The following is a 56,893-nucleotide window of genomic DNA, read 5'->3' on the forward strand; positions in this document are numbered from 1 at the left end:
CGGTTCAAAGCCGTATGAACAAACTCAAAGGGCCGATTCTCTGCCTGGTTGGGCCGCCGGGGGTGGGTAAAACCTCGCTTGGTCAATCCATCGCTAAAGCGACCGGGCGTAAATACATTCGCATGGCGCTCGGCGGCGTGCGTGATGAAGCGGAGATCCGTGGTCACCGCCGCACTTACATCGGTTCTATGCCAGGTAAACTGATCCAGAAAATGGCAAAAGTGGGCGTTAAAAACCCGCTTTTCCTGCTGGATGAGATCGACAAAATGTCCTCCGACATGCGTGGCGATCCCGCTTCTGCGCTGCTGGAAGTGCTCGATCCTGAGCAGAACGTGGCGTTCAGCGATCACTACCTGGAAGTGGATTACGATCTGAGTGATGTAATGTTCGTTGCCACCTCCAACTCCATGAATATCCCGGCACCGCTGCTGGACCGTATGGAAGTGATTCGCCTCTCCGGTTACACCGAAGATGAGAAGCTGAACATTGCCAAGCGCCATCTGCTGACGAAGCAGATTGAGCGTAACGCGCTGAAACCTGACGAATTGACGGTTGATGACAGTGCTATCATCGGCATTATCCGTTACTACACCCGCGAAGCCGGTGTGCGTGGGCTGGAGCGTGAAATCTCGAAACTGTGCCGTAAAGCGGTGAAACAGCTGTTGCTGGATCCGTCCCTGAAGCATATCGAGATCAACGGCGACAACCTGAATGACTACCTCGGCGTTCAGCGCTATGACTACGGTCGTGCGGATGATGAAAACCGCGTAGGCCAGGTTACCGGTCTGGCGTGGACTGAAGTGGGCGGCGATCTGCTGACTATCGAAACCGCCTGCGTGCCGGGTAAAGGCAAACTGACCTACACCGGTTCGCTGGGTGAAGTGATGCAGGAGTCTATCCAGGCCGCGTTGACCGTGGTGCGCGCACGCGCAGAGAAGCTGGGTATCAACGGCGACTTCTACGAAAAACGCGACATCCACGTGCATGTGCCGGAAGGTGCTACACCGAAAGATGGTCCGAGTGCCGGTATCGCCATGTGCACCGCGCTGGTCTCCTGCCTGACAGGGAATCCGGTTCGCGCCGATGTCGCCATGACGGGTGAAATCACCCTGCGTGGTCAGGTGCTGCCGATTGGCGGCCTGAAAGAGAAACTGCTGGCAGCGCACCGCGGCGGGATCAAAACCGTACTGATTCCTTACGAAAATAAACGCGATTTGGAAGAAATTCCGGAAAACGTGATTGCCGATCTGGATATCCATCCGGTGAAACGTATTGAAGAAGTGCTGACGCTCGCGCTGCAGAGTGCGCCGTTTGGCATGCAGGTAGCCACTGCAAAATAGTGACCTCGCGCAAAGTGTGTCGAGAAATATAAGGCTGGTGAGTGATTTCGCACTTGCCAGTCTTTTTTTGTATAGCTAATTTAGATTGCTGGTCTCCTGTGTCATCATCAACTGATGTTGTAAGGGCATGAGAGGCCTGTTATAACTGCTGCGCGGTCGCACTTCGAAGGATGTTGTGCGATATAAAATATAAAGAGAGGAAGAGAAGAGTGAATAAATCTCAACTGATAGACAAGATTGCCGCTGGCGCTGACATTTCTAAAGCCGCCGCCGGACGCGCGTTAGATGCGTTAACTGCTTCTGTTACTGAATCTTTGCAATCCGGGGATGACGTAGCACTGGTTGGTTTCGGTACTTTTGTGGTTAAAGAGCGCGCTGCCCGTACTGGCCGCAACCCGCAAACCGGCAAAGAGATTACTATTGCTGCTGCCAAAGTCCCAAGCTTCCGCGCAGGTAAAGCGCTGAAAGACGCCGTGAACTAAGGACTTTCCCCACGCGGGGAGGGTAGCAACATACAAGGGCACATCGCGAGGTGTGCCCTTTTTATTTTCGCAAAATCAATTTCTGCGAGTTTATACACGATGCGGGCTAACAATTGCGCCGTTTTCTTGTCAAAATACGCGCTTACATGCAGCGGGCCTCGTGCGCTGCCTGAGATCTACAGTCACCTACAGCGGAGTGTTGTTACACCATGATGGACAATTTACGCGCGGCGGCGAATCACGTCGTGCTCAAGATCATTCTGGGTTTGATTATCGTGTCATTCATTTTGACTGGCGTGGGTAACTACCTGATTGGCGGTAACAATAATTACGCCGCAAAAGTTAATGGCCAGGAAATCGGCCGCGCGCAGTTTGAAAATGCGGTAACCAGCGAGCGCAACCGTATGGCGGAGAAGCTGGGTGACCAGTTCTCGGAACTGGCCGCTAATGAAAACTACATGAAATCCGTACGTCAGCAGGTGCTCAATCGCATGATTGATGAAGCCCTGCTGGATCAATATGCGAAGAAGCTGGGTCTTGATATCAGCGATGAGCAGGTCAAAAAGGCAATCTTCGCCACCGACGCTTTCCACTCTGACGGCAAGTTCGATAATAACCGCTTCAACGCCCTCGTTAACCGTATGGGCATGAGCGCCGATCAATATGCGCAGGCGCTGCGTAACCAGCTCATCTCCCAGCAGCTGATCAACGCCGTTGCCGGCACCGATTTTATGCTCAAAGGTGAGACCGACGAGCTGGCGGCGCTGGTATCTCAGCAGCGCGTCGTGCGCCAGGCGGTAATTGACGTGAATGCGCTGGCGGCAAAACAGACGGTCAGCGATGACGAGATCGCCAGCTATTACGACCAGAACAAAAGCCGCTTTATCGCGCCAGAGCAGTTCCGCGTAAGCTATATCAAGCTTGACGCAGCGGCGATGCAGGAGAACGCCACCGACGCACAGATTCAGGCTTACTACGACCAGCATAAGGATGAGTTTACTCAGCCGCAGCGTAATCGTTACAGCGTCATTCAGACCAAAACGGAAGATGAAGCGAAAGCGGTCATCGACGAGCTGAAAAAAGGGGCTGACTTTGCTGCCCTGGCGAAGGCGAAATCCGCCGACATCATCTCTGCCCGTAACGGCGGCGACATGGGCTGGCTGGAAGAGTCCACCACGCCGGATGAGCTGAAAAACGCCGGTCTGAAGGAGAAAGGCCAGCTTTCAGGCCCAATCAAATCCTCCGTCGGCTATCTTGTGGCGCGTCTGGATGACATTCAGCCTGCCGTTGTCAAACCGCTTGACGAAGTACGCGATGAACTGGCGGCAAAAGTGAAGCATGAAAATGCGCTCGATGCCTGGTTCGCGCTACAGCGTAAAGTGAGTGAAGCGGCAACCAACGATAACGAATCCCTGGCCGGTGCCGAGCAGGTTTCAGGTATCAAAGCGGTGCAGACGGAGTGGTTTACTCGCGACAATCTGCCGGAAGAGCTGAACTTCAAACCGGTCAGCGATGCGATTTTCAACGGCGGTCTGGTAGGGCAAAACGGTTCGCCGGGCAACAACTCCGATATCATCACCGTTGATGGCGATCGCGCGTTCGTGCTGCGAGTGACTGACCATAAAGCGGAAGCGATTAAGCCGCTGGCGGAAGTGAAAGCGCAGGTTGCGGATATCGTTAAGCAAGATAAAGCTGAGCAGCAGGCGAAGCTGGATGCGGACAAACTGGTCGAAGCGCTGAAAGCGGGCAAAGGTGACGAGGCGCTGAAAGCCGCTGGCCTTAGCTTCGGCGAAGCGAAAACCCTGGCGCGCCTCGGACAGGATCCGGTTGCAACCGCGGCCTTCAACCTGCCGCTGCCGGCGAAGGATAAACCCTCCTACGGCAGTACCACCGATCAGCAGCGTAACGTCGTGATCATGGCGCTGGATGAGGTGAAAGCGGGCGAAATGCCAGACGCGCAGAAGAGAGCGATGATGCAGGGCGTGACGCAGAATAACGCGCAGATCGCCTTTGAAGCGCTGATGAGCAACCTGCGTAAAGAAGCCAAAATTAAGCTGGGCGATACCGCAGAACAGCCGCAGTAACGTGAACTCTCTCCCAAAAAAAGGTAACGCTCTGCAATTCACAAAGGCCGCTTTCGCGGCCTTTTCCATTTCTGCTGTTTGCCCTTTGTGCACCTTTTCCGCCCCGGTTATGCTCCGCTGCGAGTTAACACAACGGAGATAACAGTATGAAACATGGAGTCAAAACCCTTTTACTGCCCCTGGCGTTTGTGTGTGCGACATTCAGTTCTGCCACGCTTGCCGCGCCCGCAACCGGTGCAAAACCGCCCGCCACGCACTCCGCCGCACCCGCTTCTCACCCCAACGCGCAGGAGGCGGCAAAGTCCGCACAGGAAGAGGAGGGCGACGTTAAAGTCAGCATCAACAATGCCACGGCGGAAGCACTATCAAAGGCGCTGAAGGGCGTTGGCCTGAAAAAAGCGCAGGCGATCGTCAGCTACCGCGAAGAGTATGGGCCGTTTAAAAGCGTCGACGATTTAAAACAGGTGCCGGGCATGGGGAGCAAGCTGGTGGAGCGTAATCTGGCGAACCTGAAACTGTAAGCTGCTTGCGTAGTCGCTAATTTTTGCCAGAATTAGGAGGTCATACCAGTATGACCTCTGTCTCTATAACTATAAACGGTAAAGGTTAACGCGCTATGCAGACCCAAATAAAAGTTCGTGGATTCCACCTTGATGTCTATCAGCATGTAAACAACGCCCGCTATCTCGAGTTTCTCGAAGAAGCACGCTGGGATGGGCTGGAACATGACGAGAGTTTTCAGTGGATGACCGCCCATAACATCGCTTTTGTAGTGGTTAACATCAATATCAACTATCGCCGTCCGGCGGTGCTCGGCGATCTGCTGACGGTCACCAGCCATTTGCAGCAGATTAATGGCAAAAGCGGGGTGTTAAGCCAGGTGGTGACACTGGAGCCGGAAGGGCAGGTGGTTGCCGATGCGCTGGTGACCTTTGTCTGCATTGATCTTAAAACCCAGAAAGCGCTGGCGCTGGAGGGGGAGTTGCGGGAGAAGCTGGAGATGATGATTGGGGAGCGGGATTAGGCGCGCTGGCGTCGCTGAAACCCCGTAGGGCGGGTAAGCGGAACGCACCATCCGGCAAACGGCCTGGCATATGGCACTGGTGGAATGATTCCGTTCATCATGCGTGCGGCGGAATATTTTTCTCACTGGTGCGGTGAACGGGACAAGGGAAGCGGCCGCGCTCCCCTTGTCAATCCCCGCGGTCCCGCGAGGAAATCGGTGCTGCGCATTGCGCTCACCTCCCGCGTGCCTGACGGCGGCCGGCTCGGCTCGACTTACTCGCTCCATTCTGGAACTCAGTTTACGCGTCCCATCCATGGGACTCGCCCCTTCGGGGCCAGCGCAAGCGCTGTTCAACATTGCTCCCGGCAATTTTGTCCTGTCCCGGTTCGCCTCTGCCCGCCATCCATGGCGTCCAGACCTTGTCATTCACGCTCCGGTTCGCCGATTTCAGCGGGGACACAACCCCGTCGCTGTCATATTGCAGGTAAAAGAAACGTCGGTATCGCTGGAACTGCGTTTTGGTAGGCCGGATAAGGCGAAGCCGCCATCCGGCAATGGTGCTGCGGAGATCATGCCGGATGGCGCTGCCGCTTATCCGGCCTACGGGATCGACGCTGGTTTTTACGCTGCCGCCCGGCAACATTGCCGCGGTGATCATGCCGGATGGCGCTGCCGCTTATCCGGCCTACGGGAGTGGTGCGGATTTGTTGGTCAGGTTTATTTCAATCCGGTTTTTGCTTTCATGGCGCTCAGCACTGCCGCTTTATCGGCAACGTACTGCTGTAACCCATTGGCGCGTAAATGGCACGCCGCGCAATGGCCGCAACCATCGCCTTTAATGCCGTTATAACAGGTCAGGGTTTCGCTGCGCACCAGATCCAGCGCGCCCCAGTAATCCGCCAGCGCCCATGTCTGCGCTTTATCGATCCACATCAGTGGCGTTTCAAAGCGGATATCTTTCGCCAGACCAAGGCTCACCGCGTGATTAAGCGCCTTCACAAACTCATCGCGGCAGTCCGGGTAGCCGGAAAAATCGGTCTCGCACACACCGGTGATCACCGCTTCTGCCTGCACCTGGTAGGCATATACCGCCGCGAGGGTCAGAAAGAGAATATTGCGTCCGGGAACAAAGGTGTTCGGGATGCCGTCCGCGCTCTCTTCATAATCCGGTACCGGAATACTGTCCCGCGTCAGGCTGCTCACGGCCAGTTCGTTAAGCAGCGTCACATCCAGCACTTTATGCGCCCGCGCCCCCAGCTTTTGCGCCAGTTTGCGCGCGACGTCGATCTCAGCGCGATGGCGCTGACCATAATCGAACGTCACGCAATGGACTTCATCATACTGCTGTAACGCCTGCACAAGGCAGGTCGTGGAGTCTTGTCCGCCACTGAAGACGACAACGGCACGTTTCATAATTATTCCTGACATTTATACAAAAAAGGTATGGTAGCGCGTGAGTCAGGCAGCGACCAGCTTCTTCACGCCGACGTCGACGGGGCCGGAAGCCAGGCCTCGGTAAACTCAAACCAGCCGCGGCGATTAACCTCGATCCCCTCGACGCCCGGCGGCGCGCTAATGCGGTAGTGGTAATTAAAGAGCGGCGTCAGCAGCGCCCCGGTCATTAACGTATCAAAGAGCGCTTTTAACGCCGCGATACGCGCCCACTCGTCGGCCTGGCGCTGTACCGCATCCAGCGTCGCCTGCAGATGCGCGAACTGCGCGCGGCCAAGCAGGTTCGGCCACAGCGGATCGCAGCGCAGCCACTGCTCCAGGGTGTACTCCGGTGCTTCGCCAATCAGCCTGTCGCCCATCACCAAATCCGCCGCCGCAAGTTCTCTGCACCCCTCCCAGCTTTTACCGTCATGAAAGATCACCGTCAGCTCGCAGCCGAGCACGGCAAGATAGGCTTTAAGCTGCTGCGCCATGGTGTGCAACTCCACCGGCAGATGGTAGATAAGCGTCAGTTTCGCAGGCAGGGCGACATCTTCTTCGGGCCAGCCGGGAATATGCCAACCGGGCAGTAATTCTCCACTCGGAGTAATCAGTCCCTCATCCAGCGGCAGCGTCTGCAGAAGTGAGGTGTGATGAATAATCTGCACCAGACGGCGCGCCTGCGCCGGACTCAGCCGCGCGCCTGGCCGTAGAGCGAGATAGCAAAAACCGAGGCTGATGCTATTACTGACCGGTTGCAGATGGCGCAACTCCCCCGGCTCGCCGATGGCGATCTGCACCGGATGGCGGCAGCTGGTGCCTAAATCCTCATCAAAAAGCTGCGGCGCAATCCAGTACTCGACCGCTTTCAGCAGCGGATGCCCGAGGTGGTAGTGATCGTGGCTCTCAAGGCGCACCAGTTCGTCGCTGAAGATGGCAAGGCGAAACGGACCGGTGCCAATCTGCGGATGAGACGGGTGCGCCAGGCGGCTACCGTAGCTCGCCAGCCGGTGCGCCAGCCAGTAATCGGGGCGATGCAGCTGAAAGGTCATGCACCATGGATGGGTGAGAGTAATGCGTTCGACGCTGGCGAAAAGGGTTCGTAGCGCGGGCAGATCGAGGAGGGCGACAAGCTGCGCATGCAGCTGCGCGGCGGTGACCGCATCGCCATTGTGCCAGTGCAGCGTGGCGTGAAGATAAAAACGCCAGTACAGGCCATCCTCACTGATCTCCCAGTGGTGCGCCAGGTCGGTCTGCGGTAACGCGCTGCGGCTGATAAAGCGCGTCAGCCCGCTAAAGATCTGCCCGGCCAGGTGCTGCTCCGCCCGCCCTGCGAGAAAACCCGGTAATAAAGGCTCCAGAGGGCGATAGTAGGGAATGCGCAGAGTCGGCGTTTCATTCTGCCACAGCCCGCCGAGGTAGGGGTTGAGCAGCGCACGCAAATCCGCAGGATCCAGCTCGGCGAGCGCCAGCGCGTTGTGCTGCTGCCCGGCGGTCAGCGCTTGCTCCAGCATCTCGCGGCGTAGCCGCTCCGGCGTCACACAGAAATGCAGCGCGCCGCGTTTGCCGCGCCCGGATTGCGCCCGCCATGTTAACCAACCGGCGGCCTGCATCTGGCGCAGCAGTGTGCGCATATGGCGTTCGCTGCAGTAGCAGCGCAGGGCCAGCTCGCTAATGTTTACCGTCTGATCCTCGCCGGCAGAGGGCGACCAGAGACGCTGAAATTGGTTAAGGCGGTTAAGTAATCTCATAACCCGGAACAATAATTTCTATCTATTCACTATTACTTCCGTATATCCCACGCAATACTGAAACACAACCTAACAGCATCAGAACTGGAGAGTAGATCATGGCGCGTCTGGTCGCTTTTGATATGGATGGCACCCTGCTTATGCCCGACCATCGTTTAGGCGATCAAACGCTGGCGGCGTTGCGGCGCTTACATGAGCGGGAGATTACGCTGGCCTTTGCCACCGGTCGGCACGCGCTGGAGATGCAGCGCGTTGTGCAGCATATCGGCCTCAATGCGTTTCTCATCACCGGCAACGGTACGCGCATCCACTCCTTAAAGGGCGAGCTGCTCCATCGCCAGGATCTCGATCCGCAGGTGGTAGACCGCGTGCTGCACAGCCGCTGGGAGACCTCTGCTTCGCTACACGTGTTTAATGATTCCGGCTGGCTCACCGATAAGCCGATGCCGGAGGCGCTACAGGCGCATCTCTTCAGTGATTTTGGCTACCAGATTGTGGATCTTAAACGCTTGCCACCCCATGAGGTTGCCAAGATAAGTTTTGTCGGCGATCACGACGATCTCTGCCGCTTGCTGGTGCAGCTTAATGAGCAAATTGGCCTCCAGGCACATATCTGCTTCTCGGCGATGGATTGTCTCGAGATCCTGCCGGTGGGCTGCAACAAAGGCGCAGCGCTGGCGGTGCTCACTGCCTCGTTAGGGCTGACGATGCAAGAGTGTATGGCGTTTGGCGATGCGATGAATGACAGAGAGATGTTAGAGAGCGTCGGCTACGGCATGATCATGGGCAACGCAATGCCGCAACTGCGCGCGGCACTGCCGCACTTACCGGTAATCGGGCACTGCCGTAATCAGGCGGTGTCGCACTTTTTGACACACTGGCTGGACACTCCACATCTTCCTTATTCCCCCGAATGAAAAGATATTGCCAGCGAGCCGGGTGTTAACCCGGCTTTTTTTGTCTGTAGCCATTGCTATTGCGGTGAGGTAAGCAGGGCGATCTGCGCTTTCCACGGTTCGATATCGCCGAGGTTCGCCGCTACCCATTGCGGGTTGTAGTAGGTTTCAAGATAGCGCTCGCCGCTGTCGCACAGCAGGGTGACGATCGAGCCATTGCGTCCTTCCTCACGCATCTGCGCCGCACGCTGTAACGCCCCCCACATATTGGTGCCGGTAGAGGCACCCACTTTGCGGCCAAGCTGCGTCTCCAGCCACTGGGCGGTAGCAACGCTGGCGGCATCCGGCACACGCAGCATCTCATCAACCACATCGGCAATAAACGACGGCTCGACGCGCGGGCGACCAATGCCTTCGATTTTGCTGCCGACTGGGCTGCGTAGCGAGCTGTCGCGCTGCTGCCAGTAGTCAAAGAAGACGGAATTCTCCGGATCAACCACCACCAGGCGCGTGTCGTAACCCTGGCAGCGAATATAGCGGCCAATGGTTGCCGAGGTGCCGCCCGTCCCGGCGCTCATCACAATCGCTTCTGGCACCGAATGCGGCTCGTTTTTCATCTGGCGGAAAATGCTATCGGCAATGTTGTTATTGCCGCGCCAGTCCGTCGCGCGCTCAGCGAAGGTGAACTGATCCATATAGTGACCGTTCAGCTCTTTTGCCAGCCGCTCTGATTCGGCATAGATCTCGCAGGCGCTGTCGACAAAGTGGCAGCGGCCGCCGTAAAACTCGATCTGTTCCACTTTGCGTTTCGCCGTGCAGTAAGGCATCACGGCGATAAAGGGCAGCCCGAGCAGGCGCGCAAACCAGGCTTCTGATATGGCGGTGGAGCCGGACGAGGCCTCAATAATCGTGGTGCCTTCCTTGATCCAGCCGTTGCACAAGCCGTAGAGAAACAGCGAGCGCGCAAGGCGGTGCTTCAGGCTGCCGGTGGGATGCGTGCTTTCATCTTTTAAGTAGAGGTTGATGCCCGGAAAACCCGTCAGCGTCAGGCGGATAAGGTGGGTATCCGCAGAGCGCTGCGCGTCGGCATTGATTTCATTAATCGCGTATTTGACCCAGCTGTTGTTCATGATGCTGTTCCGTTTGTCATTTTGTGCCCAGTCTAGCGAAAGGCGAAGAAAAAAAGGTTGCCATTTCGCCTTTGCGGTAGACTGTTTAGAGAAAAATTTTCTAACGGAGCAGGGGATGTTAGATAAAATTGACCGCAAGCTGCTGGCGTTATTGCAGCAGGATTGTTCGCTCTCTTTGCAGGCGCTGGCTGATGCCGTTAATCTGACCACCACTCCGTGCTGGAAACGGCTGAAAAAACTGGAAGATGACGGTATCTTACTGCGCCGCGTGGCGGTGCTGGATGCGGAAAAACTCGGGCTGGGGCTGACGGCCTTTGTGCTGATCAAAACCCAGCATCACAGCAGCGACTGGTATAACCGCTTCGTCAGCGAAGTGACACAGCTCCCGGAAGTGCTAGGCTTTTGGCGTATGGCTGGCGAGTACGATTACCTGTTGCGCGTCCAGGTGGCAGACATGAAACGCTATGATGACTTCTATAAGAAGCTGGTCAACAGCGTTCCGGGGCTCTCGGATGTCACCTCCAGCTTCGCCATGGAACAGATAAAATACACCACGGCTTTGCCCATTGAATAACCCTTCCGGCGGTTAACCGACCGTCGGCAATTCACGTTCAGGATGTAACCGCGTGCGATTATTTGCTCAGTTAGGCTGGTATTTTCGTCGGGAGTGGCAGCGCTACCTCGGCGCCGTCGCCTTACTTATCATTATTGCTATCTTGCAGCTGATCCCGCCAAAAGTGGTGGGGATTGTGGTGGATGGCGTCACCCAGAAGCAGTTTACCCATCAGCAGGTGTGGATATGGGTGGCGGCGCTGGTAGCGATAGCCGTCGTCACCTATCTGCTGCGGTATGTCTGGCGTGTCTGGCTTTTCGGTGCCTCTTATCAACTCGCCGTCGAGCTGCGCGAAGATTTTTATCGCCAGCTCAGCCGCCAGCACCCGGAATTTTACCTGCGTCACCGTACCGGCGATTTAATGGCGCGCGCCACCAATGACGTTGACCGTGTGGTGTTTGCCGCCGGCGAAGGCGTTTTAACGTTGGTTGATTCGCTGGTGATGGGCTGCGTGGTGCTGATCGTGATGGCGACGCAAATCAGCTGGCAGTTAACGCTGCTGTCGTTATTGCCGATGCCCATTATGGCGCTGGTGATCAAGCGCTACGGCGATCAGCTGCACAGCCGTTTCAAAGCGGCGCAGGCGGCCTTCTCTGCGTTAAACGATCGCACCCAGGAGAGCATGACCAGCATCCGCATGATCAAAGCCTTTGGCCTGGAAGATCGCCAGTCGGCGCTCTTCGGCAGCGAAGCGGCGGATACCGGAGCGAAAAACATGCGCGTGGCGCGCGTCGATGCGCGCTTCGACCCGACTATCTATATCGCCATCGGCATGGCAAACATGCTGGCGATTGGCGGCGGCAGTTGGATGGTGGTGCATGGTTCGTTGACCCTCGGCGAGCTGACCAGTTTTGCTATGTACCTTGGGCTGATGATCTGGCCGATGCTGGCGCTGGCGTGGATGTTCAACATCGTCGAGCGCGGCAGCGCCGCCTACAGCCGCATCCGCGATATGCTGGCGGAAGCGCCGGTGGTGAACGACGGTACGGAAAGCGTGCCCGCCGAACGCGGCACCTTAACGCTCTCAATCCGCGAGTTTCACTATCCGCAAACCGACGGCGCGGCGCTGGTCAATGTCAGCGCGACCCTTGAACCGGGTCAGATGCTCGGCATCTGCGGCCCGACCGGCGCGGGCAAAAGTACGCTGCTGGCGCTTATTCAGCGCCATTTTGATGTCGATGCGGGCGATATCCGCTTCCACGATATTCCGCTCACGCAGCTGAAGCTGGACAGCTGGCGCAGCCGTCTTGCGGTCGTCAACCAGACGCCGTTTCTCTTCTCCGACACCATCGGCAATAACATCGCCCTTGGCAGGCCAGGTGCCACGCAGGAGGAGATTGAGCATGTGGCGAAGCTTGCCAGCGTGCATGACGATATTCTGCGGCTGCCGCAGGGCTACGACACCGAAGTGGGCGAACGCGGCGTGATGCTCTCCGGCGGGCAGAAACAGCGTATCTCCATCGCTCGTGCGCTGCTGCTGAATGCCGAAATCCTGGTTCTTGATGATGCCCTCTCCGCGGTGGATGGGCGCACAGAACACCAGATTTTGCACAACCTGCGCCAGTGGGGCGAAGGCCGCACCGTGATTATCAGCGCGCATCGCCTGTCGGCGCTGACGGAGGCGAGTGAGATTATTGTTATGCAACATGGCCATATCGCCCAGCGTGGCCAACATGAGCAGCTCGCGCGCCAGCCTGGCTGGTATCGCGACATGTACCGGTATCAGCAGCTGGAAGCGGCGCTGGACGATCATCCGCAGGAGACCCAGCATGCGTAACTTCTCTCGCCAGTGGCCGACGCTGAAACGTCTGCTGGTCTACGGTAAACCGTGGCGCAAGCCGCTCAGCAAAGCGGTGCTGATGCTGTGGGTGGCGGCGGTTGCCGAAGTCTCCGGCCCGGCACTGATCAGCTACTTTATCGATAATATGGTGGCGAAGAGCTACCTGCCGCTCGCGCTTATCGCCGGGCTGGCAGCGGCCTATGTCGGCCTGCAACTGCTCGCGGCGGGGCTGCACTATGCCCAGGCGCTGCTCTTTAACCAGGCGGCGGTGGGCGTGGTGCAGCAGCTGCGCACCGACGTGATGGATGCCGCGCTGCGCCAGCCGCTCAGCGCCTTCGACACCCAGCCGGTAGGACAGATTATCTCGCGCGTGACCAACGATACTGAAGTGATCCGCGATCTCTATGTAACGGTGGTCGCCACCGTGCTGCGCAGCGCGGCGCTGATCGGCGCGATGCTGGTGGCGATGTTCAGCCTCGACTGGCGCATGGCGCTGGTGGCGATGGGCATTTTCCCGGCGGTCATTATCGTGATGCTGCTCTATCAGCGTTTCAGCACGCCGATTGTGCGGCGTATGCGCGCCTACCTTGCCGACATTAATGACGGGTTTAACGAGATCATCAACGGCATGAGTGTGATCCAGCAGTTTCGCCAGCAGGCGCGCTTCGGCGAGCGCATGAGCGAAGCCAGCCGCTCGCACTACCTGGCGCGGATGCAAACTCTGCGCCTTGATGGCTTTCTGCTGCGCCCGCTGCTGAGCCTCTTTTCGGCGCTGGTGCTCTGCGGGTTGCTGATGCTGTTTGGCTTCTCGACCGTCGGCACGGTGGAGGTTGGGGTGCTGTACGCCTTTATCAGCTATCTCGGCCGTCTTAACGAGCCGCTGATCGAGCTGACGACGCAGCAGTCGATGCTGCAACAGGCGGTGGTCGCCGGCGAGCGCGTCTTCGAACTGATGGACCGACCGCGGCAGAATTACGGCGACGATGAGACGCCGCTGCACAGTGGGGCGATCGACATTGAAAACCTCTCCTTTGCCTACCGCGAAGATCAGCTGGTGTTGCAGGATATCTCTCTGCATGTTGAACCGCGCAGCTTTGTCGCGTTGGTCGGCCATACCGGCAGCGGTAAAAGCACCCTCGCCAGCCTGCTGATGGGTTACTACCCGTTAACCAAAGGGGAGATCCGCCTCGACGGTCGCCCGCTGGCCACCCTGGGTCACAGCGCGTTGCGTAAAGGCGTCGCGATGGTGCAGCAAGATCCCGTGGTGCTGGCCGACAGCTTCTTTGCCAACGTCACCCTTGGGCGGGAGATCAGCGAAGCGCGCGTCTGGCAGGCGCTGGAGATCGTCCAGCTTGCCGATCTGGCGCGCACCATGAGCGAAGGGATCTACACTCGCCTCGGTGAGCAGGGGAATAATCTCTCCGTTGGTCAGAAACAGCTGCTGGCGCTGGCGCGCGTGCTGGTTGATGCGCCGCAGATCCTGATCCTTGATGAAGCAACGGCGAATATCGACTCTGGCACCGAGCAGGCGATCCAGCAGGCGCTGGCGGCGATCCGCGAGAAGACCACGCTGGTGGTGATTGCGCACCGCTTATCGACCATTGTCGACGCGGAAACTATTCTGGTGCTGCACCGCGGGCAGGCGGTTGAGCGCGGTACCCATCAGCAGCTGCTGGCGGCGAAAGGGCGCTACTACCAGATGTACCAGCTGCAATTAGCCGGTGAAGAGCTGGCGGCCAGCGCGCGGGAAGAGTCGCTCAGCGCCTGATGCACCAAAATTAAGCACCCGGCGCGCACCAGCGCCCGGTGGTGCAAAAATGTAACGCACCATGCACTGTCATGGTGCGTTTTGCTTTTTCCCGCCGCGTTCGCCGCACCCCTGCGCTTGCGCTGCCCATCACCGCCTCTGGCTTTGTCTCTTTATTGCGCGAAAACGCGCGCCTTCACATTTCTGGCACACCCCTTGCAATACCTTCCTCATGTTGGCTGCGTCCATTTGCGAATGTCGAGTGAGGGGAATCTATGAAGCTGGTAACCGTGGTGATTAAGCCATTCAAACTTGAAGATGTGCGTGAAGCGCTCTCTTCGATTGGTATTCAGGGGCTGACCGTGACGGAAGTAAAAGGGTTTGGCCGTCAGAAGGGGCATGCCGAGCTTTACCGCGGTGCGGAATACAGCGTCAACTTCCTGCCAAAAGTAAAAATCGACGTAGCGATCGCCGATGATCAGCTTGATGAGGTGATCGATATCATCAGCAAAGCGGCCTACACCGGAAAAATTGGCGACGGCAAAATTTTCGTTGCTGAACTCGAACGCGTGATCCGTATTCGTACCGGCGAAGCCGACGAAGCGGCGCTGTAATAGCTGACACACAGTGATAGGGATCGGAAAAATGACAATGAAAACAGTAAAAGCAACCCTTGCCTCGCTGGCTTTGCTGCCGGGCCTGGCGCTTGCCGCGCCGGCCGTTGCGGATAAAGCAGATAACGGTTTTATGATGATTTGCACCGCACTGGTGCTGTTTATGTCCATTCCTGGCATCGCGCTCTTTTACGGCGGCCTGATCCGTGGCAAAAACGTGCTCTCAATGCTGACCCAGGTGGCGGTCACCTTCGCGCTGGTCTGTATTCTCTGGGTGGTGTATGGCTACTCGCTGGCCTTCAGCGAAGGTAACAGCTTCTTTGGTAGCTTCAACTGGGTAATGCTGAAAAATATTGCCCTGACCGACGTAATGGGCAGCATCTATCAATATATCCATGTCGCCTTCCAGGGCTCCTTCGCCTGCATCACCGTGGGGCTTATCGTCGGCGCGCTCGCCGAGCGTATTCGCTTCTCTGCGGTGCTGATCTTTGTGGTGGTATGGATGACGCTCTCCTATGTGCCGATTGCGCACATGGTGTGGGGCGGCGGTCTGCTGGCAACCCACGGCGCGCTCGACTTTGCGGGCGGTACGGTGGTGCACATTAACGCCGCCATTGCCGGCCTGGTGGGTGCCTACCTGATTGGCAAACGCGTCGGCTTCGGCAAAGAGGCGTTTAAACCGCACAACCTGCCGATGGTCTTTATCGGTACGGCAATCCTCTATGTTGGCTGGTTTGGCTTCAACGCCGGTTCGGCGAGCAGCGCGAACGAAATCGCCGCGCTGGCGTTTGTTAACACCGTGGTCGCCACAGCTGCCGCCATCCTCTCCTGGGTCTTTGGTGAGTGGGCCATGCGCGGTAAGCCTTCGCTGCTCGGTGCCTGCTCGGGGGCGATTGCCGGTCTGGTTGGTATCACCCCGGCGTGCGGTTATGTCGGTGTTGGCGGTGCGCTGATTGTTGGCCTGGTGTGCGGTCTGGCCGGGCTGTGGGGCGTGACGGCGCTGAAACGTATGCTGCGCGTCGATGACCCGTGCGATGTCTTCGGCGTTCACGGTGTGTGCGGCATTATCGGCTGTATCCTGACGGGGATCTTCGCCGCTACCTCGCTTGGCGGCGTAGGCTTCGCCTCCGGCGTCACGATGGGCCACCAGGTGCTGGTGCAGCTGGAGAGCGTGGGTATCACTATCGTCTGGTCTGCGGTGGTGGCCTTTATCGGCTACAAACTGGCGGATATGACAGTTGGCCTGCGCGTACCGGAAGAGCAAGAGCGCGAAGGGCTGGATGTCAACAGCCACGGTGAAAACGCCTACAACGCCTGATAAGTTGAGTCTCTCCTGAGCATAAAAAAGCCTCCGCTTGCGGAGGCTTCTCTTTTGGCGATAACGCAACCGGCTCAGTTACGGTTACGCATTACCCCTTCCTGCACGCTGGAGGCCACCAGCACGCCATCCTGGGTATAGAATTCGCCGCGCACAAAGCCGCGCGCGCTGGAGGCAGAGGTGCTCTCAACGCTGTAGAGCAGCCAGTCGTTCATATTGAACGGGCGGTGGAACCACATCGAGTGATCGATGGTTGCCACTTGCATACCGCGCTCAAGGAAACCGACGCCGTGCGGCTGCAGCGCCACCGGCAGGAAGTTAAAGTCGGACGCGTAGCCAAGCAGATATTGATGGATGCGGAAGTCTTCATCCAGCACGCCGTTAGCGCGGATCCACACCTGGCGCACCGGAGCGGCAACATGGCCCTTCAGCGGGTTATGGAACTCGACCGGGCGGATCTCCAGCGGCTTGTCGCTGAGGAACTTCTCTTTTACGCCGGGTGGCAGCAGATGCGAGAGATCGCGGGCGATCTCCGTTTCCGATTTGAGCGAGTCCGGCGCGGGCGCGGCGGGCATCGTTTTTTGATGCTCGTAGCCCGTCTCAGGCGCCTGGAAGGAGGCGGTCATATAGAAAATCGGTTTGCCGTTCTGTACCGCCGCCACGCGGCGGGCGCTAAAGCTGTTGCCGTCGCGCAGCACTTCTACGTCATAAACAATCGGTTTCTGGCTATCGCCGGGGCGCAAAAAGTAGCTGTGGAAGGAGTGTACCAGGCGGTCTGCCGGAACGGTCTCTTTCGCCGCATAGAGCGCCTGCCCAACGACCTGGCCGCCGAAGACCTGGCGCAGACCTAAATCTTCGCTCTGCCCACGAAACAGCCCCTCTTCAATTTTTTCCAGATTCAATAATGCCAGCAGATTAGATAGCGCCTGACTCATACAATTCCTCAAATAAATAGCGGCTGACGTAGCAAATATTGCCTGAGTATAACCTGGAAAAGGCAGTGGTCCGATGGGTGCAATAATCTGAATGAATGGGTGTTTACAGGAATATATCGGGTATATGTGCCACACTTGTTCAGGTTACGAAGGTTTAGCCACACATCTGGCAGGCGCTGCGCCTGCAGGTGCATTGAAGATAAGGAGAGATCAATGAAACTCGTGCCCATGTTAAGTGGTTTAGCAGTCGCAGTCGCGTTATCGGCGTGCGCCCAAAAAGGCGGTGATATTCCAACGCCGGCACCTAATCCCAATGCGCCGGCCGCAACCAACAAAGCGGCGATTGCTCAGCCAAGCGTTACCGGTACGGTCTGGATCCGCCAGAAAGTGGCGCTGCCGCCGGATGCGGTCTTAACCGTTACCGTTTCTGATGCCACCCAGGCCAACGCGCCGTCGAAAGTGCTGGCGCAGAAAGCAGTGCGCACCGATGGCAAACAGCCGCCGTACAGCTTTGTCCTGCCGTTTAACCCGGCCGACATCCAGCCAAACGCGCGTATTCTGCTGAGTGCGGCGATCACCGTCGACAACAAGATGGTCTTTATCACCGACGCGGTTAAGCCCGTTATCAACCAGGGCGGCACCAAAGTCGACCTGACGCTGGTTCCGGTACAGCAGACCGCGGTTCCGCTGCAGCAGAGCGGTGGTACGCCGAACACCGTACCGTCGACCTCACCGACGCAGGTCACCCCGTCTAACGCCACTCCGGCGCCGACCCAGTACTAATCTGCGTCTGTTTTGCTCCTCTCCTTCGGGGGAGGAGCTACTCATAGCGCCAGCGATATCGATTCAAATCAATCTCACCGCTTCCCGACACCACCACCCCTTCTGCCAGCAGTGCCTGACGCTGCCGCTGCAAATCCGGCCCGCTGAGTGAAATGGCGCCATAACGATTTACCACCCGATGCCACGGTAGCGTGCTGCCCTCCGGTAAGCGCTTTAACACGCCGCCGACCTGGCGCGCCGCGCGCGGGGAGCCAGCCAGTTTTGCCACCTCGCCATAGGTAGTGACATAACCCTCCGGGATGGCGGCGACGATTTGCCATACCCGATGGGGAAAAGTGTCTTGTCTCTCCATCACACGCTCCTGAGCAGGGAAGGGGGCAGCATAAACAGCGATGTACCCGCTGTGAAGGGGCGATTGCGCAAGAAACCAGCATCTGTCAGCCCATGGGTTGCAATTGCCCTGCCGGATGGGGATAATGCGCCAGCGCGTTGGTTATCACCCTTCGCTCTCAATGGGGGCCCTGTTGGTTCTCCCGCAATGCTACTTTGTTCACCAGGTCAGGTCCGGAAGGAAGCAGCCAGGGCAAAGGACGTGTGTGCCGGGATGTAGCTGGCAGGGCCCCCACCCATTTCAGCCGCCGTCAGGCAGCGCGCCGCACTACTCCACTTTCAGCAACTTCCACTCCCGCGCCTGGTTTACCGCCTGCATCCGGCTGCTGACCTGCAACTTCTCATACATCTGTTTTAAGTGCCATTTGACCGTCTCCGCCGAAATCCCCAGCACGCGGGCAATCTCTTTGTTCGAGTGACCGCTGGCGATAAGCTCAAGCGTCTGCTGCTCACGCTCGGTGAGGTAGCGCGTCTCTTCCGCTTCAGTGTGCCGTCCCGGCGGTAAACCAAACCACTCCACCGCCTGTTGTCGCAGGGGGGCCGCCTGGTGCCTGAGCGCCTCCGGTGTTGCCTGGCGGGCAAGCAGCTCGTCAAGCAGCCCAACCAGCACGGTGCCGAGGTCAAGCAGGCTACGCCGCAAACCGTGCGCCAGCGCCTGTTGCAGTGGCGAGGTGAAGACCATCACTGCCTGTTCATATGCCCCTGTATGCCAGAGCGCAGCCGCCTGCGCCAGGCGTAAGCGCAGGGCAGAGAGCACTTCGCCGCGCTGCTGCTGCTCATCGGCAAGTGTCGCAAAGGCAGCGGCGGCCTGATGGGCATGGCCCCCGGCAAGCGCAATCCGGCTTTCGCTGACGCGTCGATAAAAGTCTATCGCCCCGGCTTCAGCGTGTGCACTGTGCAACTGCTGAAGCGCGGCCAGTGTCTCCAGCGCCGGGGAAAACGCCTTATCACGCAGATGCAGTTCGACCGTTTCCGCCAGCAGCGCCGCCTGCGCGCGCAGCCACTGGCGCTGACGCGCCACTTCGCCGCCATAGGTGAGCAGCCGTTTCGCCTCGGCAAGATGGCCATTAAGCGCCGCCTGGCGTGAGAGGACGATAAAGCAGCGACTCAGCCCCTCCGGCGGGCAAAAGGTCTCGATCATCTCAAGGCGCAGCGCCAGCAGGGCGTCAATCTCCTGCCGCTCGTCGCGCTCCCAGGCGACCTCCGCCAGAATCGGTGCCAGCGTTGCACCGCTGCTGGAGTTGCTGCCGGTTTGCGCCTCGGCGGCCTGTAGCGTCTGCGCCGCCACGCGCTGCGCGTCAGCCAGATTTCCCTGGCGTAGATGGGCCTGAGCGATGACAAAGGCGCGCCAGACATCGACAAACAGATTACGGTTTGCCACCTTCAGCTCCGGCAGCCTGCTCTGCACCGCCAGCGCCTGCCCAGGCCGGGCATTGACGAGGTGGCAGTAGCTGAGGATGTTGCACACCAGCCCGTCAACCCAGCGGTCGCCGCAGGGGATCTCCGCCAGCAGCGGCTCCACCAGCGCTACGCTGAATTGAATGTTCTCGGCAAAGGCTTCGCAAATCGCCCGCACCACCCGCAGCTTGACCCGCACGCTGGGCGACAGCGCGGCGTCTTGCGCCATCGCTTCGATGCTGTTGAGGAGCTCGCGCGAAGCCTGAAAGCGAAAGTGGTGTGCCAGCGCCCAGGCGAGATTAAGCTGGAGATCGATACGCGACGGATCGGGCGTCAGCGGCAAAAAGTGCATCCAGCGCACCAGCGTGTCGATATCCCCCTCTTCGGCGAGGGACTGCGCGCTGGCTTCGGCATGCCGCGCACCGCTTTTCCCTGCCGCCAGCGCATGGCGCACCGCCTCGGCCCAGAGTTGCTGCCCGGCAAACCAGTTGCTGGCGCGCTCATGCAGTTGCCGCACGCGCGCCGGTTCGCTCTGCTGCAAGCGGGCCAGCAGCGCATCGCGCATCAGGTGGTGGTAGCGAAACCAGCCGCCGTGCTCATCCAGGGCGGTGATAAAGAGATTATGCTGCTGGATCCAGCCGAGCATCGCTTCGCCATCATCGCCCCCGGTCAACGCATCGCACAACGCGGGGGTGAGGCGGTTGAGAATCGCGGTTTGCAGCAGAAAATCGACTACCGGCTCCGGCAGTGGGGTAAAGATCACCTCATCGAGATAGCGCGCCAGCGTGCGCGAACCGGAGGGGATACGCGCCAGAAAGCGCTGCGGATCGTGGTGCCAGTCCGGCGCCAGCGCGGCGATCTTGATCCCGGCAACCCAGCCCTCTGTAGCCAGCATCAGCCGCTGAAGATCCTGCGCGCCGGGAAGCACCGTGCGCGCGGCGTCGCTGAGGTAATCCTGCGCTTCGGCAAGGGTGAAACGCAGATCCTCATCATGCAGTTCGCTGAGCGCATCCTGCAGCGCCAGGCGGCTCAGCGCCAGCGGTGGGTGAAAGCGGCTGCCGATAATCAGGTGCAGCGACTCGGGCGCGTGGTTGATAAGCCAGCTTATGCCCTCATGCAGCGCGGGATGGGTCAGGGAGTGGTAATCATCAAGGATCAGCCACACCGGATGTGCGCAGCGGTGCAGCTGGTTGGTCAACTCTGCCAGCAGCACCGAGAGATCCGGCGTCATATCGCCCTGTAAAAAGGGATCGAGCGCTTCGCCCCAGCCGCTGTAGAGCGGTTTCAGCGCGGTGACCAGGTAGCGCGCAAACTGCGCCGGATCGTTCTCATCCTCCTCCAGGCTCAGCCAGCCGATAGCCTCACCCTGCTCCCGACGACGGCGATACCACTGCGCCAGCAACGTCGTTTTCCCGGAGCCGGCAGCCGCGCAGATAAGCGTAAGCGCGCCCTCGGCGGCCTCATCCAGCCTTGCCAGCAGGCGGTCACGCTCAAGCAGCACGCCCGGCGAGCGGGGGGGCGTTAATTTGGTGAGGATCAGCGGCAGCCGGCGCGTAAAGCGGAAAGGTTCCTCGCGATAGCTGGCCGCAAGCAGAGAGTCTGTTGAGGTCAACGATTTCATACGAGCCTGCCCCTGTTCACGAAAGTCGCTGCTAAGTGTAAGTAACTGACACCCGCCTGTAACCTGCCAGAACTTGACCCTTATCGCATTTATCTCTTTTAGTCCCGCTCTCCCCCCCAATTGGGGGGTTATCCCCCCTTAAGACCCGCTTATAGAGTAACCCCACTTCCGCAATCCCTGCCGGTCGCCCTACTGGCGCTCGCGGGTATACAACCTGAGGACGGAGCTATGGAGCTGAACACACAACAGCTGTTAAAGGCTTATCGCAAAATGCGTGAAATACGTGAATTCGAGGAGCGCCTGCACACTGAAAACACCAGCGGTGACATTCCCGGATTCATCCACCTGTATACCGGCGAGGAGGCTATCGCCGTCGGCGTCTGTGAGAACTTACAGCAGACGGATTACATCGGCTCTACCCACCGTGGGCACGGCCACTGCATCGCCAAAGGGTGCGATATCCACGCGATGATGGCGGAGATCTTCGGCAAAGACGCCGGTCTGTGCCGCGGGAAAGGCGGCTCTATGCACATTGCCGATCTCTCGAAAGGGATGCTCGGCGCGAATGCCATTGTCGGCGGCGCGCCGCCGCTGGTGATTGGCGCGGCGCTGACGGCGAAAACCCGTAATAACGGCGGCGTCGCCGTCTCATTTACCGGCGATGGCGGCTCCAACCAGGGGCTGGTATTTGAAGCCATCAACATGGCGGTGGTGCTGCAACTGCCCGCCATCTTCGTCTTTGAAAACAACGGGTACGGTGAAGCGACCGGGCATAACTACGCTGTCGGTGGCCGCGATATCGCCGGGCGCGCCGCCGGGTTTGGTCTGCCTGCGGTCACCGTTGACGGCACCGATTTCTTCGCCGTTTACGAAGCAACCGCTGAAGCGGTGAAGCGCGCCCGTGAAGGCGGCGGGCCGAGCGTGATTGAGGCGAAAGCGTTTCGCTGGCACGGCCACTTTGAGGGCGATCCCGCGCTTTACCGCGGGGAGGGGGAGATTGAGCGCCTGCGCGCCGATCACGATCCGCTGAAGATTTTCGCCAGCAAAACGGCAGCAACGCTGACGCGCGACGCGCTGGAGGCGATCGACGCTGAGGTGAAAGCCCAGGTCGACGATGCGGTAATCAAAGCCCGCGCCGCCGGTTATCCGGTGGCGGAAAGCCTGCTGACCGACGTTTACGTCTCTTACTGAGGAGCCCGTCATGACAATCAAAACTTACCGCGAAGCGATCCGCGACGCGCTGGCGCAGGAGATGGCGCGCGACGAAAGCGTGGTGTTGATAGGTGAAGATCTGCGCGGCGGCCACGGCGGCAACGCGCCGGAAGAGGCGAAAGTGGAAGCCTTCGGCGGCGTGCTCGGCGTCACCAAAGGGTTGTGGACCCAGTTTGGCTCGGCGCGGGTGATCGATACGCCGATCACCGAGTCGGCAATTATCGGCATGGCTGCCGGCGCGGCGGTGACCGGTTTACGCCCGGTGGCGGAACTGATGTTTATGGATTTCTTCGGCGTCAGCCACGATGCGCTCTACAACCAGGCGGCAAAATTCCGTTATATGTTCGGCGGCAAGGCGAAAGCGCCGCTGGTGGTGCGCGGCATGATCGGTGCCGGTTTTTCGGCGGCCGCGCAGCATTCGCAGTCCCCCTACAATATTTTTGCCACCACGCCGGGGCTGAAAGTGGTGGTGCCCTCATCGCCCTATGACGCCAAAGGGCTGCTGATCCAGTCGATTCGCGACGACGATCCGGTGGTCTTCTGCGAGCACAAGATGCTTTACGACATGAAAGGTGAGGTGCCGGACGAGAGCTATACCGTGCCGCTGGGCCAGGCCAACTACACCCGCGAAGGGGAGGATGTCACCATTATTGCCCTCTCGGCGATGGTGCATAAAGCCAACCAGGTGGCGGACAAACTGCTGAAAGAGGGCATCTCCGTTGAGGTGGTCGATCCGCGCACCGTGTCGCCGCTGGATGAGGAGGGGATTCTTGAATCCGTTGCGTCTACTGGCCGGGTGGTGATTGTCGATGAGTCCGCCGCGCGCTTCGGCTTCGCCCATGATGTGGCGGCGCTGATCGCCTCGCAGGCGTTCCACTTCCTGAAAGCGCCGGTAGTGTTAATTACTCCGCCGCATACCCCGGTTCCCTTCTCGCCCGCGCTGGAAAAACTCTGGATCCCCGACACGGATCGCATTGAGGCCGCCGTTCGACAACTGATGGAGGCGTGATCATGAGCACAATCCGCACGCTGGAGATCCCCAAATGGGGGCTCTCGATGGAAGAGGGGACGCTGGCTCAGTGGCTGATTAAAGAGGGGAGCACCTTCAGCCAGGGGCAGGATATTTGTGAAATTGAAACCAGCAAGATAACCAACGTGCTGGAAGCGCCGTGGGACGGCGTGCTGCGACGGGTGCTGGCTCAGCCGGGCGATACCCTGCCGGTTGGCGCGGTGCTGGCGCTGGTGGCTGATGAAGCAGTGAGCGACAGCGAGCTTGACGCTTTTGCCGCCACGCTTAACAGCGGCGCGCCGCAGCCAGCGGCAGAAACCGCACCGTCAATGCCCACGCCAGCAGCGGCAGCCACGCCTGACTCTTCAGCGTCCGCACCGGCAAAACCTGTCGCGAAGGATGCGATCCCGGCGGCGCTGCGCGGCGAGAGTGATGCCGCCCAGGTTAACGCCACGCCGCACGCGCTGCGTCTGGCGAAAAAGCTGGGCATCGACCTGAGTAAAGTGAGCGGCAGCGGCCGCGAAGGGCGCATCTCCGTCGCCGATCTGCAGGCGGCAATTACCGCAGGCGGCGGCAGCGTCGAGTTACAGCCGCGTGCGACGGTGAAGGCGACACCGCGGCACACCACGCAGGATGATAGCCACATCCCGGCGACGCCCATCGCGCGCCGTCTGGCAAGCCAGCTGGGGATTAACCTGCACGACTGCCGCCGCTCAGGCTCCTCCGGGCGCGTCAGCCGGGCCGATGTTGAAGCCTTAGCCGCACTGCGCGGTAGCGGTGAGAAGCGCATTGCCCGCACAGCAGAACCGGTCGATGAGCGCGCGGCGTATGACAGCCAGCCGCTCTCCGCCATGCGGCGCACCATCGCCAGCCGCTTGCAGGAGTCCAAGCGCAACGCGCCCCATTTTCGCCTTGTCAGCGAGGTCGATCTGACGCGCATTCAGGCGCTGCGCCGGGAAGTGAACAGCGCGCTGCCGTCGCTAAAGGTGACGCTCAACGATCTGCTGGTGAAAGCCTGCGCCCAGGCGCTGATGAGCGTGCCGGAGATGAACGTGCAGTATGACGAGGCGTCGCAGACCATTCGCCGTTTTCATACCGCCGATATCGCCATCGCCGTGGCGCTGCCCGGTGGCCTTTATACGCCGATTCTGCGTGAGGCGAACCGCAAAACGGTGGGGGCCATCTCCCGGCAACTGCATGAGCTGGTGACGCGCACCAAAGCGGGTACGCTGAAAGCGGAGGATTTTCAGGGCGGCACCTTCTGCCTCTCCAATCTCGGCATGTTCGGCATCCGGCAGTTCGACGCCATTATCAACCCGCCGCAGTGCGCGATTCTGGCGGTGGGCGCGGCGGAATCCCGTGCGGTGGTGCATGAAGGGCAGATTGTGGCGCGCGAGCGGCTGACCCTGTCGCTGTCGTGCGATCACCGGGTGATTGACGGCGCAGTCGGCGCGACCTTTATGCAGCATCTGCAGCGCGCCATCGAAACCCCCTCTCTGATGCTGGTTGCGGAGGCGCACGGTGAATAACAGCTTTGATGTGCTGATTATCGGCGGCGGGCCGGGCGGCTATGTCGCCGCCATTCGCGCCGGGCAGTTAGGCTTGCGCACTGCGCTGGTGGAGAAAACGCACCTCGGTGGCATCTGCCTCAACTGGGGCTGTATTCCAACCAAAGCGATGCTGCACGGCGCGGAGATCGGGCATGCCATGCGCCACGCCGATCAACTGGGGTTTAGCGTCGGCGAGATCGCTTTTGAAATCCGCCGTCTGGTGGAGTACAGCCGCTCGGTATCGCAGCGGCTGACGGACGGCGTCGCTTTCCTGCTGAAAAAGCACAACGTCACGGTGATCAACGGCGAAGGCCGCCTGCTGGAGAAGGGGCAGGTGGCGGTGCGTGATATTAACGGCAGTGAGCAGCACTACCGCGCCAGTCACATCATCCTCGCGACGGGCGCGCGCCCGCGTGCGCTGCCGGGCATCGAGCCGGATAAAAGCCATATCTGGACCTACTTCGACGCACTCAACCCCGCCGCGCTGCCGCGCTCGCTATTAGTGATTGGCTCCGGTGCCATCGGCGCGGAGTTCGCCAGCCTCTATAACGATCTCGGTTGTGAAGTGACGCTGGTGGAGCTGGCGGATCAGATCCTGCCGCTGGAGGATCGCGATGTCTCAGCCCAGGTACAGCAGCAGTTTGCGAAGCGCGGCATGCAGATCTTCACCGGGGCGCAGATCCGCTCGGCGACGGTCAACGGCGATCGCGTCAGTTGCCTGCTGAAAAGTGCCGACGGCGAGCAGACGCTGGAGGTAGATCGTGTGCTCTGCGCCGCCGGTATTCAGCCGAATGTTGAAAATCTTGGCCTTGAAGCGCTGGGGGTTGAGATGGCGCGCGGCTTTATTCAGGTCGACGATCGCGGCCGCACCAACGTCTTTGGCCTCTACGCCATTGGCGATGTCGCGGGCGCACCGTGTCTTGCGCACAAAGCGAGCTATGAGGGGGTGCGCTGCGTCGAGGCGCTCGCCGGGCTGCCCGTCTCGGCACCCGTCAGCCCTGATTTTATTCCCCGCTGCACCTACACCCGACCGCAGGTAGCCAGCCTCGGTTTAACCGAAGCGCGTGCGCGTGCCAGCGGGCGCGAGATCCGCATCGGTGTTTTCCCCTATCAGGCTAACGGTAAAGCGCTGGCGCTTGGCGAACCGCAGGGCTTTGTCAAAACCCTGTTCGATGCGCAGAGCGGAGAGCTGCTGGGCGCGCACATGGTGGGCAGCGACGTCACGGAGCAGATTCAGGGGTTTGGCATTGCCCATACGCTGGAGGCGACGGAAGAGAGCCTGCACCAGGTGATCTTTGCTCATCCGACCCTCTCTGAAGCGATGCATGAAGCGATCCTTGCCGCCGACGGGCGCGCGCTGCACCAGTGAACAGGTAGTGAAGTTTGCCGCGACAACCTGTTGCGGCGCAGGTGTAAATCAAACCATAAGAGAGAAAAGATGACGATTGATAATAAAGTGGCGCTGGTAACCGGCGCAGGCCAGGGAATTGGACGTGGGATTGCGCTTCGCCTGGCGAAAGAGGGGGCGTCGCTGATGCTGGTGGATATGAACGCAGCCAACCTCGAGGCCGTGGCGAAAGAGGTGCAGGCGCTGGGCCGTAAAGTGGCGACCTTTGTTGCTGATATTTCGCAGCGCGATCAGGTCTATGCGGCGATCGATCACGCGGAAGAGGCGCTGGGCGGCTTTGACATTATTGTCAATAACGCTGGCATCGCGCAGGTGCAGCCGCTTGCCGACGTCACGCCTGAAGAGGTGGATCGCATTATGCGCATCAATGTGCAGGGGACATTGTGGGGTATCCAGGCGGCGGCGAAGAAGTTTATCGACCGTCAGCAGAAGGGGAAAATCATCAACGCCTGCTCGATTGCCGGGCATGATGGTTTCGCGATGCTGGGCGTCTACTCAGCAACCAAATTCGCCGTTCGCGCCTTAACCCAGACGGCGGCAAAAGAGTATGCCAGCCGCGGCATTACCGTTAACGCCTACTGCCCCGGTATTGTCGGTACCGGCATGTGGGAGGAGATTGACCGCCGCTTCTCCGATATCACCGGCGCGCCGCTGGGAGAGACCTACAAGAAGTATGTTGAGGGCATTGCGCTGGGCCGCGCCCAGACGCCGGATGATGTTGCCGGGCTGGTCGCCTACCTGGCCGGGCCGGATTCCGACTACGTCACCGGGCAGGCGATCCTGATTGATGGCGGGCTGGTCTACCGTTAAGGCCGGGGCATGACGCTTTTGTCTGACGAAGGCGTCATTTCCGCCGCGCGTTACTGGAAGGTGCAGGGGATAACAATGTGCTCCTGCGTGCTGGTGCCGTGCAGCATATCAAGCAGCAGCTGCGAGGCTTTCAGCCCCGCCTGCTGGTAACCCATTTTGACGCTCAGCACATCGGGCTGCAGGAAGGTCATCAGCGGCGTGCTGCCGATACTGCCCACTTTAATCTTCCACCCCTGCTGCTGAATGTATTTAATCGCGCCCATGGCGATGGTGTCAGAGGCGCAAATCAGCGCGCCGCTCTCGGCGGTAAGCAGCCCTTTCGCCAGATCGTAACCGCTCTGATAGCTCAGATCGCCGAGCGCCGCGTGCGGCGTCATGCCAAAGGCTTCGCAACGCTCAAGGTAGGTTTGATAGCGGATATTCCCGGTGGTTGGATCGTTGGTGGTGACACCGATATAGGAGACGCTGCGGTGGCCCGCGTCGCGCATCTTCTCCATCAGCACGTTTACCGCGCCGACGTTATCGTAAACCACCGACGCGACCTCCGGCAGAGCGCTGGAGATGAGCACCAGCTTATCTTTCCAGCCCTTCACCAGGCTCTTATCGACGCCGGAAAAGCCGAACAGAATTACCCCTTCGACATTGCGCTGCGCCAGCACGTTGAGATGCGCGGCGAGCAGGGTGGGATCGAGCAGGCTCTCCATCAAAATCGCATCGTACTCATGCTGGTAGATATGTGGAAGGATGGCGCGAATGGCCTGATTTTCCGAGGCGGAATCGAGACGCGTAACGATCACGCCGATGATCTTTTCCCGCTGCGAGCGCAGCGCCTGGGCGGCTTTCGATGGCGTATAACCCTGCTCTTTGATAATCGCTTCAACGCGTTCACGGGTCGCTTTTTTCACTTTATCGCTGTTGTTGATCACCAGCGAGACCGTGGACTTTCCGACACCGCACAATTTTGCGATGTCGTTTAACGTTAGCTTTTTATCACTCATTCCCGTACGGGCCTCCTGTAGAACGGACCCGGCGATACTAGCATTAATGATTCTCCTAAGGCACCTCTCTGTGCCGCTGCGCTTCACCATTTATTTTGTGATCGCCTGCTAAAATTGGAACGTTCCAACTGGTTTGATTTATGGGTTGCCGCTATCGTCTCTATCGCCCGAAACAAAATCAGAGTTTTTTACAAATGCTGTAATAAAGGCTCACTCATCAAAGTTGCTGGAAGAGATAAGATGGCGATAAAAAGTAACCCCCAGGATATTGATAAACTTATTGAATTGGTTGGCGGCAAAGAGAACGTCGCCACCGTTAGTCACTGTATTACTCGTTTACGTTTTGTTCTTAACGATCCGAAAAAAGCCAAACCCGCTGAAATTGAAAAATTGCCGATGGTGAAGGGCTGCTTTACCAACGCCGGGCAGTTTCAGGTGGTGATTGGTACCGATGTCGGCGACTGGTATCAACTGCTGTTGCAGCATACGCAGGTGAGCGGCACCGACAAAGAGAGCGCCAAGCGCGTGGCGCGGCAAAATATGAAGTGGCACGAAAGCCTCATCTCCCACTTTGCGGAGATCTTCTTTCCGCTGCTGCCTGCCCTGATCAGCGGTGGTCTGATCCTCGGCTTCCGCAACCTGATTGGCGATCTGCCGCTGTTCAACGACGCGCCGCTCACTGAAGCGTCGCCGGTGTGGAAAAGCATCTACGACTTCTTATGGCTGATTGGCGAGGCGATCTTCTTCTACATTCCGGTCGGTATCTGCTGGTCGGTGGTGAAGAAGATGGGCGGTACGCCGATTCTTGGCATCGTGCTGGGGATTACGCTGGTCTCTCCGCAGCTGATGAACGCCTATCTGCTCGGGCAGCAGACGCCGGAAGTGTGGAACTTCGGCTGGTTCTCCATCGATAAAGTGGGCTACCAGTCGCAGGTCATTCCGTCGATTCTGGCCGGTCTGACGCTGGCGTGGATTGAGCTGAAGCTTAAACGCATCGTGCCGGATTACCTGACGCTGGTGGTGGTACCGGTGCTTTCGCTGCTGATTGCGGTGTTCCTTGCGCACACCATCATTGGGCCGTTCGGACGCGTGGTCGGTAACGGCATTGCCTGGGGCGTCAGCCATCTGATGACCGGCCCGTTTGCGCCGATTGGCTCCGCGCTGTTTGGCTTCCTCTACGCGCCACTGGTGATCACCGGCGTGCACCAGACTACGCTTGCGGTCGACCTGCAGCTGATCCAGAACCTTGGCGGCACGCCAGTCTGGCCAATTATTGCCCTCTCAAACATTGCGCAGGGGTCCGCGGTGGTCGGCATCATCTTAGTGAGCAAGAAGGTCAATGAACGGGAGATCTCAGTGCCTGCCGCCATCTCGGCCTATCTCGGCGTGACGGAACCGGCGATGTACGGCATCAACATGAAGTATCGCTTCCCGATGCTCTGCGGCATGGTCGGCGGTGCCTGTGCCGGGCTGATTTGCGGGCTGAGCGGCGTAATGGCGAACGGCATTGGCGTCGGCGGCTTACCGGCGATCCTCTCCGTGAAAACGCAGTACTGGGCGATTTATGGTCTGGCAATGCTGGTGGCGATTGTGATCCCATTAGTGCTGACCACGGTTATCTATAAACGCAAGCAGGCAGCGGGCAAGCTGCTGGTAGTGTGAGAAAGGGATAGACACAATGAGCAAACGTAATGTTCCGTGGTGGCAAAACGGCGTGATTTACCAGATCTACCCGCGCAGTTTTCAGGACAGCACCGGCAATGGCATTGGCGATCTGCAGGGCATCGTTCGTCGCCTTGATTATCTTCAGTGGCTGGGGGTGAGCGCCATCTGGCTGACGCCGGTTTACCTCTCGCCGCAGGTGGATAACGGCTATGACGTGGCGGATTACTACGCCATCGATCCGCTGTTTGGCACGATGGCGGATTTTGAGGCGCTGGTCGACGCCGCCCACCAGCGCGGCATTAAGGTGGTGATGGATATGGTCTTCAACCATACCTCCACGGAACATGCGTGGTTTAAAGCCGCCGCCCGCGACCGTAACAGCCCGTGGCGCAACTTCTATATCTGGCGCGACGGGAAAGAGGGGCGGCTGCCCAATAACTGGCACTCCAAGTTTGGCGGCAGCGCCTGGTGCTGGCATGAGGAGACGCAGCAGTACTATCTGCACTCCTTCTCTGCCCAGCAGGCGGATCTTAACTGGGAAAACCCCCAGGTGCGCAACGCCCTGAAAGCGGTCTGCCACTTCTGGGCGGACAAGGGCGTTGACGGGCTGCGGCTCGATGTCATCAACCTGGTCTCCAAGCACCCCGATCTTCCGGATGATGATGAGGGAGATGGCCGCCGTTTCTATACGGACGGCCCGGCCATTCACGACTTTCTCGAAGAGATGAGCCGCGATGTCTTTCAGCCGCGCGGGTTAATGACGGTGGGCGAAATGTCCTCCACCCGGCTTGAGCATTGCCAGCGCTATGCGCGGCTGGATGGCAAAGAGCTGTCGATGACCTTCAACTTTCATCATCTGAAAATTGACTATCCGCAGGGGGAGAAGTGGCGGCTTGCACCGCCGGATCGGATTGCCCTGAAGCGCATCTTCGCCGAGTGGCAGCGCGGGATGCATAACCTGGCGTGGAACGCGCTCTTCTGGTGTAACCACGATCAGCCACGCATTGTCTCCCGGCTGGGCGATGATGGCCCGCAGCGCACTGTCTCGGCGAAAATGCTGGCGATGGTGCTGCATGGCATGCAGGGTACGCCCTATATCTTCCAGGGCGAAGAGATTGGCATGACCAATCCGCACTTCAGCCGCATCGATCAATACCGCGATGTCGAAAGCCTGAATATGTTCAAAATCCTGCGTCTGCATCAGGATGAAAAAGATGTGCTGGCGGTGCTGGCGCACAAATCCCGCGATAATGGCAGAACGCCTGTGCAGTGGAACGACAGCACGAACGCTGGCTTTAGCGATGGCGAAAGCTGGATTGACGTGGCGGAGAACTACCGGCAGATCAACGTGGTCAGTGAGCAGGCCGATAGTGATTCGGTGCTGCACACCTACCGGGAGCTGATCGCGCTGCGTAAAAGCCTGCCGGTGCTCACCTTTGGCGACTATCAGGATCTCGACCCCGATTCGCCCGCGTGCTGGTGCTACCAGCGGCACGATGGGGAGCAAACTCTGCGGGTGATTGCCAACCTCAGCGGCGAGCCGCTGGCGCTGAATGAGGCGTGTTTGCCCAATGAAGCAGGCTGGCGTCTGCTCTACGGCAACTACCCGGACGGCGCGCGGCTGCCCGCCACCGGCACGCTCAGGCCCTATGAGTGCGGCTGGTGGCTGCAGGAGTAGGTAAGCCGCTTCATTTCCCGGCGGGGGTGTAGCGCAGATACCCGGCAACGCCGCTGTTATCGCCCCCATCCGACGGATGATTCACCCCTTCGGAGACCGGGATTTCCGCAAAATCGAACGGCGATACGCCTTCAATGCAGGCCGCGTTCACGCCATATTGATCGGGGTTGGAGCGGCGCTGGTGGAAAGTGTAGATGCCGCACACCGAGCAGAAGAAGTGGACGGCGACGCCGGTGTTAAAGCGGTATTCAGTAAGCTTCTCCTGGCCCTGAATTATTTCAATGCCTGACAGCGGCGCGGAGAGGGCTACCGCGCCGCGCATCCGGCAGTAGGAGCAGTTGCAGCGACGCGCGGTATTAAACCCGTCGAGCAGCGTCACGTTAAAGACCACCGCACCGCAGTGGCACTGCGCCCGTTTTTTCTCACTCATCTCACTTCTCCAGCCGGTAACGATACTCTCAACCATAGCCTTTTTTGGTGATATCGGTAGCGTCTCAATGGCGTGTAGAATCGCTGCACTTATCGCCCTGAGGTTCCACTATGCGCAATTCTCTGAGTTTATTGGCTCTGCTTGTTTCCACGTCCGGCATGGCTGCCACGCTGCACTCCGGCATTTATGAAGAGCTACAGCTTGCGGTCTCGCCGCAGGGCAAGATCACCGGTTACTACAGCGAAACGCTAGGTGTTGGCGTGACGCGAACCTGCGCCTTTGCGCTGGCGGGGGAGGTGTCGGCAAAAGGCGATGCGAAGATTGCCTCCTGGTCTTCTGAGGTTCTGCCAGGGCATCTGGTCGCGACAGCCGATGGCCTGACGCTCACCGTACCCGGCGGACAGTCTCATGACGGCTGCGTCAATGCCATGCTGCCGCTGATTAATGACGGGCTGGCATTAGGTAAAACCCGCGACACGGCCTGGCAGTCGATGGCGCAGGTGCGCGCCGAACGGCTCTACTTCTATCGCCAGCCTGAGGAGACGACGCGGCGAAAAGCGTGGATTGTGCAGGATGATGTCGTCGGCGTGCTGCAAACTAAGGGGGAGTGGACGCAGGTCGAGTATCTCAGCGACGAAGGCAAAAGCACCACCGGCTGGGTGAAAAGCGCGGCGCTCGCCCCGCTGACCCCGCCCCACGCCTGATACTTACACCACGCTACGCTTAAACGATGGCGCCGCCGGATTGAGCGCCTGCCACAACGGTTTTATACGCAGCAGCGCATCCTCCAGCACCGCGGACTCCAGCGCGAAGGGGAGGCGCAGATAGCGCTCAAACGCGCCGTCGAGGCCGAAACGCGTCCCGGCACCGAGATGAATGCCCTCGGTTTCGGCGCGTGCGGCAAAGGCCGTCGCCAGCCGGTCGGGCAGCTCAACCCAGTAAGACAACCCGCCCTCCGGCGGCTGAAAATGCCACGCGGGAAAGAGTTCGGTCATGAGCTCGCCGCAGCGGTCGCGGCGCGTTTGCAGCATCGCCCTGCGCGCGGGCAGAAAAGCGCTTTCGTTCGCCATCAGCCACTGTGTCGCCAGCTGTTCCAGCAGCGGTGAGCCAAGCTCCAGCGAGTCGCGCGTCTGCGCCAGGTGGGCGATGGTACGCGCAGAGGCGCGAACCCACCCCAGCCGCAATCCGCCCCAGAAGGTTTTTCCCGCCGAGCCAAGCGTAATCACTGTGTCGTGCTTATCAAACGCGGCGAGCGGCGGCGGCGGCGCGTTTTCATACCAGAGATCGACCATCGTCTCATCCACCACCAGCGTGGTGCGCGTGCGGGCGGCAATGGCGGCGATCGCTTCCCGCGTTGCGCTCTCCATGCAGCGCCCGGTCGGATTGTGATAATCGGGCATCAGGTAGGCAAGGCGTGGCGCGGTCTGCGCCAGCGTGGCGGCAAAACCGTCGGTGTCCCAGCCGCGCTGCGGCAGCGAGACGCCAACCGGCCGGCATGACGCCCCCTGAATGGCGGCAATCGCCAGCGGGTAGGTGGGGTGATCGACCACCACACGATCGCCTGGCCCGGTCAGCATGCGCAACACCAGCGCCAGCCCGCTGAGCGCACCGTTCACTACCATCACTTCATCAGCCTGGGTCGGTAAACCGCGCGCAGTGTAGCGTGCGGCAATCGCTTCACGCAGCGCCAGGACGCCGAGCTGACCATACCCGGTGCGCGAAAGATAGGGGGTTATCGCCGTTAAGGCGTGGCTGTAAGCCTGGTGAATTTCCGGCCCGGCGCTGAGGGCGGCAGTTGAGAGATCGAGCGCCGCGCCGGCGGTGCTGCGCGTCGGTATTGCGCGGTTATCGGGCAGGATCACCCGCGAACCGCTGCCGTGGCGGCTCTCCAGATAGCCCTCTTCGCGCAGGTGCGCCAGCGCGCTGGCAATTGTGGTGCGGCTCACCGAGAGCGTGGTCGCCAGCTCGCGTTCGCCGGGCAGACGGGTATCCAGCGCCAGCCTTCCGTCGAGGATCAGCAGGCGTAGCGCATCGGCAAGCTGACGCCAGAGCGGGGTACGGGAGGGGGATTGCTGCCAGTGGCCTAACAGGCGCAGCAACGACTGGCTACCAAAGCGACGGGATGACATAAGCAGTCCACTATCTGAAAACTGGACATTAATCATAAGTCCATTTCCGGGGAAGATGGAAGCCTGTCCAAACGGAGAAGATCTATGCTGCGTCGATTACTGCAACTCTATTTCGGCTTATCCCTTTACGGCCTCTCTACCGCCATGTTTGTGCGCGCCGATCTCGGTGCCGACCCGTGGAATGTTTTTCACCTTGGCGTGGCGAAACTGCTGTCGCTGGATATCGGCACGGTGATGATCGCCACCGGTGCGCTGGTGCTGTTGCTGTGGATCCCGCTGCGCCAGCGCCCGGGGCTTGGCACTATCAGCAATGTGGTGGTGTTAGGGCTGGCGGCCGACGCCGCGCTCTCTCTCATTCCGACGCTGAGTGACATACTGCCCCGCAGTGGGTTGTTGGCGGGTGCCATCGTGGTGAATGCTATCGCCACCGCGATGTATATCGGTGCCGGGTTTGGTTCCGGCCCGCGCGACGGGCTGATGACCGGCGTGCATGCGCGCACCGGCTGGTCGGTGCGCAGCATCCGTACCGTGATTGAGCTGTCGGTGCTGCTGATTGGCTGGCTGCTTGGCGGCACACTTGGCGTCGGCACGGTGCTCTATGCGCTTACTATCGGCCCGCTGATCCAGATCTGCCTGCCCTGGTTTCGCGCGGCACCGCGCCCCCTCCCCGCCGCAGAGATAAAACCGGCCGCATAGCCATTTCTGTCAGGTTTACAGAGCGGCGAAGTTACGGGATGCTGAGTTATCACAGGCCGACGCTTTCGGCCTGAAGGGAGAGAGCCTATGACCACACCCGTGCTGGAGACCGCAAGATTACGCCTGTTACCGCTGGAATCTGCCGATGCTGAACAGATCCAGCGCATTTTTCCGCGCTGGGAGATCGTGCGTTACCTGATTGCCAGCGTGCCGTGGCCCTACCCGGAGGGTGCCGCGCAGCACTATGTCGACAATGTCGCGCTGGCGGCGAGCCGCGCCGGTGAAGGCTGGTTCTGGACACTGCGGCGTAAAGAGGATGAGCGCGAGTTAATGGGCGTTATCTGCCTGATGAACACCCCGGATAACAACCGTGGTTTCTGGCTGGCGCCGGAGTGGCAAGGGCAGGGTTATATGCGCGAAGCGTGCCACGCAGTGACAGACTACTGGTTCAATGGCCTGAACCGTGAGGTGCTGCGCGCGCCGAAAGCGGTGGCCAACGAGCGGTCGAGAAAGATCTCGCACAGCAGCGGTATGCAACTGGTTCGTCGTCAAACAGGGCACTATGTGGCAGGTGAATTAGAGACGGAGTTGTGGGAGATCACCCGCGACGTGTGGAACCGCCTGCATAGCTGATCTCGGCTCCGACAGCCCAGCCGGGCTGTCAATTATCTACTTCTTCTAAGTACTTTCTCATTCATAAATTAAATTGTCATAATACTGACATATTAATTTAATATTTATGTCATCTTTCTCGGGCAAATTATTTATGGGGTATTTCGTCTTGTTATATTCCTGAAATATATTTGTGGATCGATTATCTAACTTCGTGTATTAATTGGCGTGTTTATTCACACCAGAAGGGATAATCATGACCAGTGCTGTTTTAAACGTAAAAATTGATGAAGCGTTAAAAGAGAAACTTCGCCATTACGCCGAAGTCAACAATGAGAATTTAGGTTCGGCGACGCAAAAGCTTCTCCTGCTGGCGTTTGAGGCAGTGGAAGAGGAGAGCGTCTCGGAGGAAGAGGTTGATAGCCAGCACACGGAAGAAGAGAGCGCAACGCCACTTACAGCCAAAGAAATCAAAGCACTACGCAAACTTCTGAAGAAGAGAAAATGAACCAACAACTGCTTTCCATCGCCCACAACTACCGTGAAGCGTGCGAGATGCTACGCTCGGGGTTCGTCAAACAAGTTCGTCTCGACTGGAATATTGGCACAGATGAGTTTTTTCGCATTGCATCGGACTGGTGTGACGCTGGCGCCAAAATTAAAAAAGAAGGGAATAGCTTTATTATTTCACTGAAAGGATTTCCCATCCCTCGCCAGCAGTAACACACTTGTCATGAAACCATCATTTTAATTGCAAATAAAAGTGTGATGATGGTTAAAATAATAAGAGCAACCATCTCAATAAAACATTAAGGATGATGTTTACGGCGAGCCGTTTGTGGCTCGTCGTTATTTCTTTTGGCTTCGTGCAACCATGCACAGGCAACGCGCGATGAAGCAGGTATACTGCATAACATTCGCAGTGGCCCGGAAGCTTATGAAAACCATCACCCTCTATGATGTCGCCCGCCATGCCGGCGTCTCTTACCAGACCGTCTCCCGCGTGATCAATGATGCCGCGCATGTCTCTGCGCGTACCCGTGAAAAGGTGCAGGCGGCGATGGCGGCGTTGCACTACGTGCCCAATCGCGGCGCGCAGCAGCTGGCGGGCAAACGCAGCAAAACCCTTGGCTTGCTGACCACCGATCTGGCGCTGCATGCGCCGTCGCAAGTTGCCTCGGCGGTCAAGAGCCGCGCCGGACAGGCGGGTGCCAGCGTGATGATTTCAATGGTTGAACAGCACGATGCGAAAAGCTGTGCGGCGGCGCTGCAGGAGCTGCTGGCACAACGGGTTGAAGGGGTATTGATTAACGTCCCCCTCGATGATGCGCTGGCGCAGCAGCTGGCGGCACAGGCTGCCCCGGTGCCGGTGCTGTTTCTCGATGTCAGCGACACGGCGTCGGTCAATAGCCTGGTGTTTGACGCCCTTCAGGGGGCGCGCCTTGGCGTTGAGCACCTGCGCGCATTGGGTCATCAGCGCATTGCGCTGCTTGGCGGGCCGGAAAGCTCGGTCTCGGCGCGCGCACGGTTCAGCGGCTGGCTGGCGGCGCTGGAGGAAGCAGAGCTGGCTCCCTTCGCCTGCGCGCACGGGGAGTGGAGCGCGGCCTCCGGGTTTGAGAAGGCACAGCGCTTACTGGCCGGGCCGCAGCTGCCGCAGGCGGTGCTGGTGGCAAACGATCAGATGGCGCTTGGCGTACTGCGCGCCTGTGCGGCGAAAGGCATCGCCGTGCCTGATCAGATTTCGGTAGTCGGGTATGACGATACCGATGACAGCGCCTGGTTTTCGCCGCCGCTCACCACCGTGCGTCAGGCCTTCAAAGAGGCGGGAGCGCGCAGCGTGGAGTGGCTGCTGGATAGCCAGGCGCAGGGCGAAGGGCTTTACCAGATGCGCCTGCCGGTCCATCTGGTCGAGCGCCACTCCAGCGCGCCGATCTCGCTGACGGCAGAGAGCGGCGAAGCGCTGGCCCGGCGTCTGCAACAGCTGGCGGAGCAGGTGGCTTTACTCGATCGCCGCTAAGCTTTTGTGATCCTCTTCGCTTTCAGCCGATCTGCGCCTTTACCTGTAGCCCGGTTTGCGCCATTGTGCTGAAAATTGTGAGCGCTTCGCAAAAGAGGTTGTTATGCCATCTTCACTTGCTTCATTACTCTCCCGTCGCGACTGGGAAAACCCGGTTGTCACCCAATGGCATCGCCTGGCGGCCCATGCCCCGATGCGCAGCTGGCGCGATGAAACGGCCGCCCGGGATGAAGCGGACTCGCCAGCTTACCGCCCGCTAAACGGTCAGTGGCGGTTTAGCTTTTTTGCCTCACCGGAAGCGGTACCGGAGAGCTGGCTGGAGCAGGATTGCGCCGATGCCGTGGCGATGCCGGTGCCCTCCAACTGGCAGATGCAGGGCTTCGATACGCCGATCTATACCAATGTGACCTACCCGATCCCCGTTAACCCGCCGTTCGTTCCGCAGCAGAACCCAACCGGTTGTTACTCGCTCACATTTGAGATGGCGGCGGAGGCTATCGCCCAGGGGCAGACGCGGGTTGTGTTTGATGGGGTGAACGCTGCTTTCCATCTCTGGTGCAACGGGCAGTGGGTTGGTTATTCGCAGGATAGCCGCCTGCCGGCGGAGTTCGATCTCAGCGCGCTGCTGCGCGCAGGCGAGAACCGACTGGCGGTGATGGTGCTGCGCTGGTGCGACGGCAGCTATCTCGAAGATCAGGATATGTGGCGCATGAGCGGCATCTTCCGCGACGTCTCGCTGCAACATAAACCGGCGCTGCACATTGCCGATTTCCACTACACCACCGCGCTCAACGCCGAGTTTACCCGCGCTACGTTACAGTTGACGGTTGAACTGGCCGGGGAGTTTGCCGGATCGCGCGTGACGGCGGTGCTGTGGCGCGAGGGCGAAACGATCGCCTCAGGCGTACAGACGCCCGGCAGCGCGGTGGTCGATGAGCGCGGAAACTGGGCGGAGCGCCTGAGCCTGACGCTGCCGGTCGCGTCGCCGCTACTCTGGAGCGCGGAAACACCAAACCTCTATCGCCTGACGCTGACGCTTTATGATGCGCAGGGCAATTGCGTGGAGGTCGAAGCCTGTGATGTCGGTTTCCGCCATGTTGAGATCCAGCAAGGGTTATTAAAACTCAACGGTCAGCCGCTGCTGATCCGCGGCGTGAACCGCCACGAGCACCATCCGGAGCAGGGTCAGGCGGTCGATGAAGCGACCATGCGGCGCGATATCGAGCTGATGAAGCAGCACAACTTTAACGCCGTGCGCTGCTCCCATTACCCCAACCACCCGCTCTGGTATCGCCTCTGCGATCGCTACGGTCTCTATGTGGTGGATGAGGCCAATATCGAAACGCACGGTATGGTGCCGATGAGCCGCCTGGCGGACGATCCGCGCTGGCTGCCGGCGATGAGCGAACGCGTGACGCGCATGGTGCAGCGCGACCGCAACCATCCGTCGATCATCATCTGGTCACTGGGCAATGAGTCCGGGCATGGCGCGAACCACGATGCACTTTACCGCTGGCTGAAGAGCACCGATCCAACGCGCCCGGTGCAGTACGAGGGGGGCGGGGCGAATACAGCGGCGACGGATATCATCTGCCCGATGTACGCCCGCGTCGACCTCGATCAGCCCTTCCCGGCCGTGCCCAAATGGTCACTCAAAAAGTGGATTGGCCTGCCGGGTGAGACCCGGCCGCTGATCCTCTGTGAATACGCGCATGCGATGGGCAACAGCTTTGGCGGTTTCGCCAAATACTGGCAGGCCTTTCGCGCCGCGCCGCGTCTGCAGGGCGGCTTTGTCTGGGACTGGGTTGACCAGGCGCTGACAAAAATGGATGCGGACGGGCAGCCTTTCTGGGCCTACGGCGGTGATTTTGGCGATACGCCGAACGACCGGCAGTTCTGCATGAACGGGCTGGTTTTCCCGGATCGCACTCCGCATCCGGCGCTGTTTGAGGCGCAGCGCGCGCAGCAGTTTTTCCAGTTCTCTCTGCTCAGCGCTTCACCGCTGACTATTGCAGTCACCAGCGAATACCTCTTCCGCACCAGTGATAACGAAGTGGTGCGCTGGCGCGTCGAGCGTGATGGCGAGGTGCTGGCTCAGGGTGAAAGCGCGCTGGTCATTGCGCCGCAGGGCACGGTGCAGATGACTCTGGACCTGCCGGAGATTGCCGCCGCGCCGGGCGAAGTGTGGCTCAATGTCGAGGTCTACCAGCGCGAGGCGACGGCGTGGTCTGAGGCCTGGCATCGCTGCGCCTGGGATCAGTGGCGCTTGCCTGCACCGCTCTACGTTGCGTTGCCTGAAGCGCAAGGGGAGCGCCCGACGCTGCAAGCAAATGATGAAACCTTCACCGTGATCCGGGGTAACCAGCGCTGGGCCTTCTGCCGCCGACGCGGGGATCTGGTGCAGTGGTGGCGCGACGGACAGGAGACGCTGCTGACGCCGGTGACCGACTGCTTTGCCCGCGCGCCGCTCGATAACGATATCGGCGTCAGTGAAGTGACGCGCATCGATCCCAATGCCTGGGTGGAGCGCTGGAAAGCGGCAGGGATGTACGATCTGCACGCCGAACTGCTTCTCTGCGACGCGCAGGAGAGTGCGCAGGAAGTGACGCTGCGTACGGTGCACCGCTGGATCGGTGCCGGGAAAAGCGCCTTCATCAGCGAGAAAAGCTGGCGTATCGACACCACTGGCGGCTTGCAGGCTGATATTACGGTACAGGTGGCAAACGATATTCCACCGCCGGCGCGCATTGGGCTGGTGTGCCAGCTTGTCGAGCGTCCGGCAGAGGTGAGCTGGCTCGGCCTTGGCCCCCATGAAAACTACCCTGACCGCAAACTCGCAGCGTGCCAGGGGCGCTGGACGCAGCCGCTGGCGGCGCTGCATACGCCCTATATCTTCCCCGGCGAGAATGGCCTGCGCTGCGACACCCGCATGCTGCAGTGTGGCGCGCATCAGCTGGAGGGGCAGTTCCACTTTTCCCTCGGCTGCTACAGCGATACCCAGCTGCGGGAGACGACGCACCACCATCTGCTACGGGAAGAGGCGGGCTGCTGGCTGCACCTCGACGCCTTCCATATGGGCGTCGGCGGGGATGACTCCTGGAGCCCGAGCGTCTCGCCGGAGTTTATTTTGCAGGAGGAGCGGGTGCGTTACCGCCTGCGCTGGCAGCAGGCATAGACGCCGGTTTCGCGCCGGGCATGTTGTTCCCACAAGACATCGGGTATCTTTAGCCCTCTGAGGATATAAGATGCGCCGGTGGCGGTTCGCGTTGGGAAGGGGTGGATGAAGAAAAAAGAGTTCGTCACGCAGGATCTGCTCAGCAAAATTTACCAGAACAGCGCGCCAGGCCCGCGCAAACTCCCCCCGGAGCGGCAGCTGGCGCAGGAGTATGGCGTGTCGCGCTTTACCATCCGCCAGGCGCTGGAGAAGCTTGCCAGCATTGGCGTGGTGCGCATTGTGCAGGGCTCCGGCATCTGGATTAATGAACAGGCGCGCAACAATCCGCTGGTCTACAACTCGATCACCGAGAAGCGTTTCGATCAGATCCGCTTTCGCATGATAAGCCTGCATAAGAAGCGGCCGAACCGTGATGAGCAGCAGATCTTTGACCTCGATGATGAGAGCTTTATCTGGCAGTTTTGCCGCCTGCGCTTTGTCGATGAACAGGCGGTGCAGATTGAGATTTCACGCATGCCGGTCGAGGGGTTTGCCGATCTCAATCAGCAGGTGATTGAGCGCTCATTGCAACAGTATGTATTAAGCAAGGGGTATCAAATCTCCCATTTGCTCACCACCTACCGGGCGGTGAACGTCAGCCGCGAACAGGCCGCGCTGCTCGGCTGTAAAAAGGGCAGCCCGGCGATGCATATCAGCAACCGCGGCATTCTTGAGGGCGGCCAGGTCTACGAAATCAGCGACATTATCGATATCAACTACAGCTGTACCTATGTCATCCCGCATAACCGCGAAAACCTGACCTTCCGCCAGGGCGGCGGCTGAGTTACGGCGTGTGCAGGGTGCCGTCGGTGAGGCGGCTCTGCGTCCACTCATGCGGACGATAGATGCCGGGCCAGGCGCGCGCCTGCTCTTCATTAAACCCGACGCCGATACCCGCTTTCTCCGGCGCGTAGACAAAGCCTGCGTTTACCTGCGGCGCGCCGGGGAAGACCGCATCCGTGGCGGCGGAGCGCGGAATGTACTCCTGAATCGCGGCGTTATGCAGATGGATATTGAGATGGGTATTGACCGCCACGGCGATGGGGGTCATATCGCCCGGACCGTGCCAGGCCAGGCGTACGCCGAAAGCCTGACAGAGCACCGCCAGCTTCAGCGCCGGGGTGATGCCGCCAAGCTGCGAAATATGGCAGCGGATAAAGTCGATACGGCGGTTCACAATCAGATCGTGCCACTCCGCCGGGTTGTTAAACAGCTCGCCCATCGCCAGCGGCGCGCTGCTATGCTGGCGCACCTGATCGAGCCAGCCGCTCTGCGCTGGCGGCAAAATATCTTCAATAAAATAGGGCTGCCAGGGTTCAAGCTGCTTCGCCAGCTGCACCGCCTGCTGCGGGAAGAGGCGCTCATGCACATCATGCAGGATATGCAGGCTGTCACCATACTTCTCGCGCAGCGCTTTAAACATGGCAACCGTGTTGCGCATATACTCCTGCTGGTCGAAATAGGCACCCGGCGTCGGGTTTTCCGGCGTTTGCAGCTGTGAAGGCGTACCGCCGTAAAAACCGAGCTGGCAGCGCACATGGCGATAGCCCTGCGCGATAAGGTTATCGACCGAGGCGAAGAGTTCGTCGAGGGTTTCGCCGCTGGCGTGGCTGTAGGCGGCGATAGCATCGCGGGACTTTCCGCCTAACAGCTGATAGAGCGGCATTCCGGCCAGCTGACCTTTAATATCCCACAGCGCCATATCAACGCCGGAGATGGCGTTGTTGAGGATCGGGCCATTACGCCAGTAGGCGTTAACGGTCATCATCTGCCACAGATCTTCAATGTTATTGGCGTCACGCCCAGTCAGCAGCGGCTTCAGGTACTCATCCACCACCGTTTTGACCGCCAGCGGGCGCTGCTGAAAGGTCGCGCAGCCGTGGCCGATGACACCTTTATCGGTTGTCACCCGCACCACGACCAGGTTATGCCTGTCGGGGCGGGTAATAAAACAGTCGATACTCTGGATAAGCGTTGGCGTCACGGGAACTCCTTTACAGCGAAATATAAGCGGGGAATGGCCACTATCTTCACCTTAATTTCGCCGTGAGGTAAACGCTTTTTTCGAATAAATATTTTGGTCAGCTTTCACCGTTAAATGGAATTAAAAACCAGACCAATTTGCGCTTTGTTGCCTCAACGAGTGCTCCTGTATGGCAAATTGTGACGAGTTTCATATTTTATTGGTTTGTTTTGCTTCTGGCATTTCTCTACCCTTGGTAGCAATCACTAAAACAACAACACATCCGGCAGGAGTTTTTATGGGCACGCAAGAAGCCATCATCAATATTATTCGCCTGGTGGGCGGGCGGGATAATATTCACAACGTCTGGCACTGCATGACGCGCCTGCGTTTCTCGCTGGTGGATGACAATAAAGTGGAGCAGGCAGAGATTAAAAAAGTGCCCGGCGTGCTGGGCGCGCAGCTGCAAAGCGACCAGTTCCAGATTGTGATTGGTCCGCAGGTCAACAGCTGGTACGAGCAACTTCTCGCCGCGCTGGGCGACGCGCCGGCAGCGCCGGCCGCGAAAGAGAAGGGGCGCAAAAGCCTGGTGTCACTGTTTATGGATACGGTCTCCGGCGTGTTTGGGCCGATTGTGCCCGCCATTGCCGGTGCAGGGATGATCAAAGGGCTGCTGGCCGGGCTGATTGCCCTCAACGTCATCTCGGCGAAAAGCGATACGGTGATCGTCATCGATCTGATTGCCAGCGGCGTCTTCTACTTCCTGCCCTTTTTCCTTGCGGTATCAGCGGCAAAAATATTCAAGACCAATGAATATCTGGCGGCAGCAATCGCGGCCTGCCTGATGTACCCCTCGCTTATCGAGGCGGCAAAAGCGCTGGCGGCGCATCAGGAGGAGGCGGTCAGCGCCTTCTGGCTGCTTAACGCCGTCCCGGTCTCCGTCTTTAACTACTCGGCAAGCGTGATCCCGGTGATCTTCTCGGTGCTGGCGCTCAGCTATATCCATCGCTGGGTGGACAGCATTATGCCGGAGGTGCTGAAAACCGTCTTTACGCCAACGTTGACGCTGTTCCTCGGCGCGCTGGCGGCGCTGGTGGTGATTGGCCCCATCGGCATCTGGCTGGGTAAAGGGCTGGCGCTGTTTATTGAAGGGCTATTCAGCATTTCGGCCAGCTTCGCCGGTCTGGTGGTGGGCGCGATTCGCCCGGTGGCGATCCTCACCGGCATGCACCACGCCATGACGCCGATTGCGCTGCAAAACTTCAGCGATCGCGGCTATGACATGCTGATGCCGATGATGTTTATGGCCAATATGGCGATTGCTGGTTCAACTTTTGCCATCTGGCGCTTGAGTAAAGATCGCCAGGAGAAGAGTGTCAGCTTATCGGCGGCTATTTCGGCGCTGCTCGGCATCACCGAACCGGCGCTGTTTGGTGTCTTAACGCGCTACAAAAAAGCGTTTATCGCCGCCACCGTCGCCAGCTCGCTGGCCTCGGCGTTTATCGCCTTCTTCGGCGTGCGGCTCTATGGCTATATTTTGTCGAGCATCTTCAGCCTGCCGGCCTACATTGGCCCCTACTTTATCTTTGCGCTCTCAGGCGTGGCGATTGCGCTGGTGCTCTCCTTTGCGCTCACCACGCTGCTGCTGGCGAAAGAGGCGCAAAAATAGCTTAACGTCGGTGCGCCAGGCGGCGCACCAGCCTCTCTCCTGCCATCTGCACACCCTGCACCAGCACCACCAGCATCACCACGGTCCCGACCATCACCTGATCGTTAAAGCGTTGATAACCGTAGCGGATAGCGAGATCGCCCAGCCCGCCGCCGCCAATCACTCCGGCCATCGACGAGAAACCGATCAGCATCACTACCGTCAGCGTAATGCTCGCCAGCAGCGAGGGCAGGGCTTCGGGTAGCAGCGCTTTGCCAATCACATGCCACAGGTTGCCGCCCATCGAGAGGATCGCTTCAATACGGCCATACTCCACCTCATCAAGGGCGTTTTCCGTTAAGCGCGCAAAGAAGGGAAAGGCACCGATGGTGATCGGCACAATCGCCGCCGTACTGCCCAGCGTGGTGCCGATCAACAGACGGGTGAAGGGGATGAGTGCAATCAGCAGCACAATAAAGGGCAGCGAGCGGCCAACATTGATGATGCTACCAAGTATGGCATTCAGCGTCGGCATCGGTGCCAGGCCATTGCGGCGCGAGATAAATAGCAGCACGCCAAGCGGCAGGCCAATCAGCACGGTAAAGAGCGCTGACAGCCCGACCATATAGAGTGTCTCCAGCATGCCGTTCGCCAGCAGCGGCCAGAGTTCGTCCCAGCTCATGCCACCACGCATAAGGGCCTCCCGTTAAACCCGTGGCGGGCGAGAAACGCCTGCTCGCTTTGCGGATCGTGTAACAGTGACTGGCGCAGTGTTGACCGCGGCGTCATCAGCAAATCGGCGATTTTCCCGTGCTCAATCAGCTCGCCATCCTCCAGCAGCGCCGCGTGATCGCAGAGGGTTTTCACCACCTCCAGCTCATGGGTGATCAGCACAATGGTCAGATTCAGCTTCTGGTTGATATCCGCCAGCAGCGACAGCACCGAGGCGGTGGTGTGCGGATCGAGGGCGCTGGTCGCTTCATCGCACAGCAGCATCTGCGGCCGGGTGGCCAGCGCGCGGGCGATGCCGACACGCTGCTTCTGCCCGCCGGAAAGCTGCGAGGGGTAAGCGTGCGCTTTATCGCTTAATCCCACCAGCCACAGCAGCTCGTCAATGCGTGCCCGGCGCTGTGCTTTCGGCACGCCTGCAATCTCCAGCGGCACGGCGATGTTTTGCGCCACCGTGCGCGCATGAAGAAGGTTGAAGTGCTGGAAAATCATGCCGGTACGCAGGCGGTACGCGCGCAACCCGGTGTGATCAAGCCGGGTAATGTCGCAGCCGTCGACGATAATGCGGCCCGCCGTGGGCCGCTCCAGCAGATTAAGGCAGCGGATCAGCGTGCTTTTTCCCGCGCCGCTGCGCCCAAGGATGCCGTAGATCGCCCCTTTTGGGATCTTCAGCGAGAGATCCTTTAATGCCGGTCGGCCTGTTCCGGCATAAATTTTACTCAGCCCTTCGATGGCAATCATGACTGCGGCGCGACCGGGATCACTGAGCCGTGATAGCGCTTGCGAATAAAGTCAGCCACCTGCGGTGAAGTGAGATCTTTAGCCAGCGCCTTGATACGCGGATCGTTAGCAAGCTGCGGGGTAGTGACCAGAATATTGGCGTAGGGGTTATGCTCTGCCCGCTCCAGCCCCAGCGCATCTTTCGCCGGCGTTAAACCCGCTTCCAGCGCATAGTTGCCGTTGATCACTGCCAAATCGACATCATCCAGCGAGCGCGGGATCTGCGGTGATTCGATCTCGAGGATCTTCAGGTGCTTCGGGTTGTCGGCAATATCTTTTGCCGTCGCCTGGGTGGTAGCCGGATCGCTAAATTTAGCGTCGAGTTTTATCAGCCCCTGGCTTTGCAGTAGAAACAGCGCGCGGCTGAGGTTGGTGGGGTTGTTGGGCACGGCGACGGTGGCGTTATCCGGCAACGAGGTAAAGTTTTTGTATTTGCGCGAGTAGATGCCCAGCGGCTCGATATGTACCGTCGCCGCCACGGCAAACGGCTTGCCCAGCACCTTCTCCTGATCTTTCAGGTAGGGCAGGTGCTGGAAGTAGTTGGCGTCGACGTCACCGTTTGCCAGTAGCTCGTTGGCATTGGCCCCGTTGCTCAGCTCCACCACCTGCAGATCGAGTTGCGGATCGAGGGTTTTAATGTAGGTGAGGATCTCGGCGTGCGGTACCGGGTCGGCGGCGACACGTAACGGGGCGGCCTGCGCGCCGGCGTTTGCGAGGAGGAGAGACAGCGCGGCACCTGCCAGCGTCAATGCGACATATTTCATGGTGTTTTCCTTGTAGTTAGCGTCAGGCAATCAGCTGCTCTGTGCGGCTACGCAGCATATCGCGGTAGTAACGTTCCGCCACGTCCGGGTGGGATCGCAGGCGGCCTTTCAGGTAGTTCCAGCCCACATCACGCAGCAGCGGGTTGAGTGGATCGCTCTCCGGGCCGTGCGCTTCCTTTGCCAGATGAGGGGGAAGGGTGTAGAGCGGCACATTGGCTTCCAGTTGCGCGCCGAGGAAAAAGGCGATGGAGAGCCGCTCCCGATCCGCTGGCGGGGAAACCACCCGGTGCACCGTGGCGCGCAGATAGCCGTTAGTGGCCAGCTCCAGCAGTTCGCCGATATTGACCACGAAGCTGCCAGCTAGCGGCGCGGCATCGATCCAGCGATCGGGCGCAACCTCCACCTGTAACCCTTTTTGCTCATCCTGCAGCAGGAAGCTGAGGAAACCAGAATCTTTATGCGCCCCGACGCCCTGCGCGCTCTGCGTGGCGTGCTGGCCCGGATAGCGGATCAGTTTGATGTGCTCGTTGGGCTTGTTGCCATAGAGTGCATCGAACGCATCGGCGGGAAGTTGCAGCGCTTCGGCAAAGGCGCGCAGCAAGCGCAGCGCCATCGCTGTCATGGCACGCTGCCAGTCGAGCAGGGCGGGCTTCAGCGTTGGTAAGGCCTCCGGCCACAAGTTTGGCCCCTGCAGGCGTCGCCAGCGCGGATCGCTGTCGCTCAGTAACAGCGCCGGGCGCTCGGCACCTATGTCGAACTGTTCACGCCAGTCCGGCTGGCCGCGGGTGATCTCCGATGCGGCGCGGTTATAGCCGCGAAAGTGGGGAGAGTGGATCATCGCCACCTGCTCTTTTTGCGCCTCTGTGAGGGTAAAAAAGCGGCGGGCTTCGCGCTGAACGGCACTCTGTAACGCGTCGTCAACGCCGTGGTTGATCAGATAGAAAAAGCCGATGTCGCGCGCGGCGTGGCGCAGGTCGGCGAGGAAAGCGTCGCGTTCAGCGCTGCTGGCGTAACGGGCAAGATCGAGAACCGGTAAGGTGGCTGCGTTCACTGTTTTCTCCGCAAAAAGTCGATAAAGAGGGATGTGTCAGATTCGTGATTGGGCGGCAACAACAACGCATGATCTTCTCCTGTGAGCGGGTTTTACTCAGCTTGCCTCAGGCGGGAAAAATGAACCAATAACCTTCTTTTCTAATTTATGACCGTGCAGGATCATGTGCTTTTGCGAAAAACGCATAACGCGCACTGCTTGAAATGGCGACACATCTCCGTTAGACTTTTGTTATGTTATAACAAAACAGATGAGTGAATTATGCGACCCGATATCCATCCCCATTACCGCACCGTGGTGTTTCACGACACCAGCGCGAACGAATACTTCAAAGTGGGTTCAACGATCCGAACGGATCGCGAAATTGAACTGGAAGGAGTGACCTATCCCTATGTCACGATTGAGGTCTCGTCTGCGTCGCACCCTTACTACACCGGCAAGCAGAAAGTGATCTCCAACGAGGGCAGCGCGGCGCGATTCCAGCAGCGCTATGGCCGTTTTTTTAACGATAAGAAGGCGTAAAGCATGCAGGTACTCAACTCATTACGCAGCGCAAAGCAACGCCACCCTGACTGCCAGATTGTCCGGCGCAAGGGGCGTATCTATGTGATTTGTAAATCGAACCCGCGCTTTAAAGCTGTGCAGGGCAAGAAGAAGAGACGTTAAGCGCGAAGTGAAGCCAGCGAAGCGCGCTGCTTGCCGTCGGCGGTAAAGTTATCGGCGGCAAGCCAGCGCTGCAGCGCCTCGTCTACGGTGGGCCATTCACTATCAATAATGGAAAACCAGTCTGTATCGCGGTTACGCCCTTTACGCACCATCGCCTGGCGAAAGCGCCCCTCAAACTGAAAACCTAACCGCAGCGCCGCCTGGCGCGACGGTTCATTCAGACTATGGCACTTCCACTCATAGCGGCGATAGCCGAGCGTGCTGAAGGCGTAACGCATTAAGAGCCAGTGGGCTTCCGTCGATGCGGGCGTGCGGCTCAGCAGCGGCGAAAAGTGCACGTGTCCCACCTCCATTACCCCATTCTCGATATCAATGCGCATCAGCGCCAGGCTGCCGACCGGTTTGCCCGTGCGCAGATCGATTACTGCAAAATGGAGAGGATCGCGCTGCGTACAGCTGCTCTCGACCCAGTGACGATACTCCGCCTCGTTCTGTTCCGGTTCGCGGGTGAGCCATGTCCAGCTTCGGTTATCCGCTGCCTGCCGGTGCGCCTGAAACAGGGCGGAAGCATGATCGACGGTGAGTGGTTCGAGGCGGCAGAAACGGCCTGCAAAAGTGAGACGTTGTGGGAAAGGGCGGGGCTGCCAGTCGGGCAGGGCCTCGCCGACAGGTTGTTGATATTGGTTGAGCTGGCTCATCGTTTCTCCTTGAGAAGGCGGATGGTGGTCGTTTTTTATCACAACACAAATCGCCCAGGAGAGATATTCCTGAAAAAGAGGGAGGAGGGGAGAATAGCGTGCCGCGCTGTTACGCGCGGCAGCATGCGTGCTTAACCGGCAGAGTGCTGAGCCACAGATGCGGTGTGTTGCGCCGACGCCGGACGGGTGAGGGTGTAAATGTCATAAAAGGAGAGCTCGCCCTTACGCGTAATCATCTTCTCTAACTGTGCTTTGTCATCAGCGCTGACTTTCGGCGACTGCTGGATGGCTTCGATCAGGCTTTGCGGCACAAAGCGCGTATTGTACCACTCGCCGTTGTAGCAGACGCGGAAGTCGAGCACGTCGATATCTTCAAAGCGGTAGCGCGGGTAAACATCAAAGAAGAAGAAACCGTTCAGGACGATGAAAAGCACCACCAGCAGCCAGACGGAGCCGATAAGGGTGTCGGACAGCAGCATCACCGCCAGAGTGGCAAAGAAGGCGATATACATCCCGATAAACAGACCCGGATGGTTGCGAATAAAACTGATGCTGAAGCGCGGTCGGTTGTCCCGTTTCTCGCGCTGGTTGATCTCTTCAATCGTTTCGGTGAGCAGCCGCTGTATTTCTGTCATCTTGGGCCTTTATTGATACTGATTTGCAGGTGGACACGCTATTTTAAGTTGCCGTCCAGTGTGAAAAAAGTAACAGTTTTGCCACAAAAAAAGATAACAGTTACTGTACGGTTGCTTCAGCCAGATGTTTGATGATCCGCGCAGGGTTGCCGCCGACCACCACATTGGCAGGCACATCTTTGACCACAACCGCACCGGAAGCAATCACGGCGTTATCGCCGATGGTGACGCCCGGATTAATCACCGCCCGCCCGCCAATCCACACGTTGTGACCGATGTTAACGGGCTTACCATATTCCACGCCGCTGTTTCGCTCGACAGCATCGAGCGGGTGCGTTGCGGTATATATATGCACGCCCGGGGCCAGCATGCAGTTGTCGCCAATATGAATCGGGCAGACATCCAGCATTACGCAGTCGAAATTAGCGTAAAAGCTTTCGCCGAGGAAAATATTGTAACCGTAGTCGCAGCGGAAAGTGGGTTCGATATAGGCCCCTTCGCTCTGCCCCAACAGCTCGGCAAGAATCGCTTTACGCTCTGCTTTTTCATCCGGACTGGAGTGATTGTAACGATGCAGCAGCTGCCGCGCGCGCAGCCGATCGGCACGCAGAGTGTCGTCGCCCGCCCGATAGGGGAGACCGGCGATCATTTTCTGTTTTTCATCATTCATTTTTTAGAGTGTACCTGGTACGGAGGTTGAACGATTGACTGTGGCAGAAATAACATCTCTTAACATTGAGAAGAATTAGCGAACAAATTTCCATACCGATGAGGGGATTTTGTCATAGAGCTTATTCATCGTCAGCTCGGCCAGACGATGATCGGCTGCTGAATAAAACACCGTAAGCTCATCATCGGTGAGTTCGTATTTATTTTTTTCGATAACGCGTTCAAGCGTATCAATTGATTGGCAGCGCCTTAAACGCATCAAATAATCAATTTTTGTTAATGGTTTTTCGGACATGTCTTCACCTTAGTGTTGAAAAATTAACAAGAGTGACTCACTGGATTAGCCTTGCTTACATTGACGAAACTGCGAAACAGCTTGTTGCCTGTTTTACGCCATTTCTGTAAGTCGTGTGTATTAATACCGTAACTGCTGAACAACATAAACGTGTCATCAAGGTATTCGTCGATCAATTCAATCAGTTTATTATCTTCATCGTGCTTAATTTTATAATTCAGCGCGAACGTTGCGATATGCTCAATCAGCTCATTTAACTGCAGGTTGATGGCTGAAGTTGGATCGTTAACCCACCCATGATGGCTCTCTTCAAGATTGGCAATGCACTCTTGATGCAACGATTCGCACAGAAATTTAAGCTGCGCAATATCATGCCTTTTCGGCGAGTATTCGTCCATAACGCATCCCCTTCTGAGTGGTGATTTTTTTACTAACCAAAGGCTGATTCAGGATGGGAACTTCTGCTCTGACCAGAGACATATGCTGATTTATGTTCGTTGATATAACTATAAGCCACTATGAATAGGATTTCATTGAGCTATCACGAAAAATTACAAATAATGTTTTTTCCTGCGGAAAAAGCGGCACGGCAGAGAGAAAAGTTGCGATGCGAAACGGCTCATCAGGTTGAGTAAGCCACCGTACTGCCTTACATTTCATTAAGTTAGCATGGTACGGATTATTCTTCTAATAAGAATATTTTTCTGCCAGGATTTTTCTGACTTAAAGTAATATTAAGAGAATTTAAGATTATTACTGGAAAATATCGCGGCTTCGTAAATACACAGTGATTATATGCCTTAGGGCTAACCCATAAATTAATCAGATAAACAATAACGTGTTTAATGATCCGATGAGTTAGAGAGTACGACGATGAAAAATGAAAAAGGCCGCTATGCGCGGCCTTTTCTTATATCAGCAGAGAGGATCAGTGCTGTTCCACCTTGTGGCTGTGTTCAACATCATCGTTGCGGCGGCTGAAGCGGCGGCGAACCACCACAAAGAACACCGGAACAAAGAAGATAGCCAGCACGGTTGCGGTGATCATCCCGCCCATTACGCCAGTACCTACGGCGTTCTGCGCACCGGAGCCCGCACCGGAGCTGATAACCAGCGGCAGTACCCCAAGGATAAACGCCAGCGAGGTCATCAGAATCGGACGCAGACGCATACGCACCGCCTCAAGCGTCGCTTCAATCAGCCCTTTGCCCTCTTTATCCATCAGATCTTTGGCGAATTCGACGATAAGTATCGCGTTCTTCGCCGACAAGCCAATGGTTGTCAGCAGGCCCACCTGGAAGTAAACGTCGTTGCCAAGGCCGCGGAACGTCGCTGCGAGCAGGGCACCGATAACACCGAGCGGAACCACCAGCATGACCGAGAAGGGAATCGACCAGCTCTCATAGAGCGCCGCCAGACAGAGGAAGACGACGATCAGTGAGATAGCGTACAGCGCCGGTGCCTGGTTGCCGGAGAGGCGTTCCTGATAGGACATGCCGGTCCAGTCGAAACCGATACCGGTTGGCAATTTACTCGCCAGCTGCTCCATCATATCCATCGCTTCACCGGTACTGCGACCCGGTGCTGCCTGGCCCAACAGCTCCATTGACGGCAGACCGTTGTAACGCTCCAGACGCGGTGAACCATACTCCCAGTGCGTGGTTGAGAACGCGGAGAAGGGCACCATCTGACCGTCCGTCGCGCGGACATACCAGTTGCCGATATCACTTGGCAGCATGCGGTATTTCGCCTGCGACATGACGTAAACCTTCTTCACGCGACCGCGGTCGATAAAGTCGTTCACGTAGCTGCCGCCCCAGGCTGCACCCAGCGTGGTGTTGATGTCGCTAATCGACACGCCCAGCGCCTGCGCTTTTTCCTGATCGATATCGATCTTGAACTGCGGCGTATCTTCCAGGCCGTTCGGACGCACGCCCACCAGCAGATCCGGGTGTTGTGCAATCTCGCCAAACAGCTGGTTACGCGCCTGCGTTAACTTATCGTGACCGAGGTTGGCCTGGTCAATCAGCTGGAAGTCGAAGCCGGTCGCGGTACCAAGTTCAACAATCGCCGGCAGGTTAAAGGCGAAGACCATCGCATCTTTAATCTGCGAGAAGTGCGCGCTGGCACGACCTGCAATCGCCGGAACTTTGTTCTCGTCACCCGCACGCTCATCCCAGTTCTTCAGCGAGACGAACGCCAGACCGGTGTTCTGCCCGCGGCCCGAGAAGCCGAAGCCGTTAACGGTAAAGACTGAGTTAACGTTGGCTTTCTCATTCTCCAGGTAATATTTCGTCACTTCGTCCAGCACCTTCTGCGTACGCTCTTGCGTCGCGCCGGCAGGCAGCTGGGCCATGGTCAGAAACACGCCCTGGTCTTCGTCAGGCAGGAACGAACTCGGCAGACGGACAAACAGCACCGCCATGCCCGCAACAATAACGATATAGAGCAGCAGATAACGACCGGTGCTGCGCAGGATATTGCCCACGCTGTCGGTGTAGTGGTGCGTGCTCTTATCGAACATGCGGTTAAACCAGCCGAAGAAGCCTTTCTTATGCTCGCCGTGATCGCCTTTGGCGACCGGTTTCAGCATGGTGGCGCAGAGCGCTGGCGTCAGGATCAACGCCACAATGACCGACAGCACCATCGCAGAAACAATGGTAATGGAGAACTGACGATAGATTGCGCCGGTAGAGCCGCCGAAGAACGCCATCGGGATAAATACCGCTGACAGCACCAGCGCAATACCCACCAGTGCGCCCTGTATCTGATCCATCGAACGCCGGGTCGCCTCTTTTGGCGGCAGCCCCTCTTCCATCATGACACGTTCGACGTTCTCCACCACCACGATGGCGTCATCCACCAACAGGCCTATCGCCAGCACCATACCAAACATGGTGAGGGTATTTATCGAGTAGCCGAAGGCGTTAAGGATCGCGAAGGTACCCAATAGCACTACCGGCACTGCAATGGTCGGGATCAGCGTCGCACGGAAGTTCTGCAGGAACAGATACATCACCAGGAAGACCAGCACGATCGCTTCAACCAGCGTTTTTACCACTTCGTTAATCGAGATCTTAACGAACGGCGTGGTGTCGTACGGGTAAACCACTTTCAGACCGTGCGGGAAGAAGGGTTCGAGGCCGGAAATGGTGGCGCGGACCGCTTCTGCGGTATCCAGCGCGTTGGCACCGGTTGCCAGTTTGATACCCAGACCCGCCGCAGGTTGACCGTTGTAGCGTGCAACAACGTCATAGCTTTCGCCGCCCAGCTCAATCTTCGCCACGTCGCGCAGGCGAACCTGCGAACCATCGCTGTTCACTTTCAGCAGAATTTTGCCGAACTCTTCGGTCGAGGTCAGACGGGTCTGCGCGATGATCGAGGCGTTCAGCTGCTGCCCTTTCACCGGCGGCGTACCGCCCAACTGACCGGCCGCGACCTGGGCGTTCTGCGCTTTGATAGCCGCAATCACGTCCACTGGCGTCAGCTGGAAGTTATTGAGTTTGTTCGGATCCATCCAGATACGCATCGCATACTGCGCACCGAACAGCTGAACGTCACCCACGCCGGTGGTACGGCTGACCGGATCTTTAATGGTCGCGCCCACGTAGTCGGCAATATCTTCCTGCGTCATGGAGCCGTCGGTACTGATCATACCGAGAACCATCAGGAAGCTGCTGGAAGATTTCTCAACGCTCACGCCCTGTTGCTGCACTTCCTGCGGCAGAAGCGGCATTGCCAGCTGCAGCTTGTTCTGCACCTGAACCTGCGCGATATCCGCATCGGTACCGGAATCGAAGGTGATGGTGATCTGGACCGTACCAGAGGAGTCACTGGTTGAGGACATGTAGAGCAGGTTATCGATACCGTTCATGTTCTGTTCGATAACCTGCGTTACGGTGTCCTGCACCGTTTTCGCATCAGCACCTGGGTAAGAAGCGGTGATCTGAACCGCAGGTGGCGCAATCGTTGGATACTGCGCCACCGGCAATTTGAGGATCGATAGCGCCCCCGCCAGCATGATGATAATCGCGATAACCCACGCAAATATGGGGCGATCGATAAAAAACTTAGCCATGTCTTAACGGCTCCTGTTTAAGTTAAGACTTCGGTTGCTCTGACTGGCCGTTGGCCTGGGCTTGCTCTTTCTTGTCAGATGTCACTTCCTGGGCCTTGACCTGCACGCCAGGTTTGACTTTTTGTAACCCTTCGATGATTACGCGATCGCCGCTTTTCAGGCCATCGGTAACCAGCCACTTATCGCCAATGGCCTGGGTCGCGGTAATATTGCGAATTTCAACTTTGTCGCCTTCGCCTACCACCATCGCCGTTGCGTCACCGCGCGGCGTACGGGTCACACCCTGTTGCGGTACCAGCAGAGCGTTCGGGTTAACCCCTTCTTCCAGCTTGGCGCGCACGAACATACCCGGCAGCAGCGTGTGATCCGGGTTCGGGAACACGGCGCGCAGGGTGATAGAACCGGTGGTCTGATCGACGGTTACGCCAGAGAACTCAAGGGTACCGGACTGCGAATACTTAACGCCGTCATTGGTCACCAGCTCCACTTTTGCTTTGCCGTTATCCTGTTTCAGCGAACCGTTGGCCATCTCCTGCTTGAGGCGCAGGAAATCGTTGCTGGACTGGGTGACATCGACGTAGATCGGGTCAAGTTGCTGCACGGTGGTCAGCGCAGTGGTTTGCCCGCTCTGCACCAGCGCGCCTTCGGTCACGGTAGATGTACCGGTGCGGCCGCTAATCGGGGAGGTGACTTTAGTGTAAGCCAGGTTGATGCGCGCGTTTTCGACCGCCGCTTTAGCGGCGATAACCGAAGCGTTTGCCTGCTGCGCGTCCGCCTGCGCCGTATCGTAATCCTGTTGGCTGATGTACTTAGTGCCCAACAGTTTCTTATAACGGTTCAGGGTCATCTGCGCGATATTCGCCGCTGCCTGCGCTTTGGCTAAATCGCCTTTCGCGCTGTCGTAGGCGGCCTGATAGGTCGCTGGATCAATTTGATAGAGCGAGACACCCGCTTCGACGTCACTGCCTTCGGTGAAGTTGCGCTTCAAAATAATGCCGCTAACCTGCGGACGGACTTCAGCAATGCGATAAGCAGTCGTGCGACCCGGCAGTTCGGTGGTGATTTGCAGCGGCTCTGCCTTCACCGTTACCACGCCGACTTCCGGCGCCTGGCCGGCTCCCTGCTGCTGCTGCGCAGGTTTATCGTCACATCCTGTAAGCGCTAAGCTGCCCGAAAGCATCAGAACGACCGCCAGAGGCGTTAGCCCTCTGTTTATGTTCATAAGTAAACCTCGAGTGTCCGATTTCAAATTGATCAATGGATCAAAGGCCCAAAAACCCATTGCTGCGTTTATATTATGGTCGTGCTATGGTACAAACATTCACAAATGTATGTAAATCTGACTCCTGTAAATTCACCGACATATGGCACGAAAAACCAAACAACAGGCGCTTGAGACGCGACAACACATTCTTGATGTCGCCATGCGGCTGTTTTCCCGGCAGGGCGTTTCATCAACTTCGCTGGCTGAAATTGCGCAGGCGGCAGGAGTAACTCGCGGCGCGATTTACTGGCATTTCAAAAACAAGTCAGATTTGTTTAGTGAAATTTGGGAGCTGTCGGAGTCCAGTATTGGCGATCTTGAAACTGAGTATCGGGCAAAATTCCCTGGTGATCCACTCTCAGTATTAAGAGAAATATTGGTTTATATTCTTGAAGCCACGGTTGTCGAAGAGCGGCGTCGACTGATGATGGAAATTATCTTCCACAAATGTGAGTTTGTCGGCGAAATGGCGGTGGTGCAGGAGGCGCAGCGCGATTTATGTCTGGAAAGTTACGATCGCATCGAAACCACGCTTACCGAATGTATTCAGGCAAAATTGCTTCCCGCTAATCTTCTCACACGCCGTGTGGCAGTGCTGATGCGCGCCTATGTCTCCGGAATTATGGAAAACTGGCTCTTTGCGCCGCAATCTTTCGATCTGAAAAAAGAGGCGCGCGCCTACGTCGCCATCCTGCTGGAGATGTGCCAGTTCTGCCCAACGCTGCGCGATGAAACGCCCACTCTCAAGGCATAAGCCGGCCGCCAGGATTTCTCCTGGAGGCCGCTCACTCTGCTAGGTAGTTGTCTGCGCGCGTGATATTCTTCGCGCGTGGCTATCCCGGCCGCTTTCCCGAACAGACAACGATCGCTCAAATTATGTTGCACATCAATCGCATACCCAACCCG

At 58.4% G+C, this 56,893-nt stretch carries 53 protein-coding genes and 1 other RNA gene (2 of these 54 cut by a window edge); 33 read left to right on the top strand and 21 right to left on the bottom strand.

Features of this window, described 5'->3' with window-relative positions:
• The 5 genes from lon to PU683_RS03780 form a co-directional block, all read left to right on the top strand.
• On the top strand, window positions 1-1,340 hold the 3' portion of the coding sequence (gene lon / locus PU683_RS03760) for an endopeptidase La (RefSeq protein ID WP_277170182.1). Its footprint begins 1,015 nt before the window's first position; the window shows 1,340 of its 2,355 coding nt (coding positions 1,016-2,355); its start codon lies beyond the left edge, outside the window; it ends in the stop codon at window positions 1,338-1,340.
• 209 nt (window positions 1,341-1,549) lie between these two features.
• A complete protein-coding gene (gene hupB, locus PU683_RS03765) occupies window positions 1,550-1,822 on the top strand; it encodes a nucleoid-associated protein HU-beta (protein ID WP_277170183.1) in 273 nt (90 codons plus the stop codon).
• Window positions 1,823-2,031: 209 nt separating this feature from the next.
• A complete protein-coding gene (gene ppiD, locus PU683_RS03770) occupies window positions 2,032-3,906 on the top strand; it encodes a peptidylprolyl isomerase (RefSeq protein ID WP_277170184.1) in 1,875 nt (624 codons plus the stop codon).
• A gap of 146 nt (window positions 3,907-4,052) precedes the next feature.
• Window positions 4,053-4,427 carry a helix-hairpin-helix domain-containing protein gene (locus tag PU683_RS03775; protein ID WP_277170185.1) on the top strand — a complete coding sequence of 125 codons (375 nt, stop codon included), beginning with the start codon at window positions 4,053-4,055 and terminating at the stop codon, window positions 4,425-4,427.
• 95 nt (window positions 4,428-4,522) lie between these two features.
• A complete protein-coding gene (locus PU683_RS03780) occupies window positions 4,523-4,930 on the top strand; it encodes a YbgC/FadM family acyl-CoA thioesterase (protein WP_277170186.1) in 408 nt (135 codons plus the stop codon).
• Window positions 4,931-5,629: 699 nt separating this feature from the next.
• On the opposite strand, the gene queC is transcribed toward PU683_RS03780, so the two are convergent.
• Window positions 5,630-6,325 (bottom strand): 7-cyano-7-deazaguanine synthase QueC, encoded by a 696-nt coding sequence (gene queC / locus PU683_RS03785; RefSeq protein ID WP_277170187.1) that lies wholly within the window; start codon window positions 6,323-6,325, stop codon window positions 5,630-5,632.
• A gap of 65 nt (window positions 6,326-6,390) precedes the next feature.
• The gene (locus PU683_RS03790; protein WP_277170188.1) at window positions 6,391-8,094 is read right to left on the bottom strand and encodes an SgrR family transcriptional regulator; all 1,704 of its coding nucleotides are present in this window, start codon (window positions 8,092-8,094) and stop codon (window positions 6,391-6,393) included.
• Between the two features lie 98 nt (window positions 8,095-8,192).
• Between PU683_RS03790 and cof the strand changes: the two genes are divergently transcribed.
• Window positions 8,193-9,011: an HMP-PP phosphatase gene (gene cof, locus PU683_RS03795; RefSeq protein WP_277170189.1), complete on the top strand. Its 819-nt coding sequence runs from the start codon at window positions 8,193-8,195 to the stop codon at window positions 9,009-9,011.
• Window positions 9,012-9,067: 56 nt separating this feature from the next.
• On the opposite strand, the gene PU683_RS03800 is transcribed toward cof, so the two are convergent.
• The gene (locus PU683_RS03800; RefSeq protein WP_277170190.1) at window positions 9,068-10,120 is read right to left on the bottom strand and encodes a PLP-dependent cysteine synthase family protein; all 1,053 of its coding nucleotides are present in this window, start codon (window positions 10,118-10,120) and stop codon (window positions 9,068-9,070) included.
• Window positions 10,121-10,235: 115 nt separating this feature from the next.
• Between PU683_RS03800 and PU683_RS03805 the strand changes: the two genes are divergently transcribed.
• The 5 genes from PU683_RS03805 (at window position 10,236) to amtB (ending at window position 16,192) form a co-directional block, all read left to right on the top strand.
• Complete coding sequence (locus PU683_RS03805; protein ID WP_023478271.1) at window positions 10,236-10,694, top strand: Lrp/AsnC family transcriptional regulator; 459 nt, start codon at window positions 10,236-10,238, stop codon at window positions 10,692-10,694.
• Between the two features lie 52 nt (window positions 10,695-10,746).
• Window positions 10,747-12,510, top strand: a complete 1,764-nt coding sequence (locus PU683_RS03810) for a SmdA family multidrug ABC transporter permease/ATP-binding protein (RefSeq protein WP_277170191.1) — start codon at window positions 10,747-10,749, stop codon at window positions 12,508-12,510.
• Window positions 12,503-14,281 (top strand): SmdB family multidrug efflux ABC transporter permease/ATP-binding protein, encoded by a 1,779-nt coding sequence (locus PU683_RS03815; protein WP_277170192.1) that lies wholly within the window; start codon window positions 12,503-12,505, stop codon window positions 14,279-14,281. Before PU683_RS03810 ends, PU683_RS03815 begins: the two co-directional genes overlap by 8 nt.
• A gap of 254 nt (window positions 14,282-14,535) precedes the next feature.
• Window positions 14,536-14,874, top strand: a complete 339-nt coding sequence (gene glnK / locus PU683_RS03820) for a P-II family nitrogen regulator (RefSeq protein WP_023478250.1) — start codon at window positions 14,536-14,538, stop codon at window positions 14,872-14,874.
• Window positions 14,875-14,905: 31 nt separating this feature from the next.
• Entirely contained in the window at window positions 14,906-16,192 is a 1,287-nt protein-coding gene (amtB, locus tag PU683_RS03825) for an ammonium transporter AmtB (protein WP_277170193.1), read from the top strand.
• A gap of 74 nt (window positions 16,193-16,266) precedes the next feature.
• Here the strand turns inward: amtB and tesB are convergent, their stop codons facing one another.
• The gene (gene tesB, locus PU683_RS03830; protein ID WP_277170194.1) at window positions 16,267-17,127 is read right to left on the bottom strand and encodes an acyl-CoA thioesterase II; all 861 of its coding nucleotides are present in this window, start codon (window positions 17,125-17,127) and stop codon (window positions 16,267-16,269) included.
• 213 nt (window positions 17,128-17,340) lie between these two features.
• On the opposite strand from tesB, the gene PU683_RS03835 reads away from it, so the two are divergent.
• On the top strand, window positions 17,341-17,910 hold the full coding sequence (locus tag PU683_RS03835; protein ID WP_277170195.1) for a YbaY family lipoprotein: 570 nt from the start codon (window positions 17,341-17,343) through the stop codon (window positions 17,908-17,910).
• A 37-nt stretch (window positions 17,911-17,947) separates the two neighbouring features.
• Here PU683_RS03835 and PU683_RS03840 read toward each other — a convergent pair whose 3' ends face one another.
• Entirely contained in the window at window positions 17,948-18,262 is a 315-nt protein-coding gene (locus tag PU683_RS03840; protein WP_277170196.1) for an MGMT family protein, read from the bottom strand.
• A 170-nt stretch (window positions 18,263-18,432) separates the two neighbouring features.
• Between PU683_RS03840 and ffs the strand changes: the two genes are divergently transcribed.
• Window positions 18,433-18,529, top strand: an RNA gene (gene ffs, locus PU683_RS03845) — signal recognition particle sRNA small type.
• A gap of 39 nt (window positions 18,530-18,568) precedes the next feature.
• Here ffs and PU683_RS03850 read toward each other — a convergent pair.
• Window positions 18,569-21,319 carry a winged helix-turn-helix domain-containing protein gene (locus PU683_RS03850; protein WP_277170197.1) on the bottom strand — a complete coding sequence of 917 codons (2,751 nt, stop codon included), beginning with the start codon at window positions 21,317-21,319 and terminating at the stop codon, window positions 18,569-18,571.
• Window positions 21,320-21,547: 228 nt separating this feature from the next.
• On the opposite strand from PU683_RS03850, the gene PU683_RS03855 reads away from it, so the two are divergent.
• The 5 genes from PU683_RS03855 (at window position 21,548) to PU683_RS03875 (ending at window position 27,308) form a co-directional block, all read left to right on the top strand.
• Window positions 21,548-22,510, top strand: a complete 963-nt coding sequence (locus tag PU683_RS03855; protein ID WP_277170199.1) for a thiamine pyrophosphate-dependent dehydrogenase E1 component subunit alpha — start codon at window positions 21,548-21,550, stop codon at window positions 22,508-22,510.
• 10 nt (window positions 22,511-22,520) lie between these two features.
• On the top strand, window positions 22,521-23,540 hold the full coding sequence (locus tag PU683_RS03860; RefSeq protein WP_277170200.1) for an alpha-ketoacid dehydrogenase subunit beta: 1,020 nt from the start codon (window positions 22,521-22,523) through the stop codon (window positions 23,538-23,540).
• Window positions 23,541-23,542: 2 nt separating this feature from the next.
• Complete coding sequence (locus tag PU683_RS03865; protein WP_277170201.1) at window positions 23,543-25,069, top strand: dihydrolipoamide acetyltransferase family protein; 1,527 nt, start codon at window positions 23,543-23,545, stop codon at window positions 25,067-25,069.
• Window positions 25,062-26,459, top strand: a complete 1,398-nt coding sequence (gene lpdA, locus PU683_RS03870) for a dihydrolipoyl dehydrogenase (protein WP_277170202.1) — start codon at window positions 25,062-25,064, stop codon at window positions 26,457-26,459. Before PU683_RS03865 ends, lpdA begins: the two co-directional genes overlap by 8 nt.
• A 69-nt stretch (window positions 26,460-26,528) precedes the next feature.
• Window positions 26,529-27,308, top strand: coding sequence for an acetoin reductase (locus PU683_RS03875; RefSeq protein ID WP_277170203.1), 780 nt, complete (start codon window positions 26,529-26,531; stop codon window positions 27,306-27,308).
• A gap of 50 nt (window positions 27,309-27,358) precedes the next feature.
• Here the strand turns inward: PU683_RS03875 and treR are convergent, their stop codons facing one another.
• Window positions 27,359-28,306 (bottom strand): trehalose operon repressor TreR, encoded by a 948-nt coding sequence (gene treR / locus PU683_RS03880; RefSeq protein ID WP_277170204.1) that lies wholly within the window; start codon window positions 28,304-28,306, stop codon window positions 27,359-27,361.
• A 240-nt stretch (window positions 28,307-28,546) separates the two neighbouring features.
• Here treR and treB point away from each other — a divergent pair, with 240 nt between their 5' ends.
• On the top strand, window positions 28,547-29,968 hold the full coding sequence (treB, locus tag PU683_RS03885) for a PTS trehalose transporter subunit IIBC (RefSeq protein ID WP_277170205.1): 1,422 nt from the start codon (window positions 28,547-28,549) through the stop codon (window positions 29,966-29,968).
• Window positions 29,969-29,984: 16 nt separating this feature from the next.
• Window positions 29,985-31,649 (top strand): alpha,alpha-phosphotrehalase, encoded by a 1,665-nt coding sequence (gene treC, locus PU683_RS03890; protein WP_277170206.1) that lies wholly within the window; start codon window positions 29,985-29,987, stop codon window positions 31,647-31,649.
• A gap of 10 nt (window positions 31,650-31,659) precedes the next feature.
• Here treC and PU683_RS03895 read toward each other — a convergent pair whose 3' ends face one another.
• Window positions 31,660-32,079 (bottom strand): GFA family protein, encoded by a 420-nt coding sequence (locus tag PU683_RS03895; protein ID WP_277170207.1) that lies wholly within the window; start codon window positions 32,077-32,079, stop codon window positions 31,660-31,662.
• Between the two features lie 110 nt (window positions 32,080-32,189).
• Between PU683_RS03895 and PU683_RS03900 the strand changes: the two genes are divergently transcribed.
• The gene (locus PU683_RS03900; RefSeq protein WP_277170208.1) at window positions 32,190-32,783 is read left to right on the top strand and encodes a hypothetical protein; all 594 of its coding nucleotides are present in this window, start codon (window positions 32,190-32,192) and stop codon (window positions 32,781-32,783) included.
• 3 nt (window positions 32,784-32,786) lie between these two features.
• On the opposite strand, the gene yczR is transcribed toward PU683_RS03900, so the two are convergent.
• Window positions 32,787-34,208: a MocR-like transcription factor YczR gene (gene yczR / locus PU683_RS03905; RefSeq protein WP_277170209.1), complete on the bottom strand. Its 1,422-nt coding sequence runs from the start codon at window positions 34,206-34,208 to the stop codon at window positions 32,787-32,789.
• A gap of 84 nt (window positions 34,209-34,292) precedes the next feature.
• Between yczR and yczE the strand changes: the two genes are divergently transcribed.
• The 7 genes from yczE to PU683_RS03940 all read left to right on the top strand — a co-directional run bounded on the left by yczE (window position 34,293) and on the right by PU683_RS03940 (window position 41,530).
• Window positions 34,293-34,904: a membrane protein YczE gene (yczE, locus tag PU683_RS03910; RefSeq protein ID WP_277170210.1), complete on the top strand. Its 612-nt coding sequence runs from the start codon at window positions 34,293-34,295 to the stop codon at window positions 34,902-34,904.
• Window positions 34,905-34,991: 87 nt separating this feature from the next.
• The gene (locus PU683_RS03915) at window positions 34,992-35,537 is read left to right on the top strand and encodes a GNAT family N-acetyltransferase (RefSeq protein WP_277170211.1); all 546 of its coding nucleotides are present in this window, start codon (window positions 34,992-34,994) and stop codon (window positions 35,535-35,537) included.
• Between the two features lie 235 nt (window positions 35,538-35,772).
• A complete protein-coding gene (locus PU683_RS03920) occupies window positions 35,773-36,024 on the top strand; it encodes a hypothetical protein (RefSeq protein WP_277170213.1) in 252 nt (83 codons plus the stop codon).
• Window positions 36,021-36,239: a hypothetical protein gene (locus PU683_RS03925; RefSeq protein WP_277170214.1), complete on the top strand. Its 219-nt coding sequence runs from the start codon at window positions 36,021-36,023 to the stop codon at window positions 36,237-36,239. The genes PU683_RS03920 and PU683_RS03925 overlap by 4 nt, the downstream gene beginning before the upstream one ends.
• Before the next feature lie 214 nt (window positions 36,240-36,453).
• On the top strand, window positions 36,454-37,533 hold the full coding sequence (locus tag PU683_RS03930) for a LacI family DNA-binding transcriptional regulator (RefSeq protein WP_277170215.1): 1,080 nt from the start codon (window positions 36,454-36,456) through the stop codon (window positions 37,531-37,533).
• Window positions 37,534-37,636: 103 nt separating this feature from the next.
• The gene (locus tag PU683_RS03935; RefSeq protein ID WP_277170216.1) at window positions 37,637-40,708 is read left to right on the top strand and encodes a beta-galactosidase; all 3,072 of its coding nucleotides are present in this window, start codon (window positions 37,637-37,639) and stop codon (window positions 40,706-40,708) included.
• A 105-nt stretch (window positions 40,709-40,813) separates the two neighbouring features.
• Window positions 40,814-41,530, top strand: a complete 717-nt coding sequence (locus PU683_RS03940) for a GntR family transcriptional regulator (RefSeq protein ID WP_277170217.1) — start codon at window positions 40,814-40,816, stop codon at window positions 41,528-41,530.
• A gap of 1 nt (window position 41,531) precedes the next feature.
• Here the strand turns inward: PU683_RS03940 and PU683_RS03945 are convergent, their stop codons facing one another.
• Window positions 41,532-42,731 (bottom strand): enolase C-terminal domain-like protein, encoded by a 1,200-nt coding sequence (locus tag PU683_RS03945; protein WP_277170218.1) that lies wholly within the window; start codon window positions 42,729-42,731, stop codon window positions 41,532-41,534.
• Between the two features lie 277 nt (window positions 42,732-43,008).
• Between PU683_RS03945 and PU683_RS03950 the strand changes: the two genes are divergently transcribed.
• Window positions 43,009-44,379 carry a PTS transporter subunit EIIC gene (locus tag PU683_RS03950; RefSeq protein WP_277170219.1) on the top strand — a complete coding sequence of 457 codons (1,371 nt, stop codon included), beginning with the start codon at window positions 43,009-43,011 and terminating at the stop codon, window positions 44,377-44,379.
• A gap of 1 nt (window position 44,380) precedes the next feature.
• Here PU683_RS03950 and PU683_RS03955 read toward each other — a convergent pair whose 3' ends face one another.
• From PU683_RS03955 to PU683_RS03970, 4 genes are read right to left on the bottom strand one after another with little or no spacing between them, the layout of a single operon-like run.
• Entirely contained in the window at window positions 44,381-45,040 is a 660-nt protein-coding gene (locus tag PU683_RS03955) for a methionine ABC transporter permease (RefSeq protein ID WP_277170487.1), read from the bottom strand.
• Entirely contained in the window at window positions 45,037-45,828 is a 792-nt protein-coding gene (locus tag PU683_RS03960) for a methionine ABC transporter ATP-binding protein (protein ID WP_277170220.1), read from the bottom strand. Before PU683_RS03960 ends, PU683_RS03955 begins: the two co-directional genes overlap by 4 nt.
• Entirely contained in the window at window positions 45,825-46,631 is an 807-nt protein-coding gene (locus tag PU683_RS03965) for a MetQ/NlpA family ABC transporter substrate-binding protein (protein ID WP_277170221.1), read from the bottom strand. The genes PU683_RS03960 and PU683_RS03965 overlap by 4 nt, the downstream gene beginning before the upstream one ends.
• A 22-nt stretch (window positions 46,632-46,653) precedes the next feature.
• Window positions 46,654-47,682, bottom strand: a complete 1,029-nt coding sequence (locus tag PU683_RS03970) for an isopenicillin N synthase family dioxygenase (RefSeq protein WP_277170222.1) — start codon at window positions 47,680-47,682, stop codon at window positions 46,654-46,656.
• A 261-nt stretch (window positions 47,683-47,943) separates the two neighbouring features.
• On the opposite strand from PU683_RS03970, the gene PU683_RS03975 reads away from it, so the two are divergent.
• A complete protein-coding gene (locus tag PU683_RS03975; RefSeq protein ID WP_277170223.1) occupies window positions 47,944-48,204 on the top strand; it encodes a type B 50S ribosomal protein L31 in 261 nt (86 codons plus the stop codon).
• Window positions 48,205-48,207: 3 nt separating this feature from the next.
• Window positions 48,208-48,348 (top strand): type B 50S ribosomal protein L36, encoded by a 141-nt coding sequence (ykgO, locus tag PU683_RS03980; protein ID WP_023478279.1) that lies wholly within the window; start codon window positions 48,208-48,210, stop codon window positions 48,346-48,348.
• Here the strand turns inward: ykgO and PU683_RS03985 are convergent.
• The 7 genes from PU683_RS03985 to acrA form a co-directional block, all read right to left on the bottom strand.
• Entirely contained in the window at window positions 48,345-49,046 is a 702-nt protein-coding gene (locus PU683_RS03985) for a GNAT family N-acetyltransferase (protein ID WP_277170224.1), read from the bottom strand. The two genes, ykgO and PU683_RS03985, sit on opposite strands and share 4 nt — an antisense overlap.
• A gap of 131 nt (window positions 49,047-49,177) precedes the next feature.
• Complete coding sequence (locus PU683_RS03990) at window positions 49,178-49,681, bottom strand: YlaC family protein (RefSeq protein WP_277170225.1); 504 nt, start codon at window positions 49,679-49,681, stop codon at window positions 49,178-49,180.
• A 100-nt stretch (window positions 49,682-49,781) separates the two neighbouring features.
• Window positions 49,782-50,351, bottom strand: a complete 570-nt coding sequence (gene maa / locus PU683_RS03995; RefSeq protein ID WP_277170226.1) for a maltose O-acetyltransferase — start codon at window positions 50,349-50,351, stop codon at window positions 49,782-49,784.
• 75 nt (window positions 50,352-50,426) lie between these two features.
• A complete protein-coding gene (locus PU683_RS04000) occupies window positions 50,427-50,645 on the bottom strand; it encodes an HHA domain-containing protein (protein WP_023478287.1) in 219 nt (72 codons plus the stop codon).
• 23 nt (window positions 50,646-50,668) lie between these two features.
• Window positions 50,669-51,043 (bottom strand): Hha toxicity modulator TomB, encoded by a 375-nt coding sequence (tomB, locus tag PU683_RS04005; protein WP_277170227.1) that lies wholly within the window; start codon window positions 51,041-51,043, stop codon window positions 50,669-50,671.
• A gap of 530 nt (window positions 51,044-51,573) precedes the next feature.
• The gene (acrB, locus tag PU683_RS04010) at window positions 51,574-54,723 is read right to left on the bottom strand and encodes a multidrug efflux RND transporter permease subunit AcrB (RefSeq protein WP_277170228.1); all 3,150 of its coding nucleotides are present in this window, start codon (window positions 54,721-54,723) and stop codon (window positions 51,574-51,576) included.
• Window positions 54,724-54,745: 22 nt separating this feature from the next.
• Window positions 54,746-55,945: a multidrug efflux RND transporter periplasmic adaptor subunit AcrA gene (gene acrA, locus PU683_RS04015; protein ID WP_277170229.1), complete on the bottom strand. Its 1,200-nt coding sequence runs from the start codon at window positions 55,943-55,945 to the stop codon at window positions 54,746-54,748.
• Window positions 55,946-56,087: 142 nt separating this feature from the next.
• On the opposite strand from acrA, the gene acrR reads away from it, so the two are divergent.
• Both acrR and mscK read left to right on the top strand, forming a co-directional pair.
• On the top strand, window positions 56,088-56,741 hold the full coding sequence (acrR, locus tag PU683_RS04020; protein WP_277170230.1) for a multidrug efflux transporter transcriptional repressor AcrR: 654 nt from the start codon (window positions 56,088-56,090) through the stop codon (window positions 56,739-56,741).
• 122 nt (window positions 56,742-56,863) lie between these two features.
• Window positions 56,864-56,893: the beginning of a mechanosensitive channel MscK gene (gene mscK / locus PU683_RS04025; RefSeq protein ID WP_277170231.1), read on the top strand. Its footprint extends 3,324 nt past the window's final position; the window shows 30 of its 3,354 coding nt (coding positions 1-30); it begins with the start codon at window positions 56,864-56,866; the stop codon falls past the right edge of the window.

This window comes from Candidatus Kosakonia sp. 282A-S69, from assembly GCF_029433855.1.
Taxonomy (GTDB): Bacteria; Pseudomonadota; Gammaproteobacteria; order Enterobacterales; family Enterobacteriaceae; genus Kosakonia; species Kosakonia cowanii_A.

Excerpts from the sequence above, each read along its gene's own strand:
- ppiD (WP_277170184.1), top strand. The coding sequence starts at position 2,032 with ATGATGGACAATTTACGCGCGGCGGCGAATCACGTCGTGCTCAAGATC.
- PU683_RS03775 (WP_277170185.1), top strand. The coding sequence starts at position 4,053 with ATGAAACATGGAGTCAAAACCCTTTTACTGCCCCTGGCGTTTGTGTGT.
- PU683_RS03780 (WP_277170186.1), top strand. The coding sequence starts at position 4,523 with ATGCAGACCCAAATAAAAGTTCGTGGATTCCACCTTGATGTCTATCAG.
- queC (WP_277170187.1), bottom strand. The coding sequence starts at position 6,325 with ATGAAACGTGCCGTTGTCGTCTTCAGTGGCGGACAAGACTCCACGACC.
- PU683_RS03790 (WP_277170188.1), bottom strand. The coding sequence starts at position 8,094 with ATGAGATTACTTAACCGCCTTAACCAATTTCAGCGTCTCTGGTCGCCC.
- cof (WP_277170189.1), top strand. The coding sequence starts at position 8,193 with ATGGCGCGTCTGGTCGCTTTTGATATGGATGGCACCCTGCTTATGCCC.
- PU683_RS03800 (WP_277170190.1), bottom strand. The coding sequence starts at position 10,120 with ATGAACAACAGCTGGGTCAAATACGCGATTAATGAAATCAATGCCGAC.
- PU683_RS03805 (WP_023478271.1), top strand. The coding sequence starts at position 10,236 with ATGTTAGATAAAATTGACCGCAAGCTGCTGGCGTTATTGCAGCAGGAT.
- PU683_RS03815 (WP_277170192.1), top strand. The coding sequence starts at position 12,503 with ATGCGTAACTTCTCTCGCCAGTGGCCGACGCTGAAACGTCTGCTGGTC.
- glnK (WP_023478250.1), top strand. The coding sequence starts at position 14,536 with ATGAAGCTGGTAACCGTGGTGATTAAGCCATTCAAACTTGAAGATGTG.
- amtB (WP_277170193.1), top strand. The coding sequence starts at position 14,906 with ATGACAATGAAAACAGTAAAAGCAACCCTTGCCTCGCTGGCTTTGCTG.
- tesB (WP_277170194.1), bottom strand. The coding sequence starts at position 17,127 with ATGAGTCAGGCGCTATCTAATCTGCTGGCATTATTGAATCTGGAAAAA.
- PU683_RS03835 (WP_277170195.1), top strand. The coding sequence starts at position 17,341 with ATGAAACTCGTGCCCATGTTAAGTGGTTTAGCAGTCGCAGTCGCGTTA.
- PU683_RS03840 (WP_277170196.1), bottom strand. The coding sequence starts at position 18,262 with ATGGAGAGACAAGACACTTTTCCCCATCGGGTATGGCAAATCGTCGCC.
- PU683_RS03850 (WP_277170197.1), bottom strand. The coding sequence starts at position 21,319 with ATGAAATCGTTGACCTCAACAGACTCTCTGCTTGCGGCCAGCTATCGC.
- PU683_RS03855 (WP_277170199.1), top strand. The coding sequence starts at position 21,548 with ATGGAGCTGAACACACAACAGCTGTTAAAGGCTTATCGCAAAATGCGT.
- PU683_RS03860 (WP_277170200.1), top strand. The coding sequence starts at position 22,521 with ATGACAATCAAAACTTACCGCGAAGCGATCCGCGACGCGCTGGCGCAG.
- PU683_RS03865 (WP_277170201.1), top strand. The coding sequence starts at position 23,543 with ATGAGCACAATCCGCACGCTGGAGATCCCCAAATGGGGGCTCTCGATG.
- PU683_RS03875 (WP_277170203.1), top strand. The coding sequence starts at position 26,529 with ATGACGATTGATAATAAAGTGGCGCTGGTAACCGGCGCAGGCCAGGGA.
- treR (WP_277170204.1), bottom strand. The coding sequence starts at position 28,306 with ATGAGTGATAAAAAGCTAACGTTAAACGACATCGCAAAATTGTGCGGT.
- treB (WP_277170205.1), top strand. The coding sequence starts at position 28,547 with ATGGCGATAAAAAGTAACCCCCAGGATATTGATAAACTTATTGAATTG.
- treC (WP_277170206.1), top strand. The coding sequence starts at position 29,985 with ATGAGCAAACGTAATGTTCCGTGGTGGCAAAACGGCGTGATTTACCAG.
- PU683_RS03895 (WP_277170207.1), bottom strand. The coding sequence starts at position 32,079 with ATGAGTGAGAAAAAACGGGCGCAGTGCCACTGCGGTGCGGTGGTCTTT.
- PU683_RS03900 (WP_277170208.1), top strand. The coding sequence starts at position 32,190 with ATGCGCAATTCTCTGAGTTTATTGGCTCTGCTTGTTTCCACGTCCGGC.
- yczR (WP_277170209.1), bottom strand. The coding sequence starts at position 34,208 with ATGTCATCCCGTCGCTTTGGTAGCCAGTCGTTGCTGCGCCTGTTAGGC.
- yczE (WP_277170210.1), top strand. The coding sequence starts at position 34,293 with ATGCTGCGTCGATTACTGCAACTCTATTTCGGCTTATCCCTTTACGGC.
- PU683_RS03915 (WP_277170211.1), top strand. The coding sequence starts at position 34,992 with ATGACCACACCCGTGCTGGAGACCGCAAGATTACGCCTGTTACCGCTG.
- PU683_RS03920 (WP_277170213.1), top strand. The coding sequence starts at position 35,773 with ATGACCAGTGCTGTTTTAAACGTAAAAATTGATGAAGCGTTAAAAGAG.
- PU683_RS03925 (WP_277170214.1), top strand. The coding sequence starts at position 36,021 with ATGAACCAACAACTGCTTTCCATCGCCCACAACTACCGTGAAGCGTGC.
- PU683_RS03930 (WP_277170215.1), top strand. The coding sequence starts at position 36,454 with ATGAAAACCATCACCCTCTATGATGTCGCCCGCCATGCCGGCGTCTCT.
- PU683_RS03935 (WP_277170216.1), top strand. The coding sequence starts at position 37,637 with ATGCCATCTTCACTTGCTTCATTACTCTCCCGTCGCGACTGGGAAAAC.
- PU683_RS03940 (WP_277170217.1), top strand. The coding sequence starts at position 40,814 with ATGAAGAAAAAAGAGTTCGTCACGCAGGATCTGCTCAGCAAAATTTAC.
- PU683_RS03950 (WP_277170219.1), top strand. The coding sequence starts at position 43,009 with ATGGGCACGCAAGAAGCCATCATCAATATTATTCGCCTGGTGGGCGGG.
- PU683_RS03955 (WP_277170487.1), bottom strand. The coding sequence starts at position 45,040 with ATGAGCTGGGACGAACTCTGGCCGCTGCTGGCGAACGGCATGCTGGAG.
- PU683_RS03960 (WP_277170220.1), bottom strand. The coding sequence starts at position 45,828 with ATGATTGCCATCGAAGGGCTGAGTAAAATTTATGCCGGAACAGGCCGA.
- PU683_RS03965 (WP_277170221.1), bottom strand. The coding sequence starts at position 46,631 with ATGAAATATGTCGCATTGACGCTGGCAGGTGCCGCGCTGTCTCTCCTC.
- PU683_RS03975 (WP_277170223.1), top strand. The coding sequence starts at position 47,944 with ATGCGACCCGATATCCATCCCCATTACCGCACCGTGGTGTTTCACGAC.
- ykgO (WP_023478279.1), top strand. The coding sequence starts at position 48,208 with ATGCAGGTACTCAACTCATTACGCAGCGCAAAGCAACGCCACCCTGAC.
- PU683_RS03985 (WP_277170224.1), bottom strand. The coding sequence starts at position 49,046 with ATGAGCCAGCTCAACCAATATCAACAACCTGTCGGCGAGGCCCTGCCC.
- PU683_RS03990 (WP_277170225.1), bottom strand. The coding sequence starts at position 49,681 with ATGACAGAAATACAGCGGCTGCTCACCGAAACGATTGAAGAGATCAAC.
- maa (WP_277170226.1), bottom strand. The coding sequence starts at position 50,351 with ATGAATGATGAAAAACAGAAAATGATCGCCGGTCTCCCCTATCGGGCG.
- PU683_RS04000 (WP_023478287.1), bottom strand. The coding sequence starts at position 50,645 with ATGTCCGAAAAACCATTAACAAAAATTGATTATTTGATGCGTTTAAGG.
- tomB (WP_277170227.1), bottom strand. The coding sequence starts at position 51,043 with ATGGACGAATACTCGCCGAAAAGGCATGATATTGCGCAGCTTAAATTT.
- acrB (WP_277170228.1), bottom strand. The coding sequence starts at position 54,723 with ATGGCTAAGTTTTTTATCGATCGCCCCATATTTGCGTGGGTTATCGCG.
- acrA (WP_277170229.1), bottom strand. The coding sequence starts at position 55,945 with ATGAACATAAACAGAGGGCTAACGCCTCTGGCGGTCGTTCTGATGCTT.
- acrR (WP_277170230.1), top strand. The coding sequence starts at position 56,088 with ATGGCACGAAAAACCAAACAACAGGCGCTTGAGACGCGACAACACATT.